Raw genomic sequence first — 56618 nt, 5'->3', positions numbered from 1 at the left:
TAAGTTTAAGGGGTAGTTAACCTCATAATTTGCCATACTTTGGAGAAGTAACCCACCTTTGTATGCCTTTAGATATCGTGAGTATGGCGATTTATGTTACTTTAGAGGGGAAAATCCCTAGAACCCCTAAGTGCTTCAGGTTGGGGGAATGAAAGCGAGACAACAACCCCGGGCGCTGTAATTTCTTCCAGTGAGCGACGTTAATGTGTATTTACCGCTAACAACTTATTTTCTATTCAAACATGACTTAAAAAGAAGTTATTTTATCAAATTGCTGGAAATATCGAGGTTTTCCGCTCATGAACAAAACAATACTTGTGAAAGCTTACTTTAGTGAAATTAACTCAACACCTCGTCAGTCCATGCTTAAATCTGATCCTTGGGGAAACCCTAACGCACCGACAAATGAACCTAAAAACGCTGATTCAGAGGTAAAAGCAAACAAATGTATTGTTGACTCAGAAACCTTACTTGGGGCAGCGTAGCCGAGTCAGTGAAGTTTTAAATTACAAAAGACGACTCAGTATAGGCATGATCAGAAAGCTTAATGAAGGGCTTAAAATTCCTTTAGAAAGCCTTATTCGCGACTACCAATTAGCTCGATAGGAAATAGCACATGAAAACTGGTGAAATTATTGATTTTTCTGTTACAGCTAGATGTCCTCACTGTACTGAAATTACGGCAGTGAATGACGGTGAATTAAGATCTAAAGAGGCTGTGTGTCAGCACTGCGATGAAAGCTTTTCAGTTGAATTAGATATATATGATTTAAAGCTATGTTAATTGAACAAATCAATCCAGACTTGTTTAAAATCCCACTGCCAATTGGTGCAGTTTACCCACATTTAATTTGGAAGACCGACCTGCCTTCTAACCGTTTTTCGGATGATTGGGAGGTCATATTTGCCCCTATGAAACGGTTTATCGATTTGTGTATAGATCCTTCAATTAAAATGATTGATCCCGCTGAAGGTTGGAATACTGATAAGCGTGAAGAATACATAAAAGGTCAATCACCTGAAGACTACTCAATGTCGATGCCAAGAATTGGATTTAGTCAGAGAGATTTAAGAGTATCGACTTTTATGGGGCTATTGGGCAAAACTAAGAGTGTTTGGAGCGTGGGTTTCGTCAATGGGAGACATAGAACCCGCATAGCTGAGTATTTAGGGGCTGAGTTTATTCCAGTGCAAGTGAATAAATCAGAAGCAAATGCCTTAAAAAAACATTTGGGGATATAGATCAATGGCTTTAAATCTTGCGAAAGCTGAGAGTTTTTCCACCCCATTGATGGTTTCTGAGAGTTCAGACTTTCAAAAGCTATCAGGTGAAAACAGACTAAGAGCTTTAGCTAAGACCATTCCATCTCATGGTCATCATCAACTGCATTCAGTTACTCAAAGCTGTATATCAGCTACTATCCATGCCACTCAAGAATATTTATCACAGTTAATCGCGGGACTTTCACTTACAAATCCTAACTTGGGTAGGTTTTTGGTAGTGTCGTCTTCCGGATTGAATGCCATCAGCTGGCTTGAACGGACTAAAGACAGCCAGCATGGCTGGATACCCAATTTCCCTGTAAGTGGGTATATAACATTTGGTATGCTAAAGACGCCGCCAACATATGGTTTAGGCCCGCTTGAACCCGCAATAAAACTGTATGTCAATAGAAGTGACGATAACTGCGATGACTTCGCTGTAGATTTTTCCGTATCCAATGCAGACCATATGCGGTTTTTGAACATGCTTATTAAAGATTCTGGAGCCTTGTGGGAGCAATTCGAATCCCTATTTGGGGTTACGCCATCTACTCCTACTCCTCTACCAGAAGAAGTTGAGAGTGAATCAGGCACAGAGCTTAATTGTCGTGATTATTTGTCTGCTTTTATTAAACATGTTGTAGATAAAGCAGATGATGAAGATAGTTGCTTGGAAAGTTTCGATTTACAGTTCTTAGTAAAAACAACAAGTTCTCTTCATGGACCAATCGTGGCCGCGATAGCACTATTTGAGGCGTATTCGCTATATCTTCACAGCTCGCATGTAATTCGGCATGAGGTACGTCAATCGATGGTCATTGACATTCTTACAGCTGCGATTAATACGGGTATCACAACTAATTGCAATGAAAAATATGATTGAAGCAACGGTTCTAATGTACCCCTCTGGTTTCTATTGCACTACATGCACCTACGGCTCACCCGAAGAATTAGAAGAGCTATACAAGGACGCTTACTAAGACCGAAGCGATTAGCGATGGTGTGAGTTATGGTTATGGATATGGTTATTCATACACTGACAGCCTTATTGTCATAGCAAGAAAAGTAAGTTAAACCGTTTTCAGAGTCAAACTCGAAGTAACAAGCACCTTCAATTTCTTCAACACTCCCTTATTAATTACGCGTTTTCCCGTTCAGAGTCCAAATCGGCACCTGAAACGAGCAAAAACTGGTGCCATTGCTTGATATCATAAAGGTATTAAAAATCATAATTCACACATGAACTGAATATAGGGTAACCGTCTAGCGAACCACACCTCGCATCGTTAATCTGACTATCTGAAAATACCTGCTCAATGAGAAATTCGGAGCAAGTGATGAAAACTTACAGAACAGCGGCACAGTGGCTGGAACTACTTCAGCAACGCAGCAATTTCAAAGGCACTAATATTGAATTCTGCCAACACCATAATGTCGCTATTACCACTTACTATAAACAACGTACTTTACAGGCTGAGAACCTGCAAAACCCAACCTTATTCAAGTCAGGTTTCAGCGCTACATCATCACGTTTTATTCAGGTAAATCAAACCACCACTGAATTCTGCGCGCAAACTCATCCAAATGTGCTTCAGTTTGATATCCGCACAGGCCAGTTAATGTTTCCTGCCAATTTAGCAACGACCGATATCGTTTCCATCATTAAAGGGCTAACGGCATGAAGATGTTTGTTGATGTGCCCACCGTTTATTTATGTGCCGATGTGGTCGATTTTCGTAAATCGATTAATGGATTAGCGGCCTTGGTGGAAGCAGAGCTTGAACTACCTGTGCTCAGTGGCACACTATTTGTGTTTTGTAATAAAGGGCGCGATAAACTCAAACTGCTGTACTGGGATAACACCGGTTTTGCCCTGTGGTATAAGCGTTTAGATAAGTATAAGTTCAAATGGCCTAAACTCATGTCACCCACCATGACATTAACCGAGCAACAATTACACTGGTTATTAGCAGGTTATGATGTGATTGGGCACAGCACAATTGATGTCGCAGGTAAGAAAATGCTTTAATTATTCAAAAGAGTTGGCGATCGATTGATGATCATCAAAAGACGTTCAGTTAGCACTGGAAAGCCTTTTGTTATGCCTTAAAATAGGCTTCATGAAAAATGAACTCGCCCTTAAACAGCGTATTGCTGAACTTGAAAAACTGTTAGTGCAGAAGGATGCACAAATCGCAGCCCTGGAAGAGCGCTGGCGTTTAGCCCAACAAAAACAATTCGGCAAGAGTGCTGAAGGCTTTGTCGGGCAAGGCGAGTTATTCAATGAAGTGGAAGAGATTATTGAAGCCGCTGAGGCTGAGCAGCAATCCATTAGTTATACCCGTAAAAAGCCGGTGCGTAAGCCACTGCCAAAAGACTTACCCCGTGAACAAGTTATCCACGATATTGAAGATAAATTGTGTAATTGCTGTGGCGGTGAGCTACATAAAATGGGTGAAGATAAGTCAGAAAAGCTTGAGTTTATTCCCGCTCAAATCAAAGTGATTGAGCACATTCGGCCTAAGTACGCTTGCCGTCACTGTGATAAATCCTCGACTCACACCCCGATAAAGCAAGCCTCAATGCCTGCCATGCCCATCAACAAAGGCATTGCCACAAGCAGTTTGCTCAGTCAGCTTATCACCAGTAAATACCAATATGGGCTACCGCTTTATCGCCAGGAAGCGATGTTCAAGCAATACGGTATTGAGCTCAGTCGCCAGACCATGAGCAGCTGGATAGATAAATCCGCCGCACTCTTCGCGCCACTAGTTGAGCGACTTAAAGCCGAGCTGTTAAAGCAACCCACGTTGTTTGCCGATGAAACGCCATTAAAGGTAGTGAAATCCAATAAAGTGAACAGCTACATGTGGGTGTATTGCTCAGGTAGGGATTCACCAGACCCGAATAATCCTATCCCTAATATCGTGCTTTACGACTTCCACAATAGTCGCGCGGCCGCGTGCGTGGTCAATTATCTTGATGGATATCAAGGGTATTTACACGTGGATGGTTATCAGGCCTATGCCAAAACAGAGGCAACCTTAATCGGTTGTTGGGCTCATGCTCGTCGTAAATTTATCGAGGCGAAAAAGCTACAAGGGAAAAATAAAACCGGTAAAGCGGATGTGGTATTGAGCCTTATCCAAAAACTGTACGCTGTTGAGTCACGCGTTAAAGATAAAAGTGTGGATGATAAATACACGATAAGGCAACAAGCCAGTGTGCCTATACTGGACAAGCTAAAAGCATGGCTTGAGCAGAACCAGCCAAATTTAGTAGGTAACATCAAACTGATAGAGGCGGCTAATTACCTGGCTAATCAATGGCACAAGCTTATCCGTTATGTGGATGATGGACGACTCAGCATCGATAACAATAGAGCTGAACGCGCGGTAAAACCATTTGTGATAGGCCGAAAGAATTGGTTATTTAGCCAAACGGCTAGCGGTGCACATGCCAGCGCCACACTTTACAGCATTGTGGAAACCGCAAAGGTAAATGGTTTAATCCCATTTGATTACATCATGGCTTGCCTTAATGAACTGTGCCAACCAGCACCGGATATCGACAGCCTGTTACCATGGAATTTTAAAAAGTAGGTGTAGATGCCCAGACGCTTACAATGTAATTGGTATAAGTGGTAATAGCGACATTATGGTGTTGGCAGAATTCAATATTAGTGCCTTTGAAATTGCTGCGTTGCTGAAGTAGTTCCAGCCACTGTGCCGCTGTTCTGTAAGTTTTCATCACTTGCTCCGAATTTATCATTGAGCAGGTATTTTCAGATAGTCAGATTAACGATGCGAGGTGTGGTTCGCTAGACGGTTACAATATAGGTGTAAAAATGAGCATTGAAAGCAATATAAGTAAGAATGCCAGCATCGCAAGGGCGCTTACCGATACATACCAAAATGTAATAGATAAGACATTAAATTTGTTATATTCAATTCGCGATAATGAATATATGTATGATCCCAATATACCTGATTTAAGTGACGCCGATATTGCTGTTCGATTACAAATATACGAGAGGGTGATATCTCAATACAAGAAGCCTAATATAGCTGAAATATTTAAGAAATATCATTACTTTAAAGATGACAAAAAAGTTACCAATAAAGTGGCTAAAAAGGTATTAGATTTACTGCTCAAATCAGGACAAGGCAATTATGGGGCGACAAAGGAAACAGAGCGATTTCAATGTTGGTTTTATCAAGAACACATATTAAAAAACATAGAAGTAAAATCAATTAGTTACTCACTCGATGAAGAAGAGCTTGAAGCGCCAAGAATAGTCATTTTTGGAAAATGGGAGAAACATTCCCCTTATATTATAATCGATGGTGATGATGAAGATACTGTTACTTTTTTTATATGGGAAAAAGGCATCCGTTGGCATTATAGTTATGATGCAAATACAGATAATTATTTTGACAAAAAAGTTTTAAGTAATCTTTGTAACGATGGGGCCGAATACTACATTAAAAGCACAGAAGCTTTAAGGGTTTCCTGTAGTGGTCTAATTCCATCGGACACTTAATTTTGAGACAGTATGGTCAATAAATTAAGGGGTCGATATGAGTTTAAAAAAATCACATAAGAGTTATCCGCAGGTATTTAAAGATGAAGCCGTCTTGATGGTGCTAGAGCAAGGATATAGCGTTGCTGATGCAGCAAAATCGCTTGGGGTTAGCACTAGCTTGCTTTACAACTGGAAGGAAAAACACCAAGCCCTGCAACAAGGTATCACCTTAGAAGAGTCTGAGCGTGATGAGTTGAAACGATTGCGTAGAGAAAATAAAGAATTACGCATGGAGAAAGAAATACTAAAAAAGGCAAGCGCCTTCTTTGCGAGAGAAATGAAGTAAAATTTCGCTTCATCAAACAGCAATCTAACCGGTTCCCTATCGCACTGTTATGCCGAGTAATGAGTGTCAGTAAGTCAGGCTATTACGATTGGCATAAACGCCCTGCAAACGTGATAAGCCTTGAAACACTAAAGCTTTATCGCCTTGTTCGACAGCTATTTAAGCAAAGTCGAGGCAGCTTAGGGAATCGTGAAATGGTGAAGAAATTGCGCAAGGAAGGCTACCAGGTTGGTCGCTATCTCGTTCGTAAAATTATGCACCGCCTTCGACTCAGAGCTACCCAGCGACGTGCTTACAAGGTGACGACACAGCGAAAACACTCAGATGCAGTGGCTGAGAACCTGTTAAACATGAACTTTAACCCTGTATCAGCTAATGAGGTTTGGGCAGGTGACGTGACCTATTTAAAGACCGGTGAAGGCTGGATGTATTTGGCGGTGGTAATGGATTTATATTCACGCCGGATTGTTGGATGGCACATAGACAAACGCATGACTACAGATTTGATATCCAAGGCATTAATGAAAGCCTATAACCTGCGCCAACCGGCCAGAGGGCTGGTATTTCACAGTGACCGAGGTTCACAGTATACCAGCAAGCAATTCGGTAAGCTGTTATCAAGCTATGGTATCCGAGCCAGTATGGGGGATGTGGGTGCGTGTTGGGATAATGCCGTCGTTGAACGTTTCTTTGGTAGTTTGAAACACGATTGGATTTTTAAAGTTGCTCAACCAACAAGGGAGTTTATGAAGCAAGATGTGACTGCTTACATGAAATATTACAACTTGGAGCGACTTCATTCAGCTAATGGTGATCTGTCACCGGTAGAGTTTGAAAATTCTCAACTAAAAGTGTCCAGTTTGGCTTGACCAGTACATCCAATCTATCAAAAGAAAAAGATATCGAGTTTGCACTAAGTGTAGAAAGCACAACAAAACAACTAATTTTCGAAGCTTTTGGTGAGTATGTTTGTGGTATTACATCGAAAGAGGACACGTTATCGTTCCTCGCTAATTTACCAGAGAGATGTTTTAGTTTGGATTATAGATATAATGTTGGTTTTACAGAACTGCCACTGACAAGGCGGTATGATTTTCTCGAAGATTTAGAAGATTTAGAAAAAATAAAATCCGAACTCAAAATACCCAAAAATCATTACATAAAAAAAGTATCTGACAGCTATTTTAATTCATTACTAATATATTTATAAACTGTAGAGCGCGTAAGACAAGTGTTGTTTCTCGGTTAGGAACAACGCTAGAAAGCCTTGTGAAAAACGTAATTTTTACAGAGAATAGGAAAAGTAGCATGGGATATATAGGCACATACGGTACAGCAGCTACAGCACCAATATATCATTGCAGCACGTTTGGTACTCCCAAGTGGTCCGGTAAACACCAAGATGAATTCACAGTTGAGCTAGAAAGAGATTTATTTATTTTTATAAAGCAAGAAGCAACACGCAAGGGGCATAATGATCGAGTCAATGGTGATGTAGGTGTTAACATGCACTTCTTCGATGAGCAATTTCTCGGTGGTAGGCCAAATAGATATTGGATTGAATGCTATATGGTTGGTGCAGATACAAATCAATCACCAAATTTACCGTGTTTAGATGAAGTATGGCCATCTATGCCAATATAATTTTAGGCATTACATTGATATGAATTGAGGGGCTAACATTGAAATTAAACTTTATTTTGATGCTTTTTGCGTGCTTTAGTGCGTTTTCAGTTAATGCTGGCGGCGGAAGTGGTACTGAGCCACCAGATGACAATGTGTACGTTAAGCAAATTTATAACAATTACGATGGTGATACTTTTCGAGCTTATTTAGATAATAGAAGCTTTCATGAGCCCATTCGTGTTTTAGGCGTTGACACGCGAAATGAAAGGCCAGTGCGATTATGAAATTGAAAAAGCCATTATTGCTAAAAAATTCCTAAAATATGTGCTGTCTCATGCCAGCACTATTGTATTAGTCAATCCTGGTCGCGATAAATACGACAGAGTATTGGCAAAAGTGTTGGTTGATGGAAATGACTTGAGCCAATTGATAATCGACAGTGGAAATGGCCGTCGATGGAAATGGCCGTCGATGGAAAGGACGGCGGGAAAGTTGGTGCGATTAAGTTATAACGAAAATTGTGTAGTTCGATAGATAAAATTGGTAAATGCAGTTCAAACCAAGAATAACATATGCAGAAAAACATTGGGTAATTTAGCGGCTATTTTACAACCTATCTAACGGTTGCGGCTTATGTTTTCGTTGTTAGAGTAAAAGCATAAGGTTCTGTGAATAGTTTTTCAAGATAGTGGGACAAAAAGAACGTTGCGATAAAGACAATTCACTCGCGTAGAGCAGCTTGTAGAGATAAGCTATTTTAAGTAATAACGATAAGGAACAAAATATGGTTTTAATCATTGATGATAGTAGTTTTAATGTTATAAGAGATGGTGAATTCGTTGGTTTTTCGCCCCTTTATAAAGAATTAAATATCCGATTTTCGCCCGTGGGTAATTTGTCGTATGACTTAGGCGAACAAAACTTAAATTTAATGGAAGCGTTAGAAAACACTAAACAAAATTGGATGATGTTAATCCCCTATCAACAACAAGTGTTTACACTTGATAGTGTTAAAGAACAACTAAAATTGGATGGGAAGGATAAAGAATACGCAGTTTTTCTAAACAATGAAAAGTATGAACTATATTTTTTTACCAATCCTTTTGACCCACGTGTTTGGTACGGATTTTTTGCGTTAAGTCAGGGTGATGATGTATCCAGCTCGCGCATAAATTTAGATTGTATGTACGTGCGAAATGAATACTGTGAGGATATTCGTGGAGACATAATGGCTTATGAAATCGGTACGAGAATTAGCGATGTTTTAAAAACAATCATTAATTATTGCATCGATAGAGAATTTGATGTCAAGTTGGATTTTGGCGGGGGCGTGCCTGAAAAATATATGCCGACAATAAATGATTCATTGAACAAAGGTTTGTTAGATGAACTAGAAGCTCTGTAGTGCGCGTAAGAAAACTTTATGAGATCGCCTGTGGATTTTTTGAGAGAAGACGGAATCGTTGAAGAAGATCCATGTAAGTTGCTTAGAATGCTCCAAGATCGACTTACTGATTATTAATATGGGTAACTAGCAACAACAATCGCTCTAAGGGTTAGAAATGTTAAATGAAGAAATGAAGCTATCTTGTGCGAGTGGAGAGTTTATTCATCAAATAGGCAATTTACTGGCAGATGATAAAATTAAGATTTGCGGTTTAACGGCGCATGATGGAAAGTTATTGCAAGAGCTTGGTCATGCTTTGAGATTGGAACATTATTCCTCTGCAGGAGACTTTGAGACGCTTTTAACAGCTGGCATTGATATCAGTAATATGTCTCGAACAGAGATAGTGAATATGGCTGATTCTATTTTTAATAGAGCGGGTTAATTTACATTAATCGCTAATGTGATAATAAATGCTATGCAGTTTACTCATCACGATGCCGAAAACGGCAACGGCAAAGACGGACAAGTACAATTTAGAACTAATAAAAGCTGCCGCACACAAAAAGCATGGACTTATAAAAGTTTGGAATAACTGATTAGATATTTAAGGATAAAAATAAACGCATGAAAAACCAACAAATTGAAACTATTTTAGCCTCTTGGATTAACACTGGTCATGAGTTTAAACCGGGGTCAAAATTATTAAAGCATCCTGAGTATATTTATAGAAAATCAGGTGAGTGGAAGGGTTGGAACTCTTTTTAAACCAAAGTGAAGGATCTGTTTCATTTGAAAGTAACAAACAGCAGGACCAGTTAGAAGACCAGGTATGGCAACTTTATATGAGTAGATTTCATTCATAACTATCTAACACGATAGGAAACGCTTTATGGGGTATATAGGTACATTTGGTACAGCAACGACAGCACCTGAACATCATTGCAACACGTTTGGAACACCGAGTTGGTCAGGCAAACATCAAGACGATTTCACTCCATATCTTGAACGAGATTTACGCCAGTTTATTAAGCGTGAAGCAACTCGTTATGGAAATAATGATCGCGTTCAAGGATGCATAGGTGAAAATAAACGCTACTTTAATGAGCATTTTCTTCGGGGGTGGCCTCATGAATATTGGCTTGAGTGTTATCAACTTGGTACCTCGAATAAAAATAAATTCCCCGAAGTGCCGGAACGCAATGAAATTTGGCCATCAATGCCAATATAGGAACTACATAAAAGGTAAGGGTGTTTAAATGGCAGGTTTAATGGCTTTTTTTACTCTAACTTCTGGTATGTTAGGGTTTATCTTGCTCGTTATCGGATTTTGGGGATATCAGTTAGGTTATGATGACGCTGGGAATGATTTTTTAAAAGCTGGTGGGATGTCTTTTTTGGCTGCGTTCTCTTTCATTATTTTGGCCATGTTACTCGGTTGGTTGCATGAAAAAATCCTAGGTAACTGACTATTAATCCATTGATTGAGGCCGTATAAAGGCGGTGCTGGCCTAATACATTACATTCAATTTGGCACATTTAATCAACGCTTGGATCACAGGAAACTTTTTATGAGATTGATTAAAAATAGCGATTTGAGTAGACAATCTCTTGTAGTTGAGTAACTCACTGACGACTTTACTTGGTGTATATTCGTATTTTTTTGATATATCCACGATGAAATCAGCGTCGAATGACGCTGAATTGTCCATGGCTTGATAGATTGCCTTTGTACCTTGTTCAGTGAGTGACCTTTTAAACATAATTTTGTAGAACAGTTTCTGTCTGACTCTATGTTTGTGTAACTTATACGTTTCTGGGTCCTTGAGTGCTTCAATATCTACAATAATGTCGTTTTCATTATAGTCAGTAATAGAAGTTACTGATGATGTTAGCTCTTCCGTTGAGCGTAAACGGACGGAATATAATAAGTAAACAATAAGGTCTCTTCTCGCTAACTCATGCCTATCGGGTTCATGAGCCGATCCATCATCAGGTACATTCTGGCCCTCAACGCTTTCGTCATTTTCATTTTGAATATCTTGAAACTTGTTATATGAATTTTGTGTCATGAGTTAAAACGCTCCGAAACGTGTCATGACAGATAACAGAAACTCGGTTTGTGCTCTTGAACACTGCTCGATACTGGATTGCTTCATACAGTAAAATTCCCCTTTAAAATACACATAAGCAGGTTTACGAGAGCTTACTGGCGACTCTTGCTCAGTGTTGGTCGCAATGTAAATACTTAATAGTTCATTTCTGTAAACTAACTTAGTAGATGAAATCATAGGGTTTGCATTCATAACTGATACTCCTTGTGCATACACGTATTTTACCTTATTAATTCTATTTTCTTAGCCATTTCAGGTACTATTTGGGACACGCTAATAAATTAATCTACCGCATAGTGACCACTAATATAGGTAATTGAATCCTACCCTATAAGACTTTTTAGTATATTTTCGGATAATTTGACCTTATGCTATATACAAATTTGTTGTTGCTGAAGTAAAATTAAACTGTACTCATTATGAAGTTGTTAAGACAATTTTTCATAGTGTGTCCTCCAACTGAGGGAGGGGTCCCTTGGGGAAGAAAACCAGCTTTTGCTGGTTTTTTTTCGTCTATTGAAGTTCATTAACCGGTAAAACGTTTAGTTTGGCATGAGTATCGAACCTTTCTGAGACAGAAATGTTAAAACGTTCATCCTGCTGTATTTGTGATAAAACTGTATTTAAATCATAATCTGCATCAAGATAAACAAACAAATTGATTGGTTTGATGTAGTGGCCATAATTATCTAACTTAGTAAAAGTCTCATCTTCTAACAAATAAATGTTACCAGGCTCTGCAACGGTACATTTAGTGGCTACCTGTATCATTAGCCCGGTCCAAACATGAATATTGCCTAAAAAATCAAAAAGTAAGGCTTCTGCATCACCTTTCCCTTTAAATTTCATCATGTTTTCGAGCAATTTATGTAGCTCAGACTCAAGGGAAATAGTAGGTTTCACTAGGGCCAATCGCTTTAACTCTCGTTTTATTACCTTATATTTCGGCATTTTTACTTTGGGTTTAATAAATTTTTTAATTATTTGAGTACGTTTATCTATCGGTATAACCCTATCATTGTTACTAACCTCTAAGTACATGTTTAAAAGCGCATTTTCACACACATCTTTCAAGGTGTCGTAATACTGCGTCATTCCATTCTCCTACTTTTTATCTGATCTGAATTTTGCCATTGCGCCATCTTCCGCAAGAATGTCACGACCATATCGGTAAACCATTGCCGGCGAACTCCAACGGCCAGAAACTTGAACTTGTAAAGGTGAATACCCTGCAGCTAGCAAATCTTGACACGCACCTACACGGGCAGAATGGCCACTCCAAGGAACACATCCTCGAACAAGACCCGGTGAGTATTCCGACACAACACTAAAGGCATTCTGAAAAATGTTATCGATCGCCACCCCTGATAATGGGTTGTTTTGAACCCCAATTTTGTTCGATTTATGGACTTTTCTGAAAATTAAACCGGTTCGCTCAATCCCCGCTAACGTCACATAATGATCAATCAAGTCCAAGCATCGTAAACTTAAAATAACTTTATCTGGTTCACCTGAATGACGTGATTTGGTGATAGGCACCAGCAAAATACCTCTACCATCACGGGTAAAGCTTATCTGTTCAAAGGTCGCTCTAGCCAACTCTGACTCACGCAACATAGATTCATAAGACATTGTTAATAAAGCTAAATCTCTTAACTCTATTAGTTTCTTACTTTGTGAAAACACTTGGGTTAAGACTTCTAAGTGAGCCTCATTGAATGCAGATGCCTGGGTCGTAAACTCACCATCCGTCAGCTTGCTACTTTCTATATTTTCAAACATTTTTTTGATTGTTAATGATTCAGTAGGCGACGGTAAGCCTGCGGCCAAATGCATGGTTTGAACAGCCCAAGAGTAGACTTTTAATGTATTAAACTTTACTCGTGTTGAATGTTCAAGGATGTACTTTTTAAAATGGTCTACAGAGCATGGAATTGGGACAATGGACACACCTGTACACCATTTACAGAATTGGTACCAATTCTGATTAAGTGATTTCAAGGTGTTCGCTTTCATGTCACTGGATGACAATTCAAAGTCATGCAACAACATTGAAATTAATTCTGAAATGCGGTCAAAATTAGCCGTTTCAATATCACTGTCGAGCAATGATCGTAACTCATTTTGCATGATAGAGACATCATCAAGAAGTAAGTCATTGACTTTGCGTGGGTTAATATCTGGCTTAGAACTCAGTTTAACAGAATAATTCTGATTTTTAGTCAATGATGGCATCATTTTCTCCTTTATTCATCCTCAAGATAGTCAGCAATATAGAAAAACACTGAGTTATTCTTCATCCGACCTTAAATCCTTATCGAGTGTCACCAGATAATCAATGACTGCATCAAAAGTGGTCAGTTTTTCTCTGGCCATAATTATTTTGAGCTTTTTAACTAGATCTTCAGATAATTCAAATCGAGTTTTAGTTTGACGTTTTTTTAACTGGCTGATTTCTTTTCGGATCCAACGCCAACCGGCATCAGAAAAGATAAGCTGTAAATCCTGATTTAATGCATCCATTTCATAATGATGGACATCATTTTCTGGTAAAGATGATATATTACGTATAGCTCTACTCGCTGATAACCAGATTTTATCGGCGTACTCCATGTGTTTTCTGAAATTAGGCTTATAACGTTCCGGTTGAATGGAGCCATTACTAAACCGAATGTGTTTATTCAGTAATCGAGAAGAAATTTGAACTTCATCAACAGAAAGCAGACGCATACGCTTTCCTTTGGGTTCAACATAATCATATCGCCACTGTGGAGCGATGTATTTTTCAACCGACATATTTTGTCCTTTAAGCCAAAAATCACTAATTTCCAATTTTGCGTCAATCTGGTTAGCTACCAAGAAAAACATTTAATTTTGTAATATGGGTGCACCATAATACTAAATGAGATTAAAGTAAATCTTAACTTTGCATAATTACAGTTATACAAAGTTAAGAGTAAAAAAAATGAAAATTGATACCATGAAAAATGGGGCACCCATTTTTTATCTTATATGATTTTTCTTGGGCTGGATAAAATGGAGTAGCGAAGGTCGGATGTATCGAACTCTGAAGAGTGTAGCAAAACGAGTCTTTTCAATTATTCTAAAAAGACTTGTTTTGTAGACAATGGCATTAACCATTCATAGCAATCAGATAATAACTTTAGTTGTCTTGTTGGTCCAGGACAATTGCAATCTGTCAAAAGTCTGTGCGCGTGCTTTGCATTAACGATGATGGTTTTATCTGATATAGTAAAATGACAATGACTTAAAAACGTTGTCAGTTCTAAATAAAATTTCTCAAATTCATCTTCTCGAATACCATGCAGTTCCAGTACGTCGTGAAATTGAACAATCTCTAAATTAAATGCAAACTCAGAAGCGACTAGCTCTAATTTACTGATAATATTAACAATATCATTTGTACAGCTATTTACTGTTAACGCCATAGACATCAGAAAACCCCTCAAAATCTGTTTATGCAACCATATTATTTTTTGCTGCGCGCTCACCAAGAGTATTTAAAACTGTAACCTCCCCTTGAAGTACCGCAATGATTAATTTTCCTTCCTTTATTTCAGTTGGAATAATGACTCTACCTCCATGGCCTACCGCACAATTACTGATAACTACAGACTTCAGTTCTAACAACATTTCATCGTCATAATAAAGAACGGTAATAGTTTGAAATTCAGTCATAAACACCTCCAAGTTGATGAACATATAATACTTCTTTAGCTAGCTGTTTCAGCTCAGTTCAGAGGCTATTTAGGACGTGTTAAATTTTATAGAAGGTTAGTTAATTTAATTGCAGGGATTTTACGCATTTACACCCAAAATTATTTAATTTAGGTCAAATTTTATTCATTTAATTGATGTCATTGATTCTAAAGTTGTTGAAACTATCTCAACGAAAGAGTATAAATACAAAATTAGTGGTCAGTATGCGGTAGCCTAATGAGTAATCGAGCGCACTTAAATTCTATAATCAAAAGTAACTTCCATCAGTTGCAAAACATGCTGGTAGAGTTTTCGCAGATGCTAAAAGGTTCTGTTATTGAACAACAGATTTATCAACTGCCTCTAACAAAAATTGAAGATGCCAAAGTAGATCCAGAAACGATAAACATCATCAAAATTTTTAGTAATGACGATGAAGGTCTAGATTTTTTACAGAAAGCATTCACGACGATGAAACTCGACGCTATAACATACAGCACTTATCTTGCTCACCGATACCCTGGATATATAGTGCTTCCTGAGACTATGCAGCGTGAAGTTAACTTGTATATTGATGAAATCAATAGACGTAAAGCAGAGTTTCATTTGTCTGTTAAAGCTGGGTATTCAGGAAGACAAAGTGCACATAAAAACCTACACAAATTAATAGAAAACGTAGTGCTTTTATCTGCAACAAGGAATATTAGAAGTTGTGATATCCCTATACACACTGTTAGTTTTTATTGGCAACACAAATCAATTCATAAGGTTATTACTATTGAAGAAGCAAAAATTATTTTAGAAAAATCAAAAGATAATCCAACGTTTGAATATGCTTGGGCTCATCGTGATGAAAAGTTAGATATGATCCAAAAGGAATTAGAACACCTTAATCACATACCTAATAATCATCGGATTGTCGAAATAAACCAAACCAGAACACAACCGTTTGTTGATTTATGGACTCGTTCGAATAATGGGAAATCAAATAAAAAAGTGGCCACATACAATGCAACATTGCCAGTTATTTTATTTGGGGAGCCACCACAGAAAACTAATATTCTGACTGATTATCATCGTGAAATGGTTAAATTTAAAGAAGTTGCACACACATTAATTAACACTCGAAAATCTTGGTACGCTGTGCCTGAAAAATAGAGGTATATTATGATCACATTCTTACTTGCTACGACACTTGTTTTTCCATCAATAAGCGAGCTACCAAACGGAGTAAAAGTTGATGATAGACAATTGTTTATGGTTGCATCATACGTCATAGAAGAACCAAAGGTGTCACAGCAAAAACGCTATATTGACAGCCTGTATAACACTCAGATGCAGACTTTACAGTCAAAAATTACAAGTAACAACCAACGTTTTCTTAACCTAATTAACTCTAAAGTTATTGTTGGCAAAACCATGTTACTTAATAAAAACAGCCTAAAAAGCAACGTTGATACCATTTTGGATATGTCATATCGATTTAATGAGGCAAGTGAATGACCGAATCTTACTATGTATTCTTTCGATATAGCTTATTTAGGATAAGCGTAATCGCGTTTACTATTCCTTTTGTAATTTGTTTATTGATAACTATTATCAACTATAATATTTATCAGTACCATCTACCTTATCATTGGTTTCTCGTAACTTTTATACCTTTCCTATTTGTAGGTTATAAAATCAAAATCAGAGTTAAAGAACAGAAATTAATGATAGAACGATGTTTCATTAATGTCATTTTATTGAAAACACACTCCGCTCTGCGTGACGAAAATTCGGTAAAGTGGATTCGTTCAAATGATAATGAAGCGTTGTATGAGCTTTATGCTGATGGCGAAAAAACAGGACTAATCATAGATTTATAAGCTAATACACTTAGTTACTTTAGTTAAGTAGGACTTACTTTAAAAAAATTAAAGTTAAGTTATTTAAATCTTATAATAAAGTTAGTTATAATCAATCTATAACCTTTCTCGCTTCGGAGTTTTTATCAAATTATCTTATCAAGAAGCTAAAGAACTGATTATGGAGTTTGGGATATTCACCGCCAAAGAATACACAAGATTCAGGAAGAGTTCTGTTGATTTAAAAAAGCAATTACCATATCAACCAAGCGTCTTTTACAAAAAGGAATGGGCTGGATGGAATGAATTTACAGGTATTAAGCATAAGAGTAGCAACATAGATCTTCAGCAAATTCAAAAAATTGCTATTGAAATGGGGATCAAAACTCGAGAAGAGTGGCGAATGGCGGTTGCTACGAATCGGATAGACGCACCATTATATATATCAAAGGTGCAAGGATTCAGTAATTGGTCTCAATTTCTTAATGTTGAAAGGTATGTTGGTTTTGATGAGCTGCTAAATTTTACTCGTTCATTAAATTTGAAAACTCAAACTGACTGGCGTAAATGGTGTAGAGACAACGAAAGACCGTCAAGTATCCCTTTTGATCTACAAACCCACTATAAGAGTGACTACATATCAGCTAATCCTAATTCAAAGATAAGTTTTTGGCGTTTTATATTTGTTGGTTTTAAGTAGTAAATTTATACAAAAATCTATTCATTGTATTTAATTTTGTAGAAATCCCGTGATGGGATTTCTACAAACCATTTTATTTACATTACACCCTTCCGCCCACTGAAGCGTTAGAAAAATTAATTACACTTTCATTTTCCCTTTGCTTTGCTTCTGATTCGTTATCAATATTTACATTTTGCTCGCTTCCAGCCGGTGTAGCAGCATCATTGCCTTGAGTCCCATTGTTTGCTACTTGAGCCGGAGCTACGCTGGCATTACTCTGGCCTTGTTCACTGGCAGCTGGTGTAGCAGCATCATTGCCTTGAGTCCCATTGCTTGCTACTTGAGCCGAAGTTACGCTGGCATTACTCTCACCTTGTTCACTGGCAGCTGGTGTAGCAGCGTCATTGCCTTGAGTCCCATTGCTTGCTACTTGAGCCGGAGCTACGCTGGCATTACTCTGGCCTTGTTCACTGGCAGCTGGTGTAGCAGCGTCATTGCCTTGAGTCCCATTGCTTGCAACTTGAGCCGAAGTTACGCTGGCATTACTCTGACCTTGTTCACTGGCAGCTGGTGTAGCAGCGTCATTGCCTTGAGTCCCATTGCTTGCTACTTGAGCCGAAGTTACGCTGGCATTACTCTGACCTTGTTCACTGGCAGCTGGTGTAGCAGCGTCATTACCTTGAGTCCCATTGCTTGCTACTTGAGCCGAAGCTACGCTGGCATTACTCTGGCCTTGTTCACTGGCAGATGGTGTAGCAGCGTCATTACCTTGAGTCCCATTGCTTGCTACTTGAGCCGAAGCTACGCTGGCATTACTCTGACCTTGTTCACTGGCAGCTGGTGTAGCAGCGTCATTGCCTTGAGTCCCATTGCTTGCTACTTGAGCCGAAGTTACGCTGGCATTACTCTGACCTTGTTCACTGGCAGATGGTGTAGCAGAAGATGCAGTGATATTACCTTGAGTCCCATTGCTTGCTACTTGAGCCGAAGCTACGCTGGCATTACTCTGGCCTTGTTCACTGGCAGCTGGTGTAGCAGAAGATGATCTATCAACATTCACACTTGTTTCATTTTTACTGTCAGCGCTAGATGAACCAACAAAACTTAAGTAACCATCATCCTTACCACCGATATCCTGTCCTGGACGATCACCAACATCTTCTTTAATTCTACTTCTTGCATCATTAACAAAATCAGAAACATACTCTTTTTGCTCTGGAGTCAGCATATGGTCCATACGTGAGGCAATTTTCTCCATATGATCCAATTTAGTGGATATCTCGTCTCGTGTTGATTCTCTATCGCCTGAAGGTATCCAAAATGAGCCGCTTGTAATTTCTGTGCCTCCAGAAACTTCAGCAAGCAAATAATTTCTATTACCTCCAGTTTCTTGCTTTTCTAATACCTTAGAAAGATCACTTGCAGCTTTTTCGGTTGCAGAACTAAATACTTTGCCATCACTTTCCTTATCTGCTTCACGTGCCAACCCAAGATTTTGCATAGCTGATAAGTATGTTGCAACACCATCACCTTTTTCGGATTCCGATCTCTTGATAGCTTCATCGATAGCAGGAGTTTTACTCTCTTCATTTGAGGGCCTTTCAGCCGCGTCACTCTTGTAGTCCTGAAGCCAGTTTGCACCTTTAGAAAGCATTTCTAACGTGTTTTTATCGAAGTTATTCTTACTTGATTCAGTCCCTTCACCATAAGAGCCACTTTCATTTTTCCCAAGAATATCAGTCATTAATTTGTCATTATTTAGGACAGAAATCATACTTTGCGCACTTTCAACTTTATCATCATATCTTGACGTCAACCTATCATTCATCGAACCTGTTTTTACTTCATCTAAATGACTTAGAGCATCAATACCCTGTGCATATTCTGGCTTATAACTAGAAATATCTTCGCCAGCCAACGTTTTCTGTTCGACCATATTGTTGAATGCAGCTGCTCCACCGGGTTTAATCACCTCAGTTGCGGCAGGAATAACATTTTTGGCTAAACCAAGAGTGCTTTGATTAGAATCTTGGTTGTCTTTCAGTTCATTAATATTTTTGTTTAGTTCTTTTACACCAGTAGCAGACACACTTGGAATTTCACCACCTGTTAATTTCTCACCACTTGATTTAATGCCGGGCATATCAATATCTTTTGCTTGCTCAGCTCTCTCTTGTGCGCCTTTGGCTTCTTTAGTGCCATTATCGATATTAGAAGCAGTGGAAGTTTTGAGATCACCAGCGTCATTGATAAAGTTCGATGCAGAAGGAATAGCTGGTGCAGCAAGGCTCAGCTCCGCATTTTTTTCATCAAATGATTTGTTACCGGCCTCAATTTGGGCCAATACATTTGCTTGCTTGTCATAAAATTCAGATGCGGATCCGGCATTTGTAACACCAACATTCGATAATGTTTTGAAAATATCCCTGTTCGTTTGAGCATCTTGCTTTTCTTTGCTCGTATCAATGCCGTTTTTATTTGGATCGATATCAATTGCATCATTTGCTTTCACAAAATCCATTAACGCTAACGCTCTAGCATCACCACCTGGATTCACTGATTTACCCGATGTTTCTTTTAAATGAGCAGATTCACGTTCTTTCAAGTATTCATCACCTGACTTTCCGTCAATTGTAGTGTTTTTAATCCTGTCCCATAAATCTGGGTTTTGGCTAGTCATAAAACTTGCAATACTCTGATTTCTTAATTGATTACTAATCGCTGAGTTATCAATTTCTTGTGTTCTCGATAGCTGCTTTGAATCGGTCAACAGACCACTGAGCGCGGTACTTTGCTGTGTGAGTGCCTGTGCTTGTCTTGAATAAGACGCCGCTTCTTGAACGCTCTTTTGAAATCCATCTATGCTAGATGCAGACAGCACCTCACTGCCTGCACGAATTTTGGATAAATTCGCGTTAATCTTTTCGGATTGATTCTGAGCATTTTGTAAATTCCGTTGATAGTTTTGTTGAGTTGTTTGATCTGCGTTTGTACCCAAGCCCACTGATGCTTTTAGGTCAGCGCCAAATTTAGCACCTAAAGATCCAAACATTCCTGAGCCACCACTAGATTTTCCACCCAAACTAAGTTGCCCACCGGCATCTAATTCGATTGCACCGCTTGCAACTAACTGTTGTGCTTCTTTGTAAGACATTATCCCTGTGTCAGAAATGGCTTTTGCGGCTGATGACGCCCACTCAGAAGCATTAGAAGCTGTAAATGAAGTGGTTTGAGTGTCATTAAAGCTCAATCCCGCACCTTGGTTATTACTAAACACATCATTGAGAGCGGTTTGCGCACTTGCAGCCTTAGACGCTGCTTGACTATTTAATGATTGCTGACCGGCAGTAAGTCCCGCACTTGCGGATTGGCCAACGTTAGTGCTTCCCATGGATGTTTTAACCATGCTATCACCACGGAAAAATTCACCCGTATTATTTTGATATTCACTTGTATGGTTACCAAAATGAGCATTGCCATTTTGCATCGACGTCCCGGTGTCAGGTGAAAGACGTTTAGAATCAATACTTGGATCTGCCATTGCTTGTTTCGCCATACCTTGCATTGCATGAACACCCCGGTAGAGAACAAACACACAAATTGCGGGTATAAAAGTGTAAAGCATCCCTGAAATACTGATATAACTATTTGCCGTTGCAAATTGGCTATCTATCGCGGAAAGACTAAATTGACTCTTTCCTGCAGCAACTGCATTTGTAAATCGATTTGTCATTGCCAATGCAGTAAATAAATTCACTAAAACAATCATGATTGACCACAATTGAACAAAAACCCATGCCGCAAAATATTGACCAACAGCCATTAATCCTTGACCAGAAACAGCAAGTGCCAAGCCAATAAAAGGAGTTAAAAATACCGTTAATGCTTCAAAGAATGATTGCATTACTTCAGCATTTTCCATCCAATATTCTTTTTTTGTCGCGTTAGCAAGTTGGCGCTGCCTGACTGTATCGAACATGGCTCTTGAAACTTGCTGTCCATACTCTGAATTTGGAAAGTAATCCATAAAAACACTTTTAAGGAAAGCGGCATTGGCCAGCTCTAGTGATGACTCTGCATTTGGAAGTGTACCCTGCATTGAGTTTTGTGATAGAAAAACACTTACCTTATCTAAATCAGCACCTTGAGTGATCAATCTTTTTTGCAAATTATCCTGAAATACAGAACCTTTCATCATGCTATCGAGTTTAGTCCATGCATTAGGGCAGGTAAGTCGTTCACCTTCAGGAGTGCCAGCAACCAAGTAGCTAGTAGTATATATTTTAGGATTGGTTACCTTTAACTGTGACATTATGTCTCGCGGAGTGGCATCCATTACTGCATCGATAGACGGTACAGATTCTGGTGAGATCATGTTTGCAGTTGTGTAGCAATCTTCTAAATAAGTTCGGAATGAACTGCATACGTTAACGCTTTTGTCTGTGGTAGGTGTACACGCAGCAGTGTAATTAACTTCATCCAAATTAACAAAATGTTGAATCGGACTTAACGCCTCCCAAGTATTAGCAACACCAACAATTGAAAAAGCTTGAGCCATTAAGTCAGCGACAGCTGTACCGCTATTCGTGATTAACCATCCACCCAACGCAGGAAGCAAAGGAACATTGTTAACCTCTTGAAAAGACATATCTCTTTTAGATGTAATCCTAACATCTACAAGAGATTGAGGTCCTAACAGTCCCATGACAAAAATAAGAGATACTATAAATCCCTTAGCAGGAAACGGTGATTTATCTTGATTCACCGCCCACAACAACGAATTCCAAATCAAACCAAGCAGTAAACCTATCGATAATAAGACATAAACATCATTTGTTGACCATAACCTTGCTATACCTCTAAAGACTTCTATTAGGAATGTTGCATTACCTATTGAATATATTTCCCACATAGAATTTACCCTTATTTACTTGAGCTTAGTAAGATAGATAGATTTGTTTCAAGGTTGGCTCTGTTTTCCACAATTCGCGCTTGAATATCACCATGCCGTAACATTTCATAGTTTGATTCAAATGTTTTTATGTCTTTTTTTGATTGAGCCAGCCCGACGGGATAAACTTCGTCAATGTTGTGATTAGTCTCTGCCGTGGTCAAAGCTGTGTTCACTTTTGAAATGAGGTCATAAGCCATATAGTCCATAATAGCGGCCGTTGCTTCAGTCGCTTTGTATTTAGCATAACTGGCTCCGAACTCGTCCGTAGCACCAAAGGTTTTCATCATTAAGTGCATGTCACTAGCTACCCAATACAACAATTTACTTTCATCTTCAGTAAATTCTGCGTTGGGTTCGGTATAGGTTTTCTTCCATATAGAAAATATTTCTTTGCGTAACTTAGGTAGCAGCTGCTTTACTGACACAGTGCTTTCAACTAAGGATAGGCATTCATCATCAGCACACTTGTAATATTTGATGTCGATATCTTCATTTTCAGAGTCTATTGCCTCAGCGTTATAAAAGAGGTTTGTAAAATATTCAGCTCCCTTACCGGGAACATAGGTCACGCATGTTTTTTCTCCACCTACAATTGGTGTTGTACACATAGAAGAATCAGTCGTTGTAACAGTGGCGCCGAGAATAGTGAATACAAGCTCATTCTCTTTAACTCCACCAAAATCATCGAACAAAAAGCCTCTAGGGTTCATTTCTGCCATTGGTTTGATCAGTGAGTTCTGCGCAATTGTTGTACCTACTTGTTCGGCTAAATCAGATACAGACATTTTTGAAGTCGCTCCATGCTGCGCTTCATTTTGATCAGGTGAAAACCCGAGTGCCACATTGACAGACTTTAATTGATTAGCCACAAATCCTGTTTCTGTGCCTGATGTGGCATTGCCAGTACCTAGCGCTTCTTCAGCCCACTTTGCACCTTGTTGACAACCGTCGATGTTAAATTCATTCATTCCGTTAACCAACGTGGTTAACTCATCAACTATACCTGCCGCCATTGGTGACATCGATTGAAGTGCTAACTTAAATGCATAGGTTGCCGCACCCTGCATAACCGCTCGACTTAATTGTGCTAATTCGTCACCAGAAATAAAACTAAATGAGCCGGCAAAGATATCAATGTCGCCACAGGGCCCTACATTCATATTTGGCAACCTTGCGCTTACGATTGGTGCAGCAGGTCCTATGTTCGGGCGATATGAAAATCCACCTAAATTCACTCCGTAGCGGCCATTTCCATGTACGCTGGCACTAGGTGCAGATTTAGAATACATATCATTAAAAACATCCTGCATTGGATCTGCATTCGTAAAGGATGTACTAAACGCTAAAACAATTAACAAACTTAATTTACATAATTTCATTTATTTTCTCCGTAACGAATTGGAGTGCCAACTGGTGAAGTCGTCAAATCGACTCTGCTTTGAAGAGCGTTATAAAGTGTTTCAGGATCTGTTAACTCACTTTCTTTTATTTGCAACAAACCATTATCTAGTACATTACTGCGTCTAACAGACTGAACCGATTTATACTCGTTATCATCTATCCATTCATACTTATGTGCTGCTGAAACTAAAGCATCCTGAATTTTGGGTAGCGCTGAAACGCCATTGCTTAGTAGTTCGAATTTAGATGCGTCATTTGAGACAAGGAAGGTAGTAGGAGTAACGGTTACATTAAACTCGCGTGATGCCTGGCCGTCGTAATCAATCACAACTTTATCATCAGGAATTCCGGGTATAGAACCACCGTCGAGAGATACATACAAAACATTCATGCCATATTCACGAGATAGAAACTGAACGATAGGGAGCTGCTTTACGCAATATGGACACGTACTAGAGAAAAAGAACCACACCCCTGCTTGAACTGCTACTTTTTCGATAACTGGTTTTTGTGCTTTGAGGACATCTTCTTTAAATCTGCTTAGCATAAACGAGTCGGTAGGGCGTCGATGATCTTCAGACAACCAACTAGCTTCTTTTCTAAAAAATTCACTTGATTTAGTCGCAAACTGAGAACTGTAATCAAGCATCAACCTCTGGGCCGCATAGAACGCGCCTAAATTCTCAGTTGAAGGATTACTGATAGCATTAGCCTGAAGTTGCGGTAAATTCTTTTTTAACCATTCAACGTCAATATCAACCATTTTCTCATCAGGTAAAGGCTGCGAAGATGCTGGTGGAGCCTGTTCTTCTGGTGATTCCGGCTCAATCGCTTCTGGTGCAGGCTCGTGCCAAAACCAACCACGTTGACTTTGTTCATAAAAATCCGGTTCTACAGCAATACACGGGATGCAAGCAGACATCATCAGAATTAGGCTTAAATGTTTTATAGTTGTCATATTCAATCCTCTGGTAGAAATACATAATAACAACCGAAGACTGGACTTTTCGTTGGTTCAGACGCCAATTAGGACGCTGAACGGAAATTTGAACTAATAAAGACGTTTAATGCGGATTGAAGACGGTCGACTGACGTGGCATGGAAAAATCAATATATTATTAAAGGTTGGAATTCTGAATGGCTATGCGATTTAAGATAACTGAAGAACAGAAATTAAAAAGTGACCATCGAACTTGAGGCCACTTTTTCAATAAAAAAGACTAATAAATAAACTAACCATTTGAAACTAATTTCTCATCTGCCTGATATCCATTATGTACTCTTGCCATACTTTTCGAAAAAAGCATAGCTTTTGATGCCTTTAAAAATACATCACTATTAAATCGTTCTGTAGTTGTCACATCTGACGTATATAGAGGCATTTTTGCAACTCCAGAATCAAACTTATTGATATCATATTGTTGATTTAGTGAGATAGCTGAGTAATTCTCTACACACGCCCAGCAGAAAGAACGGGCAGCCCTCTCGTGAATTATAAATTTGTTAAAACAATTTTTCGATTGACACTCACAAACTAAATATTCATTTGAAACTACTTTTTTCAATAAATAGGTAAATCTTGAAATATCACAAATTTGTCTATCTATTAACTCAGGATATTGAATAGTTGCAACTTCCCATGCGGTAGCGATGTAACTAACATTAAGCCCACGAGTCAACGATGGGTCGTCAGAAACTGCACCATAGATTTTAAAAAGAACATTTGACATTTTAAAGCCGTCGAATGAATTCGTCCAACTATTCGAAAAACCTCTTGAGAAAAGTAACTTTGGATCAGATGCGCCAAATATTCGAATAAGCTTGCTTGTGCCCGGAACAAATTCAGAAATTAACTTTGGCATCATTCCTAGCCCATGCAGACGTCTGGCTAACAAATTATTTTTCGCTATATTTATTCCTATTGATGTAGTCATAACCTTAATCCCTTAGCTATGAAGCTATTGAAAACAATGCTTGTTCAATATATGAACCAGATTTTTTATTGATATAAAAGAACTTATTGTAATCTATTTGTTCATTTACTATAAAAAATGGAAAAACTGGTTCGATGAAATGCATTTTATTTGATTCCAAATAGACATCATTAATCAAGTCTATTGTGGATTGCTTCATAAATAGCAAGCCCTTTGTAAATAATGGTGCTGTATGAGCGCATAAACATATATTTTGAAATATAACTGATTGGTATTTTGATAATAAATCTAAACTATCATTTTCAGGATTTACCATTAACCCGATTTTAGCACGCGTAGTTACCTGGCCAGATATAGACTCAAAAGAAAGCAAGTTACTTAAGAAATATTCAAAAAGACTATATTGAGAAATATCCATCTTCGATGTTAAAACCCAGTTTTTTAAACCGTTTACGAAATCACTCCAATCTTTTTTATCTGTTGTTACTAGCTTAGATAAATGCGATGGTTTTAGGTTAAACACTCCGCAGCAATCAGCTGGATACTGTGAGGCGTAGTCATGCAATGCCAGCAAATAGCCGACCTGAGCCTTCATCAACGCTTTGTAGTAACTTTCAACATTCGACATTGTAAATCCTTCACTCTAGCATCTGCACAAATTCTGCACATTTATTTTAACCACACGTGTTTGTGTAATCAACTACTAATATTTGATTTGCATCAAAGCTACGTAAAAAGATGAGTTTTTATCCGCATAAAAAATAGAGCCTTAACTCTAAGCTGTTGTTTGAGTTATAAATAAAAAGGCCACAAAAATATCAACTATTTTTGTAATTCTTCAAAATTTGTGCTTTATGTCACAAAGATAACCCATATTAGTTGGAAAAAACAATGCGATTTGTGTGAAATTTCGATGCTAACGTTGTACATAAAAAGCTAAACACACAATAACCCTCAACCTGACGGTAAAAATCGGTATCCATACCAATCTGGTAATCGCACACTACTTTGCAACATATATAAACATCACGAATTACAGATTCCATCAAGTTAAAATACCAATTGTGCTGTACCCGCTTAACGCCTATTCCATTAAACGCAGGTATTTTCCAACATATATAACTAACCCTTTAAGCAGGCGTTTGAACTATAGAGACTTCGTTCAAAATTCAACCTAATAATTATTCAAATTTTCCATTTTTTCCTGAGCTTAATGTTGGAAAGTTCACTGCGTTTCCAACAGATAGTTCCTTTGGAAAAAAGAAACAATTCCTTAGCTTTTCTTGGGGAAGCTTTTTTTTGCATTTTCTCGTTCAGCGTCCTAATTGGCGTCTGAACCAGCTAAAACCAACCCTTCTATATGAGATTATCAAGCTTCACTTAGTAAGGAGGTTTTGATGTCAGTTGAGTCCGATAGCCTACAAATTGCGTTGGATAACATTCAAGAGTGTTACGAAGCGCTAGTGGACCGTGCACAGTTATTGGTAGATGGGTACTGGCACGAATGGAGAGAGCGTAATAAACAAATTTTCAACTCCGGTCTAAAGCCTGGAGAGGCGAACTACGTAAACACAGGACGACTAGCCCCAAGATTGAAGAAATCGAAAATTACTCATCGAGTGTATCTGGAGTGGTTAGATTGGAAAAAAACCACATACAGGAAATATCAGAATCCTCGCTCTGGTGTTCAGATTAAGCCAAATAAGCGTGACGGTTATACATGGACAACAATTTCAAAAAAAGCAAATGCATGGGAGAAAATTTTATTCGATAAATACGAACCATTATTTAAAGCATTGAGAAAGGCTTTGGCTGTTATGGCCGACCAAATATCTATGCTAAAAAAAACAATTAAACTTTTAAGTTAAGTAAGGTGAATATTATGGCAAATCAAACAAACCGTAAAACAGATGTTGATTCACAAGTCCGTCGTAAAACAGGTGTCGCACAAATTGAGTTAAAATCAGAATCAGTTTTTTTACACATGCGCGGACAAGCTGGCGATGCATTAAATAACTCACTATATAGGCTTGGTGAGTTGTTCAAAATGACAAATAGATCAGCAAATAAGACGACATACAACATGCTAAAAGAGTGGTTTCAAAACGAAATCATTAACGTCGCTGAAATAGAGATTGAGAAATTAGCTACTCATTTCGAATCACTGCAATCTGATGTCATACCGGGATATAGCTTTGTCGATATTAAAAACCCTCAAATGAATCTAGATATTAATATTATTCATAAGAGTCATATCGAAGTTATTAATATTATATCAAAAATTGATTTTATTATGGATGATATTGAGGCAATAGCATTATCGGGGACGTTTGACGATGAAGTTGAACAGTCTTCACGAAATCAGGCCTTATTAATATTGAATAATATATCAACCAAAATTTTTAAAGTTACAAAACCCGGAAAAAGAAATGGCGGCGCATTCTCCCCTGTTTACTTTTTGGAAGGTTTGCAAAAAGGCGTTTTCAGTCTTTACCCTGACGACAATCAACCTAACAATGATAAAAGTAACGACAAAGTTATAACTCTTGAATCAAAAGAAGTAAAAACTAAATCTGATAATTCAGTTGAACAATCTAGTGTTGAGCTTACAGAGGCTATTTAAATGAGCAATCTTTCTATCCATGCGTACAAATTGAGAATGCGACTAAATTCTTTATGGTCACGCTTTGATATTTGGGATAAATCGGATAGTCAGCTTAACAAACAAGATGAAAAAAGATTAGATGCCGTTTTACATTACCCATTAAAAGCGGCGTCTATTCCTATTGTTAGTTTAGAAACACTAATTAGTAGACAGCAAGATAAAATTCGAATAATCGAAAGAGACATTGGATTAATTTATAAAGGCTGTGAATTCAATTTTGTAGATCTTGTTGAAAGTACGATTAAGGCTTATTTGGGATATTGTCATTTAATTCCTGCCTCAGAAATGGATCACCACCAATACATAGGAGGTTTACTAGAGCACTCTTTGGATGTATCTATTCGTTCACTTCAATTCGCAATGAGCTTTATGCTTGATGAAATGGGATTAATTGATGAGGACCAAGCCCGCAGACCTAGATATGAATTTGCTGCTTGGGTATGTGGGCTGCTACATGATTCAGGAAAAATCATTTCAAACGTACAAGTTATTGGTTCCAACGGTGATATTTGGCGCCCATTGAGCGAAACGATTTTCGAATGGGCCAAGCGCAATAAAATCGACTCATATACAGTCGTTCATCAAAAGGACAGATTAAACAACGATCACGAAACTAACTCAGTACATTTTTTACCACTTGTATTAAACGATGTGGCCAAAAATTACCTGCTTGGTTCGCACGACGATTTGTATTCAATGATAACGCAAACGCTTGTTCACTATCACTCATACAAAGGTTACCTGTTTAACGCTGTCAGAAAGGCCGACTCAGAATCTACATATGATGACTATGCACGCGTATGGCTCCACGACTCTTCAAGAAAAAAATCATTGACGATGGGTGTAGTGAACGCAATGCGTTCTCTATATTCGAGTTGGCAGATAAACAAAGTTGGAGGGGATATATTTGTTTTCAATAATCAGATTTATATCGCTTCAGACAAGCCAATTAATGATGTAATCAAAAAATGCCTCGACTACGAAATAAAACTGCCAAATTCAGCTAAGGCGTTAATTTCCATCCTTTTAGATAAACGCATTCTATCGATGGTTAGCGACAAAAGCACTCATGCAAACCTATATCTAGGCAACTTTACTGAAGCGGATATTGAGGAGTTTACATTAAACAAAACAGGTGCAATGGCAAAAATTACACCTATAACGGTCATTCTAGTTGAATGGCCGAACTTTGTAATTGGCGACAACCCTATCCCTGGGAATGTTTATGGTGCGTTAAGATATAACACCAAAAAAAATAATAATGTACACCAGCTCTATAACGCTAACGGTGCAACATTTGTCATCCCAGCACAAAACCAAACATTACCTGCAACAACTGACACAACCGAAGCAACAGTGATCAGTTCTGCATCAGCAACAGCAACAGAAAGTTATACAACACCCGAAATCGTTGAAACTCAAGATAAAGCGACGACAACTGCAGCTCAAAGCAAAACCAAAGTAACTACGCCCAAAAAAATATCTGTCACAAAACCGATAGTGCAACAAGCTGAGCAATCTATGGCTCAGCAAGTCTCTATAACAGAGAGTGAGTCATCTACAAGTAAAACACCAAAAAGCCCTAACAAGGCATTGAGTAAGCCAAAAACAACCAAAACAACCAAAACAACCAAAACAAAGCTAGATAAAACAAAACAAGAACCTGAAATCAAAACTGATGTGACTGTTACTGAAGAACCATTGGAAGAGAATTCAAACTATCCATGGATTAAATCAAAACGGAGACCAAAACCAATTGATGATGCGCTATCAAAACTAATTGGAACTTCAGAAGACATATGGCTATCACCTGAAGGGGTGGCAGTTAAATTAGATTTTTTGACAGAAAAATCTAATCAAAATGCAGGCCAAATTATTAACGCTATGAGCTTTTTGAAGTTAATGAAGAGCAACAGCAAAAACCAGCAAATTTCAACACTAATTAAAGACAATGACAAAATCTTGTATGTGTTACTTGCTGATGATGTCGCTGAAACATTTTCTTCATCATTGAGTGACAGATCACCTTTACCAAGAATCAAACCATCACCTGAAAATAAAGCAATAACCACTGAACCGGTAATCGAAACCTCATCGGAGACAACGGATTGCGATGTTGAAGTTCAACAACAAGCAATTCCTTCACACACTGAAATTGACAACAACACAGTGGATATTGAAGAAAATAGCTTGCAGGCCTGTGATGATGAAAATGATGAATACACGAGCAAGCCTAAAGAAATGCTTTATGAGTCGTTGATTGCTGAATTAAAAAGCGCATGTCCTCACCTTAAAAATACAGACATAAGAAGCTTCACTAAATCCGAAAATATAACACCGATTGTTTCTGAGGATGGCTCAATAACCATCAACATTACTTCGGTTGAGCTTGATGAATTAAAATGGAAGTTGAGAGAAAACAATGAATAACCGCAGCAGTTTAACTTACAGCGAAACACTGTTTAGACCATTGTATGAGCTAAACGCAGCATATGTTTATATTGGCGCAGGTTTATGCACCGGCGTAATTAGTCAGACAAGCGATTTAAATTCAAACTTTCTAGATACGCCAACTATTCTAGCGGGAGGTTTAATCGGAATAGGTCTATATAAGCTAATCACAACCTACCCTAAAATGAGGCAGCAACTACAGCTTTTCATCAATAAAATTGAGTTTATAGATGTAGATGTCGTCAGGTATATCAACAAATGGAAAACAAACTCGAAATCAGAAAACTTTAAATACACTGATAAGCGAGAAATTTACATAGGCAATGGTTTTGAGTGGGGGCCTGAACATGCACAAAGAGCATATCAAATTATGGATATGTCGAACGATTTACGTGAAATGGAAATCCCTTTTGCGTTAAAACCCATAGTTTATAAATACAAAAAACACACCCGCAGTATGGGCGGTAAAACATGGATTCACGCTATAGGCAGTGAAACAGCTCAAATTGTTAACGAAGACACGTTTTACGGACACTCATTTATCACAGGTGTAGTTGGGTCAGGTAAAACCACACTTCTAAGATTGCTGGGTACAGGTTTTTTGCATATGGGGAACTCAATTGTCGTTATTGATCCAAAGGATGACACGAGCTTAAAGCAAGGGTTACGCAAAGAAGCTGAGGCATTAGGGATTGGTCACAAGTTTTATGAGTTCTGCCCTGCCAGACCGAGTGAGTCATGCGCAATCGATATTTTGAAAAATTTTGCAACACCCTCGGAAATTCCAACACGCATTGCAAGCCTACTAAAATCTGGAAGCGGCGCGACAGACAGCTTTATTGAATTTGGTTGGCAAACTATTTCTCAAGTGACTGACGGAATGATTTATTGCTCAGAAAGCCCAAAGCTCACTGAGATTTATCGTTACATGCGGTCAGGAAAAACAGAGTTATTAGAAAAAGTGTTAAGCAAATTCTATGAATTACGTTTTGGCCAGCATTGGAGACAATCTAAATTAAGTCAAATGACGGGTTTAGGCGAAACGCCGATAGAAGGGATGCTCAACTATTATTCTCAAAAAATTCCTAGCACTGAAAAAGCTGCATCAGTTGACGATGTTATTCAGTTTGTTACACATAACCATGAACATGCTCAAAAAATGTTAGCAAGCGTGTTTCCGTTATTTAAAGTGCTATGCAGCAATCCACTGGATAAATTGCTTTCACCCATTCGCGGTCGTGACGACATAGAGATTATTGATATTAAGCGCGTCATTATGGATGGAGGGATAATTTATTGCGCATTGAACTCAATGAATGATCCACGTACTGCAGGGCATCTAGCCAAATTGTTATTGGCAGACATATCATCATGTTTAGGTGATAGGTACAACTATGGCAGTGGTGAAGAACGGCGAGTGTCAATCTTGGTGGATGAGGTTCACGCTGCTGTTGCAGGCAATGACAGTTTAATTAACAACTTGGCACAGGGTCGTGCAGCTAAGTGTCAGTTCGTTCTTAGCACCCAAACAATCCCAGACTTAATAGACATGACTGACCAAGCTACAGCTGACCGCTATTTAGGGTTGTGTAATAACTTTTTCAGCATGAAAGTGACCGACATCCAAACTCAAGAATATGTCTCAAAACAATTTGGCCAAACAAACATCAGTGATGTTGGTGTCCAATATTCTATCCAATCAGGAACTGGACAAGCCATATCTGAATTCTCTGGTGGTTACAAAGAAAACATAACGAAAACACGTGAAGATATGTTTCCTATCACGCTAATAGGAGACTTACCGAAGCTGCAATATGTTGCGCGACTATCTAATGGCCAAAAGCTTAAATGTAAGCTTCCAATTATTAAGGGTTAGATATGGACATTTCTCGGATCACTTCACAACACGAAGGCACAAAAGAAATTGTTTTATTACTCGATAAGCTGGTGGGTGGTAGCAAATATTTGCACTTACACGACACGCCTATCATCGACATAATTTTACTTAAAGCGATGTTGGCATGGGATAGAGAGCAAGATGCAGGTCTTGAACAGCAATTCACAATGTTTTCTAAGTCAATACTCTATGACCTTTACCAAGTCACCCACTTTAAAGTGAGTTTTCGGGTAAATGAGTCTGAATCGATTCATTGGGACTGCATATCACAAACATTTGAAGAATTTAAACAAGATTCCAAAAACAACAGAAAGAAGTTAAAAAAGTGTGATTGCTTCAAAGACAACCCCACACCTCAAAACTCATGCAACTGTTTAAAAATCGAATATATAGATAAACGCTCATTGTTATCCAATGATGCAATCTCTTTATTGCTTGCTCGTCATGTATTTAATCGAAGGGTACTGAATCTGCTAGGTCTACCACTACCAGCCCGGCAAACGGTTTATTCATTAAGCAGCTCACTCATAGAACATCCATAGGAGAGTAAAAATGTCAGAGCTCATTAAAGACCATGGCGTATCAAAGTTACTGTCATTGTTCTTGTTGATATTCACCGTAAGCATTTTAGTGATACTCACGGCTATGCCCAGCAGCTTATTTCAAAAAGAAATGGAAACAGAGGTGAAGGCATTATCTGTATTAATCAGTGAAAACCAATGGTTAATGTTAACTCATGAAGTAGAAAGTAATTACACGCAATCATATGTACGAAGTGGGCTTCATCAAGCAGTAGAGGATGCACTTCTTCCATCGAGTGATTACAAAATCAAGAAGATTATCGATAACTTCAAAGGTGAATTCATCTTAAACCGAGTAGTAAACAACCTTCACATACTGTCTTATCAAATGGTTTACCGCCTATCAATGATGAAGTTTTGGGTTTGGATCATGTTGCCGTTTTTTTTCGCATTAATTTATGACGGATACATGGTGAGAAAAATCCGAATGTATGAACCTCGTCAAATATCCATAAAAGGTTCACGCATTTGGACACGCTCAATCGTGTATATGCTGGTATTCACTTTCTGTTACTTGTTGATACCTAATTTCCTCGGACAGAAAGCGCCTTGGTATCCCGTTTTAATGCTTTTATTAACGGGATTAGCCCTTAGAAATACTATTTCGAATTTTATGAAAGTTGCATAGGAACATTAAGAATGACAAGCAATCTAGATACAGAAACAAAGTCAGAGATACACACAAAAGAGGCGTTAGGTGTTTTAAAACAATACTTCACCGTGTACAAACGCACAAATTACGGAAAACTCATCTTACTTGGCAGTATTATCGCGCTGGGTTTAATAGGTAACCTAATGAGTGTTTTTTCAACTGACAAGCCGCATATAGCGGTGGTAAACATAAATGGTGAGATAGGTACAGAGACTGACACCGGAAATGGTAAAAAAATAGCTTCACACATTTTATCATCAATGAATAACGATGATGTTGATTTAATCGTCATTGAGGCAAACTCCCCAGGCGGTTCACCAACGGACTCACAAACCATCAATGAAATCATTGTTCAATATAAACATTGGGGCGGCTCAACCAAACCTGGACTGAAAGAGCGGGTTTTAAAAGAGATAAATAATCCTGCGGCGCTATTTGATGGTAATTATAAGGCCAGTGGATTTCGTGAAAAAAATTCTAGAAAACTGATTGTCGCTGTCATCACTGCACAATGCGCATCGGCATGTGTTCAAGCCATCATTAATGCAGATGTCATTATCGCTCAGAGAGCTTCCTTAGTTGGAAACATCGGCGTTAGGCTTGATACATTGAACTGGAGCGATTTAGCTAAAAAAGTAGGTGTCACTAACACCACGATCACCAGCGCCGAGTTTAAAGACATTTTAAATCCCTGGAATCCTGTTAATGATGATCAAATTCAGATAGCTAAAAAAACATTGGTTGCACCAGTGTTTCAGCAATTTAAAGACGATGTACTTGAGGCGCGTTCTAACAAACTCAAAGTGGACCATGAGGTTTTATTTTCAGGCTTAGCATGGTCAGGGGTAGAGGCAAAGGAGATTGGATTAGTTGATGCGATAAGCAACCCTGTTGCTGTTCAATCAGCATTAGAGAAAATGTCTAACCGTCAGTACAAGGTATATTCAAAAAACAGTTTTAGCTTAAATTCATTTATTCAAAATCCATTTGCCAGTATCCAAAACCTATAAAAAGTAGCAAAAAAAATTTTCAAGCGCCAATTTGGACGCTGAACCGAGCCGAACTATCAATCAACTCGTTATAAGATAGATAGGAACAACCAACCTTGAGGAATTTAAACATGCAAAACACATTAACTTTACCGACAATGGCAAATGACAAACAATTAAGCAAAAAAGGCATTTTTATTCTGTCAGCAATTTGTTTTCTCATTGCGTTGTTATCTTTTGAGTCAACAGCTGGCTCAGGTGGTACCGCATTTACATCTATTTGGACAGAATTATCTGGATGGGCCGATGGCGCTCCGGGCAAAATTATCACCCTATTGGCATTTTTTGCTGCACTTTTCAATGTCCTTAAACAAAATTATTATTTAGCAGTTGGCGCATTCATTGGCGGTATGTTGTTAAGCCAATCAGTATCTATTATCAACATATTTCTTACGGCGACAGTGTAAGTTCCCTTCCTTCCCTTCCCTTGCTTAAAAAGGCGCTTTTAGCGCCTTTTTTACTTTCGACTCAAGTCTCTTAAGCTAACGATAGTGACTCACTTGATTTAGCTTCAATATGAGCAACAAATCTAGTCATTCAATTGAGAGTCAAACTTCACATATAAAAGCGATATTTATTTGTCTTTTCCCGTTCAGCGTCCAAATTGGCCTCTGAACCCAATAAAAAGTCATGAAAGTAATGCCAAAATAAGCCCATGTATCACTAACTTCTTGACGGTAACATGGCCACTTACAGAATTCCGCACAGAGTAAATAAGCCTTTATTGGTTTTGTTTTTCACATTGGATCAATTTATACCAATCGCCACAGCATTTGGGCTCGGTTATACCTTTAGGGCTGTGCCTGAAGCGGTCATTTTTGCTGTCATGTATTTCAAAATCACTAGTTATTTTGCTGAAAACCATCCAAGAGGATTTGTTGAGCATGTTCTTTGGTATTGGGGGTTAATGCCATTAAAGCTTGGGGTGACAGTGCCAGATCCACTAAAACGGGAGTTCATTAAGTAATGGGAATTTTAAATAATGCAGATGATATTAAAAGGTCTCTTGTAGACGCAGTTACGACAAGAAATGTCATTATCTTGTCAAACCTTTTACTCAGCACAGGTGTAATGATTTTTGCTTTTAAATTTGCCTTTTTTGAACCCGCAGTGGCGGTACTGCCGAATGCACCAGTCACAGAGGTGATTGAGGTGCGCGGCACTTGGGCCAACGCATCGTTTAAAAAGGGTCACGCCATCGCTTTTGCGGAATTAATCGGCAACATCAGTAAAAACAATATTAATTTTGTAAAAGAACGATTTCTCTCTGCCGCGACACCGAATCTACGTGAGCAGTTTCAAGATGAAATTGACCGTCAGATAGCGATTATTAACGCTCGAAAACTGAAACAGCGCTTCACTATCGATGACGTATATTTTGACGAATATCAGGATGTTGTTTGGATTTGGGGGGGGAGAGAAATCACCTTGCCGGGTCAGACACCAATGATTAAAACGTGGACATATGAATTTAGAATTGCCGTGTCCAGCGGTATGCCTAAGATTTCATATTTTAAGCAGTATCCAGGCAAGCCAAACACTCGCCAACGTGTCGTACCTGCAGCAGATACCATCCCCGATTTAACAGAAGAAATGCGTGAAGGTCTAAAAGAATCAGGCTCAGAAGTTAAGGAAATTCAATAATGAAAAATATTTTTAAATTATCTCTCGTATTTACGGCGCTATTAAGTCAATCGGTGTGCAGTGCGAATGAATCGCCAGATCCAGTTAATGAGTTTTCGCTCCCGGTACAAACGTCAAACCAACGCTTGAGCTCGGAAACAATCGAGAATAAAAAAATTGAAAGTCCTGTTTCATATATTTTTAACTCATTAAAATCCGCAGTTCCAGACGATAAGGAAGATATACCGCCAAAGACAGACTCATATGGTCGCGCTTTGTCCACAACAGGTAGCTCATCGGGTTTTGCATCTACACTACAAGCCAGCTATAAACCTGTGCAAAATTATTCACTGAAGCCTGGCGAGAACATTGCTGTAGCGATTGCAGCAGGATTAATGAATCGAATAAAAACAAACTTTTCCATGGTGGCCGTTCGAACATCAGACGAAGAATCGATTATCGAAGCATCCAATGGTTATATCTATTTCACAACCAACTCAATGAACCCAGTTGGCATCATGGTTTATGAAGAGGGTATGCCTGAAACAGCAATCTCGTTAGTGCTTCAGCCTGATAACAATCCGCCAGCGATGGTCAACGTTGATGTGAAGTTGACAGGACAACAACGGTATTTAATGGCTGAGCGCAAGAGAGAAAGAGACCGTCTTAAAAAGATAGATGATTTGGCTAATATGCATCAAGAAGAACTCAGCACAGCATCACACATAACACGAATGAAATCTTTGTTATTACCGATTGCTCAAAATGGAATTCCACAAGGGTTTACGGAATCGGTAGAAATTCCTCAAACACTAACCAAGCCATGTTCGGTTGCTATTAGACAGAAAACTGCACAGCGTTACGCCGGTTCGCGTGAGTATATTGATGTGGTGGTGATGTACAACCACACAGCTTATGCATATCAAATCAAAGAAGAACAGTGTTTAAGCCGCGACGCACTGGCTGTGGCGTTTATTGACCAATCAATCCTGCAGCCAGGCGAGTCTACCGAGGTATATATCGTTAGAGATAAGTTGTATGTCGAGAAGATGGAAAAAACAAACCGTCGTAGACAAATCAGCGCACAAGAGTTGGGCTTAATTGGGGAGGCAAACTAATGTCTAAAGTTTTGGTTAAAGAGTTTTGGGGTGATCCTAAAAAACGACAAATCATCATATGGGCATTTGTTCTTGCAAGCGCCTACTTTTTACTACCTGTATTTTTTTCACCATCAAAATCACCAGTTGCACTAGAGGATAAAAACGGAGGTGCAGAATTATTCTCTGTTGAAGAAGTAGCTCAAATGGAAGAGAAGAAAACTAAAGAGCTATTTGACCAACTGTCAGCCGATGCACAAAATCGTGAAGTTGCAGCATTTGCGCAAGAAAATCGGCTAAAAGAGCGTGAAAAAAAGATAGAAATGGAAATGACCAAATTTCGTAATGAAATTAACCAGCAAAAAACGGTCATTAATCAATTGAGAAGTGAGATTTTAAATACCAGAAATGCACAAATTGGTGCAGCTGGTGGACCAACGGATGCAAATGTTATTAGGCATGATCCAAATGCTACTGTGGCGCAAATTGTTGAAAAACCTCAAACGCAAATTATTACACGTCAGCCGTTAATCAAAGGGAATGTATTACGCACTGTAACACAAGGTAAAGTTCGCTCAGTCAAGGAAACCGGGCATATAGAAGAACAGGACGTACAAATGGTCACTGTTTCAGAAAATTCTCAAACAGTACAAAACGATGCCAAAGCGGATGCTGGCACACCCAAACATACACCAAAAAAAGAGGAAGATAATTCAACATGGTTATCTGCCGGTTCAATTTTAACGGGTACATTACTAAACGGTGTAGACGCACCAACATCAGGTGGTCAACAAAGTAAGATGCCTATGCCAGTATTAATCAGGCTAAAACAAGAAGCGTTAATGCCTAATAACTACACATTAGATATTAGAGAATGTTTTGTTATAGGTACCACAATTGGTGACCTGGCCACTTCTAGAGCTTTTATTAGATCAGAAACACTATCTTGTATCACCGAGGATAACCAAGCTATTGAGGTTCCTTTAACTGCTTATGCTGTTGGCCGTGACGGTAAAAATGGCATAGACGGTACTCTTGTTACTAAGTCTGGTGGGCTGATGGGTAACGCGATGGCTGCTGGATTTTTATCTGGATTGTCCAAAGCTGCATCACCTCAAGCTGTTAACGTCGTCAACACCAACCCCGGTGATGAGTCATTATTCCAAAGTACAAATTGGTCTAGCATGGGGCAATCTGCCGCATTAAATGGTGCCAGTACCTCTTTTGACATGATAGCCAAATATTATTTAGAAATGGTTGATGCCAGCTGGCCGGTAGTAGAAGTACTTGGCGGTCGCGAAGTTGACTTTATCGTTCAGCGCGGTATAGCGTTGAAAATAGGGAAATAAATATGACTAATGAAAAGCAAGCCAGTAACGCTATATGGCCAAAAATAATCACAATGGGAATGATGATTTTAACTACTGCAATTGTTGTAAATAGTGTGATTGACTACAAAACACAGCCTCTGCATGATGAAATCGCAAAATTGAAGGCAGCTAACGCTAACAAGCCAGAAGTGCGGGTTATCAGTACGAAATCTATGGCTGAATACTTTATACGCGAAGGTTACGACACAAAAACCGAACTTGAGTACATCGATATTCTCAAGCTACTACTAGACCAAAGCAACATCATCGGCATTAGCGATACATCTTTACAGTTTAAAAGCACCAAATACGATTTAAAACTGAATGATATAGATACTTTGCGAAAGAGCCTTGCTGAACTTGGAATAGAAAACCCCAGGATTACAAACGAGGCGGAGTATGAAAAACGTGAGAATTTGCAAAAAGAGATATTTTCACAGTTAACACAACAATTGAGAGTGCAGTAACCGTTCCGAATAACTGTAACAACTAACTTCTAACCTCATTGATTCGATGATAATACTGACTAGCTGTTAACTAGTCAGTATTATCGTGAAGAAATTATTTCTTAACAAAGAAGTATTGGGTGCGTAATATGTAGTAGCTCATATCTGATCTTACAGTTTCTATGAATAGGTTGGGACTTAATCTGACAGGCAGCTATGAGCGATCTACGGACAGCCAACTCACACCACACCTAGGTCAGTTAATCGGCCAATAGCGGTCATTGAATTGTTATAGTAGTAATTCCATATCAACCCTGTGCATGTCTAGGCCTCAACCATCAGTGATTTCTTTAATTGTCTTTGCCCCAAATTTTTCGAAGAAAGGAGCTGAAGATGACTGGCGGCGATATCTATAACTTTCATGTTACTGTCCTTTGCCATTTTCTTAGCGTTAGACATCATTGCCGTTCCGATGCCATTAGCCTGCACCCGTGGAGAAGTCATAATATTCCAAAAATTAACTAGTTATTATTTATCCCACTTGGGAGTGCAGTTAAACGCTCGTTCCCAAACGCGGTCACGTTGGAAAGTTAGATTAACTTTATCATTTATATTATTTTACTTGTTTGCTTTATCTTTGCTTCTACCTTGGCTAACCAAATCAGCGGAATAATAATTAAAGAAGATCCTATAGCCAAGCTCAGGTCCGGTATTTCATCGAACCACAGCACCCCTACAACTACAGCACCTAATAAGCCAGTGTATTCGGCACTGGAAATTTTACTGGCTTCGATTGCTCTATATACCAATACACATATACCAGCATAAATTAGGATAAAAGTGTTGGAGCCTGTTGCCGTTAACATTGGAGTCCAGTCCCAAGGTTTGCCTTCCCATAACGCCAACCCAAGTGCGGCTGGGATACCTATTAGGTTGGTGAGCATTAAAGTTTGGAACACATTATGATGCTGAGGTAATTTACGGACCAATAAATTATTTACAGCCATAGTCAATGCGACGACAAGGGCGGCAATCGCTGCCCAATTAATTTGTGTTGGTTTAACCACGATAAGTACGCCGATAAAGCCCAAAACAGCAGCAGCAATTGAGTGGCTAGTCAGCTTTTCCTGAAACAATATCATGGCTAACGGCAGCATAAGCAAAGGCGCTGTATAGAAAATAGCATTTACGGTAGCTAACGGCAGAGCGCCCAGAGCGAATACCATAAATATTGCCCCTAATAACCAAATGTGGCCACGTATAAAGTGCCATTTGAGGCCAGCGAAGAGGCTTTGTTTATTACTGAGTAGACAAAATGGAAGTAAAATCAGCACTGCGGTCAATTGACGAAATAATACAAATTGGTATATGGCAGTATCTGCTGGCAGAGTTTTTATCAAAGCGTCAGAAAAAACACCAATTATATTTCCGATGATAAGTAATGTCATCGCGAGTCCGACAGTTATTTTGGGCATTTCATTACTCCTGCTACATTCTAGAAAATGTCAATGGAACTGAATTAATAGAGTTACGTTTGTAAAACGGTTATATGATTAGCGTATTCCATACCTTATATGATGTATAATGTTTAAAATGTTTTTAGTATGAGCTAAATTTATAATGAAGTTGCCTCCTTTACGTGCCCTGCAATGCTTTGAAGCTGTTGCGCGACTTAATAGCTTCTCCAAAGCTGCTGAGCACCTCAATGTGACTCAAAGTGCGGTTAGTCACCAAGTTCGATTACTCGAAGACTATTTGGGTGAAACTCTGTTTAACCGACAGGGGCGTTCTTTTTCCTTGACTAAGGTCGGGGAACGTTACTTTGAAGAAGTGACTAACTCATTAGGAAATCTATCAAATGCCAGTCAAATGATACGTCACGGGAAATCAGGCAATCTTCGTTTGGCTTTATATAGCTCTGTGGCGGTGAACTGGTTGATACCGAAGTTAGAAGATTTTAGAAATCAGCACCCAGAAATAGAAATAACTTTAAATATGGTCGGGGATCAACCGGATTATAATGACCAATTTGCGGATTGTTTTATTACAACGAATCCACCGGAACGTAACTTTGTCAATCAATTCATGTTTACTGAAAAACTTTATCCAGTGTGTGGAAAAAAGCTTTGGCAGCAGTTAAGAAATAAGCCTCTACCTGATTCATTATGGCAACACCCGTTATTATCAGTACAATACTCAGATACAAATGAAAGTCTTGGTGACGACTGGTTACGTTGGTGTATGAGTGGTAAATTTGAATTACCTAAAGACGTCAAAATTAATCAATTTAGTCATGTCTTACTTGCCGCTGAAGCGGCTCGATATAATTTGGGAATTACCCTCATTAATAATTACATGATGGATGATCAGGATCGCCAGCAAAGTCTTGTGCGCATACCTATGCACGAGCTTATTACCGGAGATAACTTCTATTTTGTCTATAAGGAAATACGAGCTAGGCAACCTGATATTATGAAATTAGGTCGTTGGCTTAAACAGCAGTGTTATGAACTGGAATCAGCTTAGCTATTTAAATCAGAGTTGAAGGTGAATACTAGCTACTTAGGAGTAGCTGTCAGCGTCCGTTTAGTTTTGTTAGTTGCTAGTCAAAATGAGTTTGCCAGAGGCCTTTATTGGCACAAATTGGCTATTCACTGTCAGATTTAATTCAACTCTATAAATCAAATCTGACAGATCAAGTTAAGACTTATTCACGTAATACAAATTGGACGTAAACAATTAATCTGCTTTGTTTTTTATGGAATGAAATCTGTTCAGCCCTTTTGATGCTCGATACATTACAATTGCGGATGTATCGAAAATTGTATCTTTATTATTTTGCGCCACAAAACGGTAAACCTTGTCGCCATTAAGCAATTTATATACAACCTTTATACATCCCTTACTGACCAGCTCCGTTTCGATTGAATCAATTCGTGACTGACGCACATCTACAGATAGTAGCGGAGTGCCTAAGCTCGTAATCTCAATTGTTGGTTTTAAATCAAAGTAAAAGCCGCAATGACAACATTGCTTTGCTTGATTTGATATAAGTAACTCACAATTTGGACAGTGCCTTTCTTTTACTGAAGTGCTTCCACCTTGTCGCTGAAAGTCACGCAAAAACTTCGGGTTATCGAGCAGACCAAAGCGACTACTATTTTTGCCATAATCAAGAACCGCGCAATAATCCTTGTTTATCGCGTTCCTAAGACCACGACCAATAATTTGAATATATAAACCACCCTCTTGAATTTTTCTCAAAATCACAATGCTATCGACGCTTGGCAAGTCCACGCCGGTGGTAAGCATGTTGCAATTAACTAACCAACAACGTTCATTATCTTGAGTAAAAGATTGATAAATATAATCATGCTCTTTTTGTGTCATATTACTGTGAATACAAAGGACCGTTTCGCCTAGTTGCAAAAGTTCATCCGTTACAAGCTCTGCATGTTCTATGCTTTTGCAAAACACCAAGGTTTTTTGCCTTTGAAGTTGAGTTAATTTCTCAATAGCAACAGGTAAAATTTCCTGAGTTATTTCTTCGTTGGACCTGTGTTCTCTATCAATTTCCACGCTTGTTTTAAAAGCTCTAGGTGGCACAAGATAACCTTTCTCAATCAGTGAGATTAAATTCACCTCGAACGACTTTCGCCAGCGTTGTTTTATATCACCATAAATTCGCTTATGGCCCCTAAACGGTGTCGCCGTAAGCCCAATAAATTGAGCATCAGTGAATCGATTAAGCAAGGCTGTGTACTCGCTGTCATCTTCGGGTACTAAATGTGCTTCATCAATAATCACAATTTCAGGCGTTTCAAAATCTCGACGAATCAATGTTTGGTATGTACCGCAAATAACGCTGTGATGAGCACCAGTATCATAACCTCGATTACCTGAAAGAATGCCTGTACCAAGGATTAAACGACTATTTTGCTCAAGCAGCTTAACCCTTGGGGTGATCACCAATATTTGTTTATTAAGCACTTTGCAAAGCTCAGCAATAATCAAGCTTTTACCACTGCCGGTTGGCAATACCAACAAAGGATTAGCCCCTTTATCCAAGTCGATTAACGCATGATGCACCGCTTGTTTTTGATAGCTACGTAATTCCATCACTCAACCTCAAAAATAGCCACTGACGATTTTTTGTAATCATCAGTTTTTACCAGCTGGATAAATCCAAGATCAGCCAATCGACAGATAATTTTATCTTCAGTCCGATGCTTTGCCTGACAAAATCGAAAAATTTCATTGGTGGTGGGTAACTTACGTACAACAATAGCAATCAGTACAAGCATAAGTAAATTCGATGTTCTGCTGTAACTTCGCATGTAAGTCTGGCTCATGCTGGCCAACTTATTTACAACAGGCACATCAAAAATATCATCGTCGAGCAAATGTATGCCCTGGGCCAATTTAACTTCCCAACTATCAAACTGACTTGTTGTAGATTTTGTTTTTCGCATTTGTATAAGCTGATTCTCAACAAGCGGCTTAAAAATAAAACTATCGCTATAGCTTTTACCTGGATAAATCCGATTAACAACATCCCTTAGCTTTTGCCATTCACTGTTTTTTGAGATCTCTATCAGCAGCAATAGTGACCATGAACTTAACTTACTATTTTGCTTGAAAAGCAATCTCGCAATGCGTTCAATCTCTCCAAGACTAATCATCTATAGTACCCATTGTTTAGCCCATTCCTGATAGCTATCACATTCATTTAATGCCTTTGTATCGCGCAAACGTGTACCACTCCAAAATGAGCGAGTAATTAATGCGAGCGACCAAGAAACGCTTAAATCCGTTGATAACTCATTAATCTTCTTATAAAAATCTTCTGTGTGTGCAATATTCCACTTTTCAAGCTCTTGTCCGTAATTATTCATAATTGCATCACGTAAACTAAACTGCATTGAATTTAGTGCATTTAAAATGTTCGCTGAATCTGGTGTTTCAAATTCGCTCAAATGAGCTCCACCGTTGAGAATGTCGCAGCAAAAAAGAAGTTCGTTTTCAGTTAGCGGTACTCGATTTACTGCCAGTTTTGCAAACTGCATACAAAGATTTATCGCGCTCGATGTACTTAACTCTCCAAAATCGTATTTACCGCCTAAAAATGTGGCAAAATCTAGGCTGTCTTGTGCGATAAACGCAGGTATTTTTTTAACTTTACTCATGTAGAAGCCTTTATAAAAGGCGCTAGCGTTAACTAACACCATGAAATAATTAACGTGTTGAAAAATCGACTTTATAATCAAAATGCTTTGCAAGCGTTTTAAGCTCAGGTAGATATGCAGTGACATTAACACGCGCCATTTCTCTTACCCGTTTCTCAATATCAGCGAGCCGATATTCTTTTTTTGCATCCAACACAAAATCATTACAAAAGCTTTCGATGCCTGTAACGCAAAACCCCAACTTACGACAGAGGTTAAAATCAATAAAATCGGTATCTGTTTTAATTAAGCCGCTTAATGCCACTTTTTGTTTTTGCATTAAGCCACGAATTAGTGTTTTGCGCTCATTGGAGTGATAAACAACGCCCATCGGGGATTTAATAGCATAATCAACATGCTCACCAAGCAATGTTCGGCTATAGATCTCAAAACCTCGCTTCACGTCGATTAATTTTGCGTCGTAGACGTTTTTAAGGCGAACAGCCAAACTTGCATGGGGTTTCTTAACTGGCGTTAAAAGCTCTGCCTTGATTGCTGCGTTAACAAGCCAATCTCCAGTAAATGAACGAACCTCAATGGTTTTGGTTTGTGGCTTACCGTAATACATACGCCCAAATACAACGTAGCGTTCGTGAGTTATTTTTGGGCCATAGCTTTTATGCCACGATTTTGAATAGTAGTGATAATCATGAATTTCATTATTAATGATCTTGTAAGCCCACTTGTCGCCAAGCATTTTTGGCTTTTCAGATGAGGGACGTAAACCAAGCGCTTGGCGAAAACCGCCGGTGCGATTGTCATTCTCGATGAATGCCTCCATTTGCAAACTGTCCACATAATCATAAACGCCACGCTCAATTTGCTCTTGAGTGCGCATAGGTTTTGTTTTTGACAGAGTATTTTGGTGAAGGCGGTCTTTAATTGCCTGTAAACGTGCAATCTCTTGACGCATTTCATTTGCGCCACGTTTACCGTTTGGGTCGAAAGACAGTTTTTGAGAAACTGAAAGAGTATTAAATAGCTCTAAAGCAGATAGTTTTTTCATTTTTTAATCCTTTGCGAGCGCCATTTGGCCTGCATGAGTGATTGAGTGTTTCCTACTATAAAAAATATACCACCTATAAATATTCGCGCAAGTGTTTAATACTTACGCGAATATTTACTGATATTCATTATTTCTGAGCGTTTCAGCCATGCGTATCAACGCTAAACAATCAGCTTGTAATGTTGCTGGAGAGCGATTGAATGAAAAGAGCTCATTGTTACGAGACACATGAGCCTTAATTTTGTATTTAAGCTCTTTGCGTGAATGAATGTTAGCAATAAAGCGTCTAAAGGCAGATAAGTTAATAAAGTAAACTTGCATAACCTTCATATACGAGTTGGTTAACACATGCTCCTTGGCCATAACAATAGGTGCCGCTTGCAGATTAACTAGTTGAGCCGTCATAAACATCCTCACTACAAATAATTTAAGTTATTTTCTCACACTTTTATTTAAAGAATTTCAGTTCAGCGTCCAAATTGGCACTTGAACGAACTAAATACTGGATTCAAGTGCGACATAATTAACCCTAATTCCACAACTAGGGTGTAGAGATGAGACTAACAAACATTAAAATACTGGCAACTGCACTTGCAGTCATGGCGTCACTGCCGGCAATGTCTGAAGAATTTTCAGCAGAACAGGCAAAAGCAAAGTTTGAATCATTACTTCCATTTAAAGTAACTCAAGTGTCTAACGCCCCATTATCTGGTTTTTACCAATTAGAGTCAGAAAAAGGGATTTTTTATGCGTCTCATGATGGCGAATACATTTTCTCAGGTTCTTTGCATCAATTCTCAGATGGATTACTCAATTTAACCGCTGTACGGCAACGCGAACTCGCTAATGACCAGATGAAAGATATTCAGGATGAGCTAATCGTATTCCCCGCCAAAAATGAAAAATATCGCATAACGGTATTCACAGATCCAACTTGTGGGTACTGCAGAAAACTTCATTCGGAAATAGACCAATATAATGCGCTTGGGATCTCGGTTGCTTACGCTGCATTCCCCCGTGGCGGCATCAATTCTGAAATGGATAAAATTTTGAAGAACGTATGGTGTGCTAAAGACCAAAACAAGGCGTTAACGGATGCTAAAAACGACATAGCTGTGCCAAACAGTTCATGTGATTCACCCGTAGACAAAATGTACTCCATTGGTGAATCACTCGGCATCAATGGAACACCAGCCATCATTTTACCAAACGGGGAAATGGTTCCAGGTTACCGACCTGCTCAACAATTATTACAAACACTGGAGAATGCAGGATGAAACTCGTAACAGGTATTGCGCTTGCTATGTTAGTTGCCAGCCCCTCTTTGTTGGCATTAGACCTTGAGCAAGAGGCTAAATTGAAAAATGCAGAGACAGATATTCAGTCAAGTTTTTCTGATGATGTCAAAGCGATGATGAGTGAATTGGGTGATGTAGAAAATGTTCGAATGCTACCCATTAAAAATGTCATGCTCATACAGTTAAAAGGCAAACCGCCAATATTTATATCGTCAAACGGCCGCTTCTTAATAGATGGGGATATTAAAGATTTATGGTCAATGACACCGGTAAAAACGGTTGAGCAAGCTGAAGACTCTTGGTTGTTACACCTAGATTCTTTTGCTAATGGCACATTAATGGATCAAATGGCTGTTATCCCATTTGGCAATCCCGCAATTTCAAAGCAAGCTCGCGTTTTTGTGAGTCCAACCGTCAAAGAATCACAGGATTTTTTAGCTAACTTAGATCCAAGTAAAGTGAATTTAGATTTAATCATAATGCCCCACGACAAGGGCTCAATCACAACATCTATGAAAGCGTGGTGTGGATACTCTACGACTGATTCTTTGCAAGTATTAATGACGGGTGAAGCAGAAAATGTCGGACAACGCGAGTGTTCAGAAGAAGATTTGAAAAAGGTGATGACACCAATGCTAATGGCTACTTACCTGGATGTGACTAAGGTTCCCTACTTTGTTCGCATAGACGGTAAACGTTTTTCAGGTCTTCCAAACAATCCTGTTGAGTGGTTAGAGAATCAACCAACCCCGGATGAAGTTGAGCAAGCAGTTCAAACATCAGAAACAACTCCGGCAATAGATAAAAAGCCAGCGCAATTAATAGAAGATCCTATTGAAAATGAAATGGCTGAAGCTATGGCCAATGTTACGGAGAAACAATAAATGAACAAATTACCCTTTTTGATGATTCCATTCGCGTTAAGCATTCTTACTACAGGGTGTGCGATGCAGGTTGGAGAGAGCGAATTTGCATGTCCGAATGATGCAAAGGGTGCAGCATGTTCTTCTGCGCGTCAAATACACGATTTAACGAATAACAGGACAAGCCTTGAGGGTTTAAATGTTTCAATGGGCAAAATTGAAGCATCCCCAAATGCGGTTTCGTCTCAAAATAAAACCGAAGGTGAGAGTGATTTTGATCCAAATTCAATGAATCCAATAAAAATGGAAAAAAATCCTGTTTATGCTCAAGTTGAAACTGCACCAGCAGCACAAATGGTCAGTGACAATAACAATGTTTACGAGCCAATACCTCACATCAGACATGATGAGTTACCGTCGGCAGAATTGGTTCAAGAACCAGTCAACAGAACGTTTGGAGCGGTAGAAGGAATGCAAGATGAACATGGACGACTCATGGTTCATCGTGAATCCCCCATGGCATTAGCGCCAGAGCCATTAGCTGTATTGCAACAGCCAAAAACTATGCGGATATTGATTTCATCATGGACTGACAGCGATGGTGATTTGCACATGCCGGGGTTTGTTTATGTAGAAGTTGCACCTAAGAAATGGCTGGTAGGTGAACAAGCGAATGACCGACCAGGGCGAATAGTGCCATTACAAGTACAACAAGTTACTCAGGAAGAAGAGCGCAGGCAAGCCCGTTCTAAGCAAGGCTATAACAGCTTAGGTGTTACTGAAAAACAGGGGAAATAAGATATGGGCGTCTTCTCGAGTTATTTTAATAAAATCCGAAAACTAGCTGACTATGACAAGGTTGATGAAATGTTTGGTTTCGTTGGCTTTGAATCGGATTATTACATAATGGAAGGCGGTGGTATGGCCGTCATGTTTTGTTGCCAACCGACTCCGGGATGTAATGAAGAGTTAAAAAACACTTGGGATGCCATTTTTAAAAAAGATTTCCCAGCTGATACAACGATTCAAGCCCAATTGGTTGGTCTTCCAGATATTAGTTATTTTATTCAGCAATTTGAGGCCACACGTGGCAATCGATTGATGGGAAATGATAATGAGCTAACTACATCGATGGCTGAATCGCTTGCGGCAGACCTTGAAAGTAAAGTATTCAAGGATATGCATAACGGTGCGCGTTTAAGAGACTATGAATTTTGGTTTACTGTACGGGTTCCTACTGCGGAATTGTTGGCAAATGACCGTGAAGAAAAGCGATTTAGGTCGTTAATTTTGGACATTGAAGAAAGCTTAAAAGGGGTCGGTTTTGCTCCCCACAAGCTTAAGCCTAATAACCTGTTGTGGCGTCTTCAGGCACTTTTTAATTCGTCTAGAAGTGCTATCTGGCGCAATATGAATGCCAAACCCAATGCAAGCAAATCCTTATCTGAACAAATCATAGAAGACGGTAACACCATACATTTCACGCCTAATGGCATAGTTACAGGTAAACCAAAAAGCGTAGACTCTGAGGGTAAATTACAATTTGAACCAGACAATCAAACACATATAAAAATCATGTCTTTATCATCTTTGCCAGAAGAAATCTATTATGGCCAGATGTTTGATTTAGCTGGCGAGTGGCAAACGGGTGCCGTGGCGCATGGTGATCCATTTATGATATCGACGCTTATCCATTACCCAGAACAAGGTAAGGCTAAGAGTGACATTGCTAATGGTCGTAAATGGTTACTTGGCCAAGCAAAAGGAAAAATTCTAGAATGGTTTCAGGGCTTAGCAGAGCAAAAACGTGATTATGACCAATTATGGACCGAAATAGACCAGCGGGGGGCGAAGGTAACCAACTCAGGCACTCATGTCATAGTATTTTCAGATTCAGAACAGCGAAGCGAACGCACAGTCGCTAAAATGAAGCGCTACTTTGAAACAAAGCGTATTACGTTTACGACTGAATCAGTGTTAACAGGACCTTTATTTTTACAGAATATTCCTTGCATGATGGATAAAGGTTATTCCAATTACAGACGTCACTCTACTTACTCTTCTGAAGCGTTAGTTTTCCTTACTCCACACATGAGCAATTGGAAGGGCAACACAAATTACCCTATCGTTCCATTAGTCACACGTAACGGACAGGTATTTTCTTGGGATTTATTCAAGACTGACGGTGGTTACAACTTTTTGCTAAGCGCTGCAACCGGCTCAGGTAAATCAGTATTAGTGAACTACATTGTAAACTGCTATTTAAACTCAGGTGTGAAAATAGGTGGTTCACTATTACGTCACGCTCACCAAAAAAACTATCAACTTGAACAATTCGATGATGGCGCCCAAGTATTCATACTTGACAGTGGTCGCTCATATCAAAATTTGGCAGAAATGTTCACTGACAGCCAATTTATTTCTTTTGATGGTAATTTCAAATATTCACTAAACCCGTTTCCTTCTATTCATCAGTGGACAGGTGATGATGGCCAAGGCCCAATGATACTAACCATGTTCAAAGCCATGGCAGCACCTAAACACGGTGTATCTGAAGTACAACGTGCAGAAATGATGACAATGCTAACCGATATGTGGAATGAGTTAGGTCAAAATTCAACGGTCACAATTTTTGTTGAACGCTGTTTGCAGCATCCTGAAGATTACATGAATCAAATCGGAAAGCAGTTAATGATATTTGCTGAAGGTGGTGTTTATGGACATTTATTTTCAAATTCTCGACCAGCAATCGACTTTGACGGCCGTTTAGTTGTAGTTGAATTAGAAGAACTGCAGAACGACTTACATCTTCAGCTGGTGGTCATTCTTGGCATCATCAATCAAATCCAACACAAAATATTTCAAGGCGGAACCGCACGTAAGAGTTTATTCCTTTTAGAAGAAGCATGGCAGTGGATGGCCGGTGATAAAGATGGCGACAAAGGTGCATTAATTGAATTCGTTGGAGAGTTTCTTCAGGCCGCATTTCGTAAATTTCGTAAAGTACGTGCTTCTGGTGGGGTTATTACCCAAAACCTCATGGATGCAACTGGTAACGCGGTAGGTCAGGCTATTCTAGCTAATACAGACTGGAAACTATTCCTGGGGCAAGATCCTTCATCAGTAGACAAAATAAAAAATACTCAGTCTTTCACAGCTACAGACGCTCAATTCAAACTAATGAAGTCTGTGCACACCAAAAAAGGAGCGTATTCAGAAATCATGATATTCCACAAGCAAATGAGTGAAATTTGCAGGTTGGAGCTTGAGCCGGAAACGCTCATGATTTTCTCTACAGACGCCGATGACCGTGAACTGATGAAGAAGTATCGTTCTAGAGGCCATGATGTTAAGGAAGCCGCAAGATTGTCAGTGTTAGAAAAGCATAGTATTTAGAGGTTTTTAAATGACATAAGAAGACATAAAAGAGTTAAAGATCAATTTTACGTTGTGATAAAGGCTTAAATTACATAAATCCGTTGTGATTTAAGTCAATATTACATAAATCTGTTGTTGACATATTTATAAAAAATATATTTGAAAACTAATTTACCTATATTAAACAGGTAGTTGAGAGATAATCTATGTTATATGGCACAACAAAAAAATGATCTTTTAAACTTTAAAATACACAAATCCGTTTACTTTGGCGTTAGAGTCAACCTAAGTTACTGTTAAGGTTACGCTTTATATATTTGACACTTATGCTAGTGCATAGTCGATTGTCTGTGTGATATTTAAAATAAAAATTTAAAACCTTTTATAAACAGAAGCTTACAACAGGCGTTGGCTTAAAGGAACTTACAGCTCAAATAATGAAATGACCAAATCGTGTAGTCGGATTGACGGATTCGTGCAATCAAGATGACGGATTAATGTAATATTGATAACGGAAAAGTGATCTTTTGTATTTTTCTGACTTTTAATTTAATAAATACAACGTCTTATAAACAACGTATTTTGGCAGCACAATTTAACTGAGGTTAACACACGATGTTTCTAGCATAACTTTCAGGCCAGATTAAATGAAAATAACCTATGTTTACAACAAGTTCATACTGTTAACCAAGACAGGTTTATGTACATATAGGTAACGGATATCTGTATTTTATAGTGACGGATTCCAGCACCTTTCACTAACGGATTTCAGTATTTATAGGTAACGGATTCGTGTATTTTAATGTAACGGATTCTTGTATTTTACAATGACAAAAACTTGTATGCAGCTGCAACATATTTATGTAATACTGCAAACGCTTCAAAATTTATCCATGAATGGAATTAAGGTAGAAAATGAGCTCTAACAAAAACGAAAATGATAATGGAACCAAACAGAAGAATGTTAATTTGGGTTTGCAGGAATCAATGCCGGAATCATTCAAGAAGAGCCATGAATTAATATTTTCTCGCCAACGACTAACCGTTCATGAGCAAAACGTTTTTAACCTCATGATTGCCCACATGAGAGAAGAGCATTGGAAAGGCATGTCAGCTCCTTCATACGAATTTCCGGCAAAAACACTTGCCGATTGGTTTAGTATTGACTCTAATCACTTAAGCTCAACGCTTAAACCTGTGGCAGACAGATTAGCTTCTAGAACGGTAGGGTTTACAAATACTGCAACAAATGAATGGGATTACATTCCAATCCTGGCGCGTATTAAGTATAAAGACGCAAAACTGATAATCACCCCTAACCCTGAGTTAAAAGAGCAATATATAGATTTTTCCAACAAAGGCTTTGCACTTATCAATCGAAAGCCGCTTTACAGGCTTAAAAAGTCTTACAGCAAAAGGCTTTACGAAATTTTGTCACGCTTTAAGCAAGAAGGTTACCAAAGACCTTTATCAATTGATGAGCTTAAAGGTTACTTTGGTCTGTTTGATGAGAGCGGTAACCTGAGTAAAGAAAACAAAAGTTTAGGTCCCACTGGTGTATTCGTAAGACGTTGTATAGCTGATTCGTTTCAAGAAATTGCTGAAATCAGTAAGCATGAACTTATTTTATTTAAAGGTGACAGTGGTGAGTTAGGTTATAGCTTAATCAAAAAAGGCCGAACAACTACCGGAGTAAGGTTTCATTATAAGTGGATTGATAGAAAAGTATCGATGGACGAAAATACCGCTAAAGATACAATTAGAGAGCTTGAGACTAAAGTAGCGCTTAAAAATACGAAACTAACAATAGAAGAATTGTATTTACTTGCGGAGGCCTATACAACGTTCGAGGACACCCTTACTGCATCAGAGATTTATGAAACAATTAACCAGCGTGAAGCTGCATTAGTGATAGATCCAGAACAAAAAGCCAAGGAAGAAAAAGAGAAGTTTCTAGAAAAAATTAAACAAATGAAAGCCAAGTCTAAATCCAAATACTAAGATGTATTTATTGACAAGATAATGTTCTTTAGAGCAACAAAATTATGCACGTCAAAAGACAAATTTATGATCTTAAGCTAGACAAATAAATGATCCACAAACGTTTGGTCAACATGGATAAAAGGTTCTAAAACAAGAGAATGACAGATTAACGTATCCCAAATGACAAATATATGTTCTCTAATAACAAAAAAATGTAATTTACAGCGTATTTACGAACAATATATGAGCAAATCGCTTATTTATTAACCTTGTGGATAAGTGGCAACAAAAAAATGATCTCAAATGACAACTTAATGATCCTCAAAGACAGGTAAATGATCTCCAATAACAATTAAATGATCTCTAATAACAATAAAACGATCCGAAAAGACATAAAAATGTTAGCATTACATTTTTATGTTGCTACTAAGATAATGATTTAAAAGGTAAAAACAGTTGCTGAGTGGCTTCCCTATAGATCTTTATAGCTCTTATATCTTGTATATACTTTATAGATCTTTATAAGGGTTTCTATTAAATATCTTACAAGAAAAAACTAACGAACCCTCAACACATCCATCGAATAGCAATAGCTTAAAGTGACCAAATAAAGCATTGCATGTAGAAATGCTATGGCTACATAAAATGCATTAAACTGAATGATAAACTCCACCAAATCTACATAAGCAGCTGGTAACAACATTGATAAAAACAATGTAAATATGATCAGATACAAAATACCTAACTTACTTTGAGATAAATCTGCTTTACTTGGCACTGAAAATACAATCAAAGAGTAACTTAGAAATAGCCAGCAAAGCGTCTGAATAAAGCCTGTAGAGCTAAAAGCAATTAAACCAAGCAGATGAACTAGATTATGATAAAGAGCGCTCAAATCGTTGTTAAGCGCGTTTGCAACAATAGTAGAAGATGCGAAATAATCAAACACGTCTGGCATAAGCCATTTTGTAACTAAGATAAACGCAAAGGTCCCACCAAACAGAGGTGCTATACCAATCACCAGGTTACAAATGGGTGAGAACAGCGATTTTTTATAGTTATAAAGCAAATATCCGACCGTATCTTGATCTGAAGGTTTGTAAAGCTGTAGCTGTTGAACCCTGTAACCAAAAGGCATACAAGCTAGACACGCAATAAAATGCGATAACTCATGAACCGGGATGCCGACAACACCAATGGACTTATAAAAAATCTCATTAGATATTTTAGCAAGCTGGTTACGTATAAAAACAATAAACATAAACGACAATGCGCTTATGAATATTGAGTATAGAGATTGAAGCTGTATAGCCAAATCTAAAAAATTCATTCTTAATAAAAATCTACATTAATGACTAGTTTGAATGTTTGTAGGACAAACGCCAGCTGAGTATAACTTTTTCCATGCGTCACTTAAAAGTTGATCATCAAGTGCATTAACCACATCACGTCCCAATAGCTCACGAACAGCGATATGACTAATTTGTTCTATCTGAAGTTTGACACTAAACCCATTCTCTAAAAATTTTTTATCTAACGACGCCAAAGTCTGTTTACTAAAAATCGACATCATAATTTTATGTATAACTCTGGCCAACAAGACTGAGCGCTCTTCCTGTTTACAAAATTTTTCAATACCCAACATCGTTTCCTGGTCAATGTAATAACTCGCAGGTAAATTCATTATTTGTGTTCCCATATCTTCGTATTAAAGTACAAACACTTCAACACGAGACATAAAACGCGCTAGCGAAAGACATCTTCGTTTGTACAAAGCAAAATATTGAAACTTATTGAATGAATGCTATTATACTGTTTTTATATACAGTGGTAGTGGGATGAACATCATTATAAGTTCGATAAGTGCAGGAATAACTGGTTTTGAGTCACCGGCAAACGGGTATATCCAGAAGGCTTTAAGCTTTGACGATTTATTGGTTGAACATCCTAGTGCAACATTCATAGGTGTTGCGCAAGGAGAATCGATGATTGGCTCTGGTATTTTTGATGGAGACATATTGATTATAGATAGACAGGTCACAGCACAGACGGGTGATATTGTAGTTGCCAATTTTAATGGTGAGTTTGTTTGTAAAATTCTGGATTTAAAAAACAAAGTTCTCATATCATCTAACGATAAAAACCAACCTGTACCCATTCACAAATGCGATGTATTTAGCATAGAGGGTGTTGTAACGAGGTCGATTAGGTGTCATCGAAAAAGCCCGCTTTTACAACTGTAGTAAGGTTGTGACTTTCAGGGTTCTTCTGTGTATTTGAATATTTAGAACGACAACCTACCCGAATGGAAAGCCAACAGCGATACGATTAAGTTTCACAGAATATTATTGGTGAACGGTCACGTTAAGTGTTGTAGAAAAAATCTGAAAATTAAACGTGAACAAATGAAAAACCGATGTAATCATAACTATTTCATTTCAAACTGTATTGACGACATACTCAGAATATTTAAGGCTAACAGAACTTTATTGTGCGAGTTAAGGGGTCAGCCTTTACAGCATCAAACAACTTTATGCCGCTTAACGTTGTAGAATATTTACCATCTAATTGTGTTGCCTTACTTAGTTCGTAAGCACCATCTTCAGCAATAGCCAGCTGATAGCTATTTTGATGAACTGCATATTCTCATGCATCGCGATCACCTAATACCATCTAAGCCGATCACCTAATACCATTCATCGCGATCACTCAATACCATCGATGCCGATCACTTTTCGGTCAAAATAGTATTGAGTGATCGGCTTGAATAGTACCGTTCGTTTTTTGTCTGCCAGTAGGTGTTTTTAACCGTTATTCTTTTCATTTTTGATGATGAGAATGACCATGCCAACGGCACCTATTTCAATGCGTAAACTCAAAGAAATTTTAAGACTAAAATACGGCTGTAAACTCAGTCATCGTCAGATAGCAAAAAGCTTATCTGTTTCACCCTCAATCGTGTCTAAATATGCCTGTAAATCAGCAGAGCTAGACATTACTTGCTGGCCGCTTGATGAGAAGTGGGATGATAACGCTCTACAACAAGCGTTTTTCAAAACAAAGCCTCGTTTAAAAGGCTTTACCATTCCTGACTGGTCGTTAGTTCAACAAGAGCTTCGGCCTAAAACCATGACGTTGTTGCTGCTTTGGGAAGAATACAAAGAGCGGCACGCGGAAGGTTTTTACAGTTACACTCACTTCTGCCGTCAGTACAAGGCATGGCTTAAATGCCAAA

Annotated in this window: 63 protein-coding genes and 1 pseudogene; 42 read left to right on the top strand and 22 right to left on the bottom strand. The window is 38.5% G+C overall.

The window, feature by feature from the left end:
- Positions 1-299 precede the first annotated feature (299 nt).
- From AC19MV_RS20935 to tnpC, 7 genes are all read left to right on the top strand, one after another.
- Positions 300-485: a hypothetical protein gene (locus AC19MV_RS20935; RefSeq protein WP_432367707.1), complete on the top strand. Its 186-nt coding sequence runs from the start codon at positions 300-302 to the stop codon at positions 483-485.
- Positions 486-616: 131 nt separating this feature from the next.
- Complete coding sequence (locus tag AC19MV_RS20930; protein WP_432367705.1) at positions 617-784, top strand: hypothetical protein; 168 nt, start codon at positions 617-619, stop codon at positions 782-784.
- Positions 778-1242: a plasmid fertility inhibition factor family protein gene (locus AC19MV_RS20925; RefSeq protein WP_432367703.1), complete on the top strand. Its 465-nt coding sequence runs from the start codon at positions 778-780 to the stop codon at positions 1240-1242. Before AC19MV_RS20930 ends, AC19MV_RS20925 begins: the two co-directional genes overlap by 7 nt.
- A gap of 4 nt (positions 1243-1246) precedes the next feature.
- On the top strand, positions 1247-2146 hold the full coding sequence (locus AC19MV_RS20920; protein ID WP_432367701.1) for a hypothetical protein: 900 nt from the start codon (positions 1247-1249) through the stop codon (positions 2144-2146).
- A 454-nt stretch (positions 2147-2600) separates the two neighbouring features.
- The gene (locus tag AC19MV_RS20915; RefSeq protein WP_498309846.1) at positions 2601-2945 is read left to right on the top strand and encodes an IS66 family insertion sequence element accessory protein TnpB; all 345 of its coding nucleotides are present in this window, start codon (positions 2601-2603) and stop codon (positions 2943-2945) included.
- Complete coding sequence (tnpB, locus tag AC19MV_RS20910; RefSeq protein WP_498309845.1) at positions 2942-3292, top strand: IS66 family insertion sequence element accessory protein TnpB; 351 nt, start codon at positions 2942-2944, stop codon at positions 3290-3292. Before AC19MV_RS20915 ends, tnpB begins: the two co-directional genes overlap by 4 nt.
- A gap of 91 nt (positions 3293-3383) precedes the next feature.
- Entirely contained in the window at positions 3384-4865 is a 1482-nt protein-coding gene (gene tnpC, locus AC19MV_RS20905; protein WP_498309844.1) for an IS66 family transposase, read from the top strand.
- Here the strand turns inward: tnpC and AC19MV_RS20900 are convergent.
- Positions 4855-5013 carry a hypothetical protein gene (locus AC19MV_RS20900; protein ID WP_498309843.1) on the bottom strand — a complete coding sequence of 53 codons (159 nt, stop codon included), beginning with the start codon at positions 5011-5013 and terminating at the stop codon, positions 4855-4857. The genes tnpC and AC19MV_RS20900 overlap by 11 nt on opposite strands.
- A gap of 97 nt (positions 5014-5110) precedes the next feature.
- Between AC19MV_RS20900 and AC19MV_RS20895 the strand changes: the two genes are divergently transcribed.
- From AC19MV_RS20895 to AC19MV_RS20845, 11 genes are all read left to right on the top strand, one after another.
- Positions 5111-5806, top strand: coding sequence for a hypothetical protein (locus tag AC19MV_RS20895; protein ID WP_498309842.1), 696 nt, complete (start codon positions 5111-5113; stop codon positions 5804-5806).
- Between the two features lie 37 nt (positions 5807-5843).
- Positions 5844-7003, top strand: a protein-coding gene (locus tag AC19MV_RS20890) for an IS3 family transposase (protein ID WP_160056987.1) whose coding sequence is annotated in 2 segments (ribosomal slippage) — positions 5844-6093 and positions 6093-7003 — 1161 coding nt in all. Because the reading frame shifts where the segments join, the coding sequence is not laid out codon by codon here.
- On the top strand, positions 7000-7344 hold the full coding sequence (locus AC19MV_RS20885; RefSeq protein WP_498309841.1) for a hypothetical protein: 345 nt from the start codon (positions 7000-7002) through the stop codon (positions 7342-7344). Before AC19MV_RS20890 ends, AC19MV_RS20885 begins: the two co-directional genes overlap by 4 nt.
- Before the next feature lie 98 nt (positions 7345-7442).
- Positions 7443-7778 (top strand): hypothetical protein, encoded by a 336-nt coding sequence (locus AC19MV_RS20880; protein ID WP_182773653.1) that lies wholly within the window; start codon positions 7443-7445, stop codon positions 7776-7778.
- Positions 7779-7816: 38 nt separating this feature from the next.
- The gene (locus AC19MV_RS20875; RefSeq protein WP_432338876.1) at positions 7817-8044 is read left to right on the top strand and encodes a hypothetical protein; all 228 of its coding nucleotides are present in this window, start codon (positions 7817-7819) and stop codon (positions 8042-8044) included.
- Positions 8022-8294, top strand: coding sequence for a thermonuclease family protein (locus tag AC19MV_RS20870; protein ID WP_432338875.1), 273 nt, complete (start codon positions 8022-8024; stop codon positions 8292-8294). Before AC19MV_RS20875 ends, AC19MV_RS20870 begins: the two co-directional genes overlap by 23 nt.
- 250 nt (positions 8295-8544) lie before the next feature.
- Positions 8545-9165 carry a hypothetical protein gene (locus AC19MV_RS20865; protein WP_432338874.1) on the top strand — a complete coding sequence of 207 codons (621 nt, stop codon included), beginning with the start codon at positions 8545-8547 and terminating at the stop codon, positions 9163-9165.
- A gap of 157 nt (positions 9166-9322) precedes the next feature.
- Positions 9323-9592 carry a hypothetical protein gene (locus tag AC19MV_RS20860; protein WP_432338873.1) on the top strand — a complete coding sequence of 90 codons (270 nt, stop codon included), beginning with the start codon at positions 9323-9325 and terminating at the stop codon, positions 9590-9592.
- 182 nt (positions 9593-9774) lie between these two features.
- A complete protein-coding gene (locus AC19MV_RS20855) occupies positions 9775-9915 on the top strand; it encodes a hypothetical protein (protein WP_432338872.1) in 141 nt (46 codons plus the stop codon).
- A 124-nt stretch (positions 9916-10039) separates the two neighbouring features.
- A complete protein-coding gene (locus AC19MV_RS20850) occupies positions 10040-10378 on the top strand; it encodes a hypothetical protein (RefSeq protein ID WP_432338871.1) in 339 nt (112 codons plus the stop codon).
- Between the two features lie 28 nt (positions 10379-10406).
- Positions 10407-10616, top strand: a complete 210-nt coding sequence (locus AC19MV_RS20845) for a hypothetical protein (RefSeq protein WP_432367696.1) — start codon at positions 10407-10409, stop codon at positions 10614-10616.
- 42 nt (positions 10617-10658) lie between these two features.
- Here the strand turns inward: AC19MV_RS20845 and AC19MV_RS20840 are convergent, their stop codons facing one another.
- The 7 genes from AC19MV_RS20840 to AC19MV_RS20810 all read right to left on the bottom strand — a co-directional run bounded on the left by AC19MV_RS20840 (position 10659) and on the right by AC19MV_RS20810 (position 14960).
- Positions 10659-11219, bottom strand: a complete 561-nt coding sequence (locus AC19MV_RS20840; protein ID WP_432367694.1) for a hypothetical protein — start codon at positions 11217-11219, stop codon at positions 10659-10661.
- 3 nt (positions 11220-11222) lie between these two features.
- Positions 11223-11453, bottom strand: a complete 231-nt coding sequence (locus tag AC19MV_RS20835; protein ID WP_432367692.1) for a hypothetical protein — start codon at positions 11451-11453, stop codon at positions 11223-11225.
- Between the two features lie 321 nt (positions 11454-11774).
- Positions 11775-12356: a DUF2913 family protein gene (locus AC19MV_RS20830; protein WP_498309840.1), complete on the bottom strand. Its 582-nt coding sequence runs from the start codon at positions 12354-12356 to the stop codon at positions 11775-11777.
- 9 nt (positions 12357-12365) lie between these two features.
- Positions 12366-13499 carry a tyrosine-type recombinase/integrase gene (locus tag AC19MV_RS20825; protein ID WP_498309839.1) on the bottom strand — a complete coding sequence of 378 codons (1134 nt, stop codon included), beginning with the start codon at positions 13497-13499 and terminating at the stop codon, positions 12366-12368.
- A 51-nt stretch (positions 13500-13550) separates the two neighbouring features.
- Entirely contained in the window at positions 13551-14057 is a 507-nt protein-coding gene (locus tag AC19MV_RS20820) for a hypothetical protein (RefSeq protein ID WP_498309838.1), read from the bottom strand.
- A gap of 302 nt (positions 14058-14359) precedes the next feature.
- Positions 14360-14716 carry a hypothetical protein gene (locus AC19MV_RS20815; RefSeq protein WP_498309837.1) on the bottom strand — a complete coding sequence of 119 codons (357 nt, stop codon included), beginning with the start codon at positions 14714-14716 and terminating at the stop codon, positions 14360-14362.
- Between the two features lie 22 nt (positions 14717-14738).
- On the bottom strand, positions 14739-14960 hold the full coding sequence (locus AC19MV_RS20810; RefSeq protein WP_498309836.1) for a TIGR02922 family protein: 222 nt from the start codon (positions 14958-14960) through the stop codon (positions 14739-14741).
- Between the two features lie 258 nt (positions 14961-15218).
- Between AC19MV_RS20810 and AC19MV_RS20805 the strand changes: the two genes are divergently transcribed.
- The 3 genes from AC19MV_RS20805 (at position 15219) to AC19MV_RS20795 (ending at position 17528) form a co-directional block, all read left to right on the top strand.
- Positions 15219-16139, top strand: a complete 921-nt coding sequence (locus AC19MV_RS20805) for a DNA replication terminus site-binding protein (protein ID WP_498309835.1) — start codon at positions 15219-15221, stop codon at positions 16137-16139.
- Positions 16140-16148: 9 nt separating this feature from the next.
- Complete coding sequence (locus AC19MV_RS20800) at positions 16149-16484, top strand: hypothetical protein (protein ID WP_498309834.1); 336 nt, start codon at positions 16149-16151, stop codon at positions 16482-16484.
- A 525-nt stretch (positions 16485-17009) separates the two neighbouring features.
- On the top strand, positions 17010-17528 hold the full coding sequence (locus AC19MV_RS20795) for a hypothetical protein (RefSeq protein WP_498309833.1): 519 nt from the start codon (positions 17010-17012) through the stop codon (positions 17526-17528).
- Positions 17529-17610: 82 nt separating this feature from the next.
- On the opposite strand, the gene AC19MV_RS20790 is transcribed toward AC19MV_RS20795, so the two are convergent.
- The 5 genes from AC19MV_RS20790 to AC19MV_RS20770 form a co-directional block, all read right to left on the bottom strand.
- Positions 17611-22422 (bottom strand): conjugal transfer protein TraG N-terminal domain-containing protein, encoded by a 4812-nt coding sequence (locus AC19MV_RS20790; protein WP_498309832.1) that lies wholly within the window; start codon positions 22420-22422, stop codon positions 17611-17613.
- 11 nt (positions 22423-22433) lie between these two features.
- Positions 22434-23843, bottom strand: a complete 1410-nt coding sequence (locus AC19MV_RS20785) for a conjugal transfer protein TraH (protein WP_498309831.1) — start codon at positions 23841-23843, stop codon at positions 22434-22436.
- A complete protein-coding gene (traF, locus tag AC19MV_RS20780) occupies positions 23840-24823 on the bottom strand; it encodes a conjugal transfer protein TraF (protein ID WP_432339066.1) in 984 nt (327 codons plus the stop codon). The genes AC19MV_RS20785 and traF overlap by 4 nt, the downstream gene beginning before the upstream one ends.
- Before the next feature lie 274 nt (positions 24824-25097).
- A complete protein-coding gene (locus AC19MV_RS20775; RefSeq protein WP_432339065.1) occupies positions 25098-25799 on the bottom strand; it encodes a hypothetical protein in 702 nt (233 codons plus the stop codon).
- A gap of 16 nt (positions 25800-25815) precedes the next feature.
- Positions 25816-26427 carry a hypothetical protein gene (locus AC19MV_RS20770; protein WP_432339064.1) on the bottom strand — a complete coding sequence of 204 codons (612 nt, stop codon included), beginning with the start codon at positions 26425-26427 and terminating at the stop codon, positions 25816-25818.
- A gap of 769 nt (positions 26428-27196) precedes the next feature.
- Between AC19MV_RS20770 and mobI the strand changes: the two genes are divergently transcribed.
- The 13 genes from mobI to AC19MV_RS20705 all read left to right on the top strand — a co-directional run bounded on the left by mobI (position 27197) and on the right by AC19MV_RS20705 (position 39651).
- Positions 27197-27667, top strand: a complete 471-nt coding sequence (gene mobI / locus AC19MV_RS20765) for a conjugative transfer protein MobI(A/C) (protein WP_182771455.1) — start codon at positions 27197-27199, stop codon at positions 27665-27667.
- A 14-nt stretch (positions 27668-27681) separates the two neighbouring features.
- A complete protein-coding gene (locus AC19MV_RS20760; protein WP_182771454.1) occupies positions 27682-28422 on the top strand; it encodes a hypothetical protein in 741 nt (246 codons plus the stop codon).
- Entirely contained in the window at positions 28423-30894 is a 2472-nt protein-coding gene (gene mobH, locus AC19MV_RS20755; RefSeq protein WP_498309830.1) for a MobH family relaxase, read from the top strand.
- Positions 30887-32791, top strand: a complete 1905-nt coding sequence (traD, locus tag AC19MV_RS20750; protein ID WP_432339061.1) for a conjugative transfer system coupling protein TraD — start codon at positions 30887-30889, stop codon at positions 32789-32791. Before mobH ends, traD begins: the two co-directional genes overlap by 8 nt.
- Before the next feature lie 2 nt (positions 32792-32793).
- The gene (locus AC19MV_RS20745) at positions 32794-33354 is read left to right on the top strand and encodes a hypothetical protein (RefSeq protein ID WP_182771451.1); all 561 of its coding nucleotides are present in this window, start codon (positions 32794-32796) and stop codon (positions 33352-33354) included.
- 10 nt (positions 33355-33364) lie between these two features.
- Positions 33365-34021, top strand: a complete 657-nt coding sequence (locus AC19MV_RS20740; RefSeq protein ID WP_498309829.1) for an IncC plasmid conjugative DNA transfer DtrJ family protein — start codon at positions 33365-33367, stop codon at positions 34019-34021.
- Positions 34022-34032: 11 nt separating this feature from the next.
- The gene (locus tag AC19MV_RS20735; RefSeq protein ID WP_182771449.1) at positions 34033-35055 is read left to right on the top strand and encodes a S49 family peptidase; all 1023 of its coding nucleotides are present in this window, start codon (positions 34033-34035) and stop codon (positions 35053-35055) included.
- Positions 35056-35165: 110 nt separating this feature from the next.
- Positions 35166-35501: a hypothetical protein gene (locus AC19MV_RS20730; RefSeq protein ID WP_182771448.1), complete on the top strand. Its 336-nt coding sequence runs from the start codon at positions 35166-35168 to the stop codon at positions 35499-35501.
- A 275-nt stretch (positions 35502-35776) separates the two neighbouring features.
- A complete protein-coding gene (gene traL, locus AC19MV_RS20725; protein WP_182771447.1) occupies positions 35777-36061 on the top strand; it encodes a type IV conjugative transfer system protein TraL in 285 nt (94 codons plus the stop codon).
- Positions 36061-36738 carry a TraE/TraK family type IV conjugative transfer system protein gene (locus AC19MV_RS20720; RefSeq protein ID WP_182771446.1) on the top strand — a complete coding sequence of 226 codons (678 nt, stop codon included), beginning with the start codon at positions 36061-36063 and terminating at the stop codon, positions 36736-36738. The genes traL and AC19MV_RS20720 overlap by 1 nt, the downstream gene beginning before the upstream one ends.
- Entirely contained in the window at positions 36738-37835 is a 1098-nt protein-coding gene (locus AC19MV_RS20715) for a TraK domain-containing protein (protein WP_182771445.1), read from the top strand. Before AC19MV_RS20720 ends, AC19MV_RS20715 begins: the two co-directional genes overlap by 1 nt.
- On the top strand, positions 37835-39163 hold the full coding sequence (locus tag AC19MV_RS20710; protein ID WP_432339059.1) for a TraB/VirB10 family protein: 1329 nt from the start codon (positions 37835-37837) through the stop codon (positions 39161-39163). Before AC19MV_RS20715 ends, AC19MV_RS20710 begins: the two co-directional genes overlap by 1 nt.
- Before the next feature lie 2 nt (positions 39164-39165).
- Positions 39166-39651 (top strand): hypothetical protein, encoded by a 486-nt coding sequence (locus AC19MV_RS20705; protein WP_432339058.1) that lies wholly within the window; start codon positions 39166-39168, stop codon positions 39649-39651.
- A gap of 303 nt (positions 39652-39954) precedes the next feature.
- On the opposite strand, the gene AC19MV_RS20700 is transcribed toward AC19MV_RS20705, so the two are convergent.
- Both AC19MV_RS20700 and AC19MV_RS20695 read right to left on the bottom strand, forming a co-directional pair.
- The gene (locus AC19MV_RS20700) at positions 39955-40134 is read right to left on the bottom strand and encodes a hypothetical protein (RefSeq protein ID WP_039972587.1); all 180 of its coding nucleotides are present in this window, start codon (positions 40132-40134) and stop codon (positions 39955-39957) included.
- Positions 40135-40238: 104 nt separating this feature from the next.
- Positions 40239-41105 (bottom strand): DMT family transporter, encoded by an 867-nt coding sequence (locus tag AC19MV_RS20695; RefSeq protein ID WP_498309828.1) that lies wholly within the window; start codon positions 41103-41105, stop codon positions 40239-40241.
- A gap of 145 nt (positions 41106-41250) precedes the next feature.
- On the opposite strand from AC19MV_RS20695, the gene AC19MV_RS20690 reads away from it, so the two are divergent.
- Positions 41251-42156, top strand: coding sequence for a LysR family transcriptional regulator (locus AC19MV_RS20690; RefSeq protein WP_432339056.1), 906 nt, complete (start codon positions 41251-41253; stop codon positions 42154-42156).
- Positions 42157-42369: 213 nt separating this feature from the next.
- Here AC19MV_RS20690 and AC19MV_RS20685 read toward each other — a convergent pair whose 3' ends face one another.
- The 5 genes from AC19MV_RS20685 to AC19MV_RS20665 all read right to left on the bottom strand — a co-directional run bounded on the left by AC19MV_RS20685 (position 42370) and on the right by AC19MV_RS20665 (position 46266).
- A complete protein-coding gene (locus tag AC19MV_RS20685) occupies positions 42370-43749 on the bottom strand; it encodes a DEAD/DEAH box helicase (RefSeq protein WP_432339055.1) in 1380 nt (459 codons plus the stop codon).
- A complete protein-coding gene (locus tag AC19MV_RS20680; protein ID WP_432339054.1) occupies positions 43749-44312 on the bottom strand; it encodes a hypothetical protein in 564 nt (187 codons plus the stop codon). Before AC19MV_RS20680 ends, AC19MV_RS20685 begins: the two co-directional genes overlap by 1 nt.
- Positions 44313-44816, bottom strand: a complete 504-nt coding sequence (locus AC19MV_RS20675) for a hypothetical protein (RefSeq protein ID WP_432339053.1) — start codon at positions 44814-44816, stop codon at positions 44313-44315.
- Positions 44817-44865: 49 nt separating this feature from the next.
- Entirely contained in the window at positions 44866-45861 is a 996-nt protein-coding gene (locus AC19MV_RS20670) for a hypothetical protein (RefSeq protein WP_432339052.1), read from the bottom strand.
- 114 nt (positions 45862-45975) lie between these two features.
- Entirely contained in the window at positions 45976-46266 is a 291-nt protein-coding gene (locus AC19MV_RS20665) for a hypothetical protein (RefSeq protein WP_432339051.1), read from the bottom strand.
- A 149-nt stretch (positions 46267-46415) separates the two neighbouring features.
- On the opposite strand from AC19MV_RS20665, the gene AC19MV_RS20660 reads away from it, so the two are divergent.
- The 5 genes from AC19MV_RS20660 to AC19MV_RS20640 all read left to right on the top strand — a co-directional run bounded on the left by AC19MV_RS20660 (position 46416) and on the right by AC19MV_RS20640 (position 53401).
- The gene (locus AC19MV_RS20660; protein ID WP_182772946.1) at positions 46416-47138 is read left to right on the top strand and encodes a thioredoxin fold domain-containing protein; all 723 of its coding nucleotides are present in this window, start codon (positions 46416-46418) and stop codon (positions 47136-47138) included.
- Complete coding sequence (locus AC19MV_RS20655) at positions 47135-48043, top strand: hypothetical protein (RefSeq protein ID WP_182772947.1); 909 nt, start codon at positions 47135-47137, stop codon at positions 48041-48043. Before AC19MV_RS20660 ends, AC19MV_RS20655 begins: the two co-directional genes overlap by 4 nt.
- Entirely contained in the window at positions 48044-48820 is a 777-nt protein-coding gene (locus AC19MV_RS20650; RefSeq protein WP_432339049.1) for a TraV family lipoprotein, read from the top strand.
- Positions 48821-48823: 3 nt separating this feature from the next.
- Entirely contained in the window at positions 48824-51418 is a 2595-nt protein-coding gene (locus tag AC19MV_RS20645; protein ID WP_498309827.1) for a TraC family protein, read from the top strand.
- 897 nt (positions 51419-52315) lie between these two features.
- Positions 52316-53401, top strand: a complete 1086-nt coding sequence (locus AC19MV_RS20640) for a replication initiation protein (protein ID WP_432339047.1) — start codon at positions 52316-52318, stop codon at positions 53399-53401.
- A 538-nt stretch (positions 53402-53939) separates the two neighbouring features.
- Here AC19MV_RS20640 and AC19MV_RS20635 read toward each other — a convergent pair.
- Together AC19MV_RS20635 and AC19MV_RS20630 are read right to left on the bottom strand one after the other, a co-directional pair.
- Positions 53940-54644, bottom strand: a complete 705-nt coding sequence (locus AC19MV_RS20635; protein ID WP_182771570.1) for a hypothetical protein — start codon at positions 54642-54644, stop codon at positions 53940-53942.
- Between the two features lie 87 nt (positions 54645-54731).
- Positions 54732-55067 (bottom strand): hypothetical protein, encoded by a 336-nt coding sequence (locus AC19MV_RS20630; RefSeq protein ID WP_182771569.1) that lies wholly within the window; start codon positions 55065-55067, stop codon positions 54732-54734.
- Positions 55068-55221: 154 nt separating this feature from the next.
- On the opposite strand from AC19MV_RS20630, the gene AC19MV_RS20625 reads away from it, so the two are divergent.
- Together AC19MV_RS20625 and AC19MV_RS20620 are read left to right on the top strand one after the other, a co-directional pair.
- Positions 55222-55626 (top strand): LexA family protein, encoded by a 405-nt coding sequence (locus AC19MV_RS20625; RefSeq protein WP_432339121.1) that lies wholly within the window; start codon positions 55222-55224, stop codon positions 55624-55626.
- A gap of 601 nt (positions 55627-56227) precedes the next feature.
- A pseudogene (locus AC19MV_RS20620) lies at positions 56228-56618 on the top strand (IS21 family transposase); the annotation flags it as partial.

This window comes from Shewanella sp. MF05913, assembly GCF_059758095.1.
Note: the sequence above shows the minus strand (reverse complement) of the source record. Positions and strands in the feature narration are given on the sequence as shown.

Coding starts and splice junctions, on each gene's coding strand:
- AC19MV_RS20815 (WP_498309837.1), bottom strand. CDS start 14,716: ATGTCTATGGCGTTAACAGTAAATAGCTGTACAAATGATATTGTTAAT.
- AC19MV_RS20820 (WP_498309838.1), bottom strand. CDS start 14,057: ATGTCGGTTGAAAAATACATCGCTCCACAGTGGCGATATGATTATGTT.
- AC19MV_RS20840 (WP_432367694.1), bottom strand. CDS start 11,219: ATGACACAAAATTCATATAACAAGTTTCAAGATATTCAAAATGAAAAT.
- AC19MV_RS20785 (WP_498309831.1), bottom strand. CDS start 23,843: ATGAAATTATGTAAATTAAGTTTGTTAATTGTTTTAGCGTTTAGTACA.
- AC19MV_RS20775 (WP_432339065.1), bottom strand. CDS start 25,799: ATGACTACATCAATAGGAATAAATATAGCGAAAAATAATTTGTTAGCC.
- AC19MV_RS20660 (WP_182772946.1), top strand. CDS start 46,416: ATGAGACTAACAAACATTAAAATACTGGCAACTGCACTTGCAGTCATG.
- AC19MV_RS20760 (WP_182771454.1), top strand. CDS start 27,682: ATGGCAAATCAAACAAACCGTAAAACAGATGTTGATTCACAAGTCCGT.
- mobI (WP_182771455.1), top strand. CDS start 27,197: ATGTCAGTTGAGTCCGATAGCCTACAAATTGCGTTGGATAACATTCAA.
- AC19MV_RS20795 (WP_498309833.1), top strand. CDS start 17,010: ATGGAGTTTGGGATATTCACCGCCAAAGAATACACAAGATTCAGGAAG.
- AC19MV_RS20865 (WP_432338874.1), top strand. CDS start 8,545: ATGGTTTTAATCATTGATGATAGTAGTTTTAATGTTATAAGAGATGGT.
- tnpC (WP_498309844.1), top strand. CDS start 3,384: ATGAAAAATGAACTCGCCCTTAAACAGCGTATTGCTGAACTTGAAAAA.
- AC19MV_RS20645 (WP_498309827.1), top strand. CDS start 48,824: ATGGGCGTCTTCTCGAGTTATTTTAATAAAATCCGAAAACTAGCTGAC.
- AC19MV_RS20915 (WP_498309846.1), top strand. CDS start 2,601: ATGAAAACTTACAGAACAGCGGCACAGTGGCTGGAACTACTTCAGCAA.
- AC19MV_RS20745 (WP_182771451.1), top strand. CDS start 32,794: ATGGACATTTCTCGGATCACTTCACAACACGAAGGCACAAAAGAAATT.
- AC19MV_RS20665 (WP_432339051.1), bottom strand. CDS start 46,266: ATGACGGCTCAACTAGTTAATCTGCAAGCGGCACCTATTGTTATGGCC.
- traL (WP_182771447.1), top strand. CDS start 35,777: ATGGCCACTTACAGAATTCCGCACAGAGTAAATAAGCCTTTATTGGTT.
- AC19MV_RS20740 (WP_498309829.1), top strand. CDS start 33,365: ATGTCAGAGCTCATTAAAGACCATGGCGTATCAAAGTTACTGTCATTG.
- AC19MV_RS20850 (WP_432338871.1), top strand. CDS start 10,040: ATGGGGTATATAGGTACATTTGGTACAGCAACGACAGCACCTGAACAT.
- AC19MV_RS20825 (WP_498309839.1), bottom strand. CDS start 13,499: ATGATGCCATCATTGACTAAAAATCAGAATTATTCTGTTAAACTGAGT.
- traD (WP_432339061.1), top strand. CDS start 30,887: ATGAATAACCGCAGCAGTTTAACTTACAGCGAAACACTGTTTAGACCA.
- AC19MV_RS20715 (WP_182771445.1), top strand. CDS start 36,738: ATGAAAAATATTTTTAAATTATCTCTCGTATTTACGGCGCTATTAAGT.
- AC19MV_RS20880 (WP_182773653.1), top strand. CDS start 7,443: ATGGGATATATAGGCACATACGGTACAGCAGCTACAGCACCAATATAT.
- AC19MV_RS20930 (WP_432367705.1), top strand. CDS start 617: ATGAAAACTGGTGAAATTATTGATTTTTCTGTTACAGCTAGATGTCCT.
- AC19MV_RS20895 (WP_498309842.1), top strand. CDS start 5,111: ATGAGCATTGAAAGCAATATAAGTAAGAATGCCAGCATCGCAAGGGCG.
- AC19MV_RS20790 (WP_498309832.1), bottom strand. CDS start 22,422: ATGTGGGAAATATATTCAATAGGTAATGCAACATTCCTAATAGAAGTC.
- AC19MV_RS20855 (WP_432338872.1), top strand. CDS start 9,775: ATGAAAAACCAACAAATTGAAACTATTTTAGCCTCTTGGATTAACACT.
- AC19MV_RS20650 (WP_432339049.1), top strand. CDS start 48,044: ATGAACAAATTACCCTTTTTGATGATTCCATTCGCGTTAAGCATTCTT.
- tnpB (WP_498309845.1), top strand. CDS start 2,942: ATGAAGATGTTTGTTGATGTGCCCACCGTTTATTTATGTGCCGATGTG.
- AC19MV_RS20730 (WP_182771448.1), top strand. CDS start 35,166: ATGCAAAACACATTAACTTTACCGACAATGGCAAATGACAAACAATTA.
- AC19MV_RS20900 (WP_498309843.1), bottom strand. CDS start 5,013: ATGAAAACTTACAGAACAGCGGCACAGTGGCTGGAACTACTTCAGCAA.
- AC19MV_RS20845 (WP_432367696.1), top strand. CDS start 10,407: ATGGCAGGTTTAATGGCTTTTTTTACTCTAACTTCTGGTATGTTAGGG.
- AC19MV_RS20735 (WP_182771449.1), top strand. CDS start 34,033: ATGACAAGCAATCTAGATACAGAAACAAAGTCAGAGATACACACAAAA.
- AC19MV_RS20800 (WP_498309834.1), top strand. CDS start 16,149: ATGATCACATTCTTACTTGCTACGACACTTGTTTTTCCATCAATAAGC.
- AC19MV_RS20700 (WP_039972587.1), bottom strand. CDS start 40,134: ATGACTTCTCCACGGGTGCAGGCTAATGGCATCGGAACGGCAATGATG.
- AC19MV_RS20630 (WP_182771569.1), bottom strand. CDS start 55,067: ATGAATTTACCTGCGAGTTATTACATTGACCAGGAAACGATGTTGGGT.
- AC19MV_RS20710 (WP_432339059.1), top strand. CDS start 37,835: ATGTCTAAAGTTTTGGTTAAAGAGTTTTGGGGTGATCCTAAAAAACGA.
- AC19MV_RS20685 (WP_432339055.1), bottom strand. CDS start 43,749: ATGGAATTACGTAGCTATCAAAAACAAGCGGTGCATCATGCGTTAATC.
- AC19MV_RS20670 (WP_432339052.1), bottom strand. CDS start 45,861: ATGAAAAAACTATCTGCTTTAGAGCTATTTAATACTCTTTCAGTTTCT.
- AC19MV_RS20860 (WP_432338873.1), top strand. CDS start 9,323: ATGTTAAATGAAGAAATGAAGCTATCTTGTGCGAGTGGAGAGTTTATT.
- AC19MV_RS20830 (WP_498309840.1), bottom strand. CDS start 12,356: ATGACGCAGTATTACGACACCTTGAAAGATGTGTGTGAAAATGCGCTT.
- AC19MV_RS20870 (WP_432338875.1), top strand. CDS start 8,022: ATGAAAGGCCAGTGCGATTATGAAATTGAAAAAGCCATTATTGCTAAA.
- AC19MV_RS20680 (WP_432339054.1), bottom strand. CDS start 44,312: ATGATTAGTCTTGGAGAGATTGAACGCATTGCGAGATTGCTTTTCAAG.
- mobH (WP_498309830.1), top strand. CDS start 28,423: ATGAGCAATCTTTCTATCCATGCGTACAAATTGAGAATGCGACTAAAT.
- AC19MV_RS20705 (WP_432339058.1), top strand. CDS start 39,166: ATGACTAATGAAAAGCAAGCCAGTAACGCTATATGGCCAAAAATAATC.
- AC19MV_RS20770 (WP_432339064.1), bottom strand. CDS start 26,427: ATGTCGAATGTTGAAAGTTACTACAAAGCGTTGATGAAGGCTCAGGTC.
- AC19MV_RS20635 (WP_182771570.1), bottom strand. CDS start 54,644: ATGTTTATTGTTTTTATACGTAACCAGCTTGCTAAAATATCTAATGAG.
- AC19MV_RS20625 (WP_432339121.1), top strand. CDS start 55,222: ATGAACATCATTATAAGTTCGATAAGTGCAGGAATAACTGGTTTTGAG.
- AC19MV_RS20935 (WP_432367707.1), top strand. CDS start 300: ATGAACAAAACAATACTTGTGAAAGCTTACTTTAGTGAAATTAACTCA.
- AC19MV_RS20805 (WP_498309835.1), top strand. CDS start 15,219: ATGAGTAATCGAGCGCACTTAAATTCTATAATCAAAAGTAACTTCCAT.
- AC19MV_RS20690 (WP_432339056.1), top strand. CDS start 41,251: ATGAAGTTGCCTCCTTTACGTGCCCTGCAATGCTTTGAAGCTGTTGCG.
- AC19MV_RS20695 (WP_498309828.1), bottom strand. CDS start 41,105: ATGCCCAAAATAACTGTCGGACTCGCGATGACATTACTTATCATCGGA.
- AC19MV_RS20920 (WP_432367701.1), top strand. CDS start 1,247: ATGGCTTTAAATCTTGCGAAAGCTGAGAGTTTTTCCACCCCATTGATG.
- traF (WP_432339066.1), bottom strand. CDS start 24,823: ATGACAACTATAAAACATTTAAGCCTAATTCTGATGATGTCTGCTTGC.
- AC19MV_RS20675 (WP_432339053.1), bottom strand. CDS start 44,816: ATGAGTAAAGTTAAAAAAATACCTGCGTTTATCGCACAAGACAGCCTA.
- AC19MV_RS20655 (WP_182772947.1), top strand. CDS start 47,135: ATGAAACTCGTAACAGGTATTGCGCTTGCTATGTTAGTTGCCAGCCCC.
- AC19MV_RS20810 (WP_498309836.1), bottom strand. CDS start 14,960: ATGACTGAATTTCAAACTATTACCGTTCTTTATTATGACGATGAAATG.
- AC19MV_RS20925 (WP_432367703.1), top strand. CDS start 778: ATGTTAATTGAACAAATCAATCCAGACTTGTTTAAAATCCCACTGCCA.
- AC19MV_RS20640 (WP_432339047.1), top strand. CDS start 52,316: ATGAGCTCTAACAAAAACGAAAATGATAATGGAACCAAACAGAAGAAT.
- AC19MV_RS20835 (WP_432367692.1), bottom strand. CDS start 11,453: ATGAATGCAAACCCTATGATTTCATCTACTAAGTTAGTTTACAGAAAT.
- AC19MV_RS20720 (WP_182771446.1), top strand. CDS start 36,061: ATGGGAATTTTAAATAATGCAGATGATATTAAAAGGTCTCTTGTAGAC.